Here is a 57,671-nt window from a genome sequence, read left to right as displayed (position 1 = left end):
GTGGTTTCTCCTTTAATGTCTTTGGGTGATGGTTTATAAGAGGTGATGATGGCACATTTTTTAAAGCCTTTTTGTTGGAATATTTCATAGTATTTACAAGCTTGATAAATGTCGCCAGAGACTAAGATAGCGTTACCATTTCCACTTTTTAGACGGTCTTTGTTGTTAAAATCAAGAATAATATCAAGAGCAATTTTCTCTAGTCTTGACTGAGAACTTAGCAGGGTTTGTAGGGTTGCCCACCGTTGTTTTAGTTGATTTTTGGCTGTTTCGGTTAATTGGCTAGTTTTGGCTTCAAACCATTCATCAATTTTAGTGGAAGATGTTATATATTGTTCTACTTTTCGGGCTTCATATCTGAGGTCAAGAATAACTTTATCTTCGACTGCTTCGTTAAATTTATAGGTATGTATATAAGTTCCAAATATATCAATGCTTTTCTTTTTATCTTTTTTTAATAATGGGGTTCCCGTAAAGCCAATAAATAGGGCATTAGGGAGGATTTTTTTCATGGCTTCATGGAGTTTACCGGACTGGGTTCGATGACATTCATCTACGAATACATAAAACTCTCCTTTAGCATAAAAATCAGGAGGTAAACTATTATTTAATTCTTGGATATAATCATCATAGTCTTGCTCATAGTCTGTTTCTTTTTTTACTTTTTTATTGCCAAATTTATGAATGAGTGAACAAATTAAATTAGGATGAGTTTGATTGAGTTTCTTTATTAATTCTCTCCCGTTCTTAGTGCGACAAATTTCTTCATCAACACCTATAAAATTGCCTTCAATTTGTTTATCTAGTTCGTCTCTATCGGTAATAATTAAAATTCTGGAGTTAGGGTTATATTCTTTTATCCACTTACTTAACCAAACCATTGTTAAGCTTTTTCCACTGCCTTGTGTATGCCAAATAATGCCCCCATCTCTATTTTTGATGCGTTTTTGTGCTGCTTTTATGCCAAAATATTGATGATGACGACAAACTTTTTTAATGCCTGTATCAAAAACAATAAAGTTGTAAATTAGTTCAAGAAATCTCTCTTTTTCACAGAGTTGGATGAGATGAGTATCTAATCTATTTCTAACCCCTTGACAAAGGTTAATAATTGTGTTGTTAATTAGTTCTATTTCCTCGGTTTCTTCTTTCCAAGTGAGGTAATATTTTTCTGAGGTTTTGATAGTTCCGTAGCGTATTCCTTGACTATTATTTCCTGCCATTACTAACTGCATTGTGGTAAAAAATGGCTTAATAAAGTGAGATTCTTGGTTATCGAGGTTTTGACGAATACCTTGGGAAACGGAGACGGTACCGCGTTTAAGTTCAATGACTCCTAATGCGATACCATTAATATAAATAACAATATCGGGGCGTTTATTATTCTCTCCTTTGATAGTGACTTCTTCGGCGATCGCAAAATGATTATTTTCGGGGTTTTCCCAGTCTATTAAGCAAACAGTTTGGGTATTTGTCCCTGCTTCTGGTTTAATTTTAATGCCATAACGCAGCAGACTATAAACATTTTTATTGACATAATATAAGTCAAGACTTTGATCTTTTGCGGTTTTATTTAGTTCGTTAATAGCTTTATCAATTAGGTTATTATCATAGCCTTGTTGTTGCAGAAAAGGACGGAGATAGTCGGGTTCTATATTGCTGTTATTTTGTCTATCTTTCCAGTTACCAAGATAATCATAGTCTAATTTATTTTGGAATAGGTTAATAACACGGTTTTGGGTAACTCGTTCTGTTTCTCCGACCATTTTTACTATCTCCTCTAAAATATTGTCATCTGTAGGGGTTTAACACTGTTAAACCCTTGACTGTTTAACCCTTGACTGTTTAACCCTTGACTGTTAAACCTTGACTGTTAAACCCTGAAATTGACGGGCATAATAGTATTATGCCCCTACAATCAATATGTTAGCATCAATAGGATATTATTTGATTATTCACCCCCAAAAACCCAACACCCCAAACCCTAAACCAGTCTAGTCTTTCCTGTTAATAATTCCTGCATCATTCCCTGTTTAATCTGTTTATATTTGTCTCTCTGTTTCTCTATTTTCTCAATCTCTTTATCCATATCACTTAATATATTAGCTATGGCTTTTTGTTCTTCGGTTGTTGGTGGTAATGAAATTTCAAGTTTTTTTAGTGCATCCTGATTAATGTTTGTATTTGCGCTCACTGTACTATTGTCAATTAATTTTTTTCTAAAACTTTCTTCATAAAAACAATATTCTTTATAATCTAAGTTCAATAGATTAAAGTCTCTAAATCTAATTAAAAATCCACTATAAACAGAGTTATATAAATCTTCTATTACAAGAGAAGTTAAGCCAACTCCTTCCGGTTTTACTGATGAACGGATAAATAGAATATCTCCCTTTTTCAAATCATAATCTTTCCTTTCTACTTGAGTGGAATTTATCAACCCAAGTGATATTTTATTAGATAATCTTGTTTGTCCAAAAACATCTAAGAGATTTACAAATGGATACCCAAAACCGAAATCTTCTTTTCCCTTATTAATCCCATTTTTAAATTTACCAACATCCCCCAACTTCTTAACCTCCCACTCCCCAGTAAACCCAGGAAGGCGTTTTTTCCCAGTTAGAAGTAGCTGCATTGTCCCCTGTTTAATATTACGCTTCTTGGTTAGGAGTTTCTCTAAAGCTGCTATTCCCTTATCTACATCACTTAATACTTCTGCTATTTTCTGCTGTTCAGGAAGTGGTGGGAATGTAATCTGAATTTTTTTTAACGATTTACTGTCAATATTTGGAAATGTAGATCCAGATGATAATGTAAGAATGCGGTTAACTGCATCATAAATTTGAAACTCAAGAAATGTATTGTTTAAAGTTTCTTTTGCTCTTATTGCTGTAATTCCACGGCCAATACAATAGCGATCATTAGAAATATTAATTCTCCCAGTAGAACTTCCTCTAATACATAGCAGTATGTCTCCTTTTTCACAAACTTTTGTCGGAGATGTAGTCCACTGAATTTTGATAGGATATCTTTTTGTAAATTCAGTAGGCCCATTTAATAAAGGAATACCTTTATATTTATGATTATATGAACTGCCTAAAGGAGATTGTCCCATTACTATATTAGCAATTTCTCCCAACTTTTTAACATCCCAATCATCAGGAATAACCCCAATATCTGTTAACTTATAACCTTTTTTAACCCGTTGTTCTTCCATAATAATTAAATAATTGTGTTATAATCTAAAAAAGATGGGGCAATTAATCATGATCATTAATTGTATAATTAATAATACTACCATGTCTAATAATAACACAAAACAAGAAAATTTTAACCCAGTGAATTAACTAAAAACAATGTTAATGGATCAAATTATCGAAGAACTCAAAGCCATTCCCCAAGACAAACTAACCGAAATTTATGACCTTATTCACTATTTTCGTATTGGTTTAGGAAAAGATGCCGAAAAACCCCGAACTCCTGGACTACTTAAAGGAAAACTTAGTGATAGTTTCTTTGATGCTTTACCCGAAGATGAGCTAAAACAATGGGAATAAAATACCTTATTGATTGTTAACTTATAACCTTTTTTAACCCGTTGTTCTTCCATAATAATCAAATAATCGTGTTATAATCAAATCAGTAAAATGCTAAAATTGAAAGAGAGAAGCCATTAATTATGAGATTACAAGTAACCGAACAAGGTCTATTAATTCCCAAAGAAATACTAGGAGAAACGGAAGAAGTAGAAGTTACCCAAGAACAGGAGAAAATCATTATTACTACCATCAAAAAACATAAATCTATTTGGGAATTAGGAACAAATCCCGTAGAATGTGATGTTAAGGATGGGGCAATGAATCATTATCATTCTTGTATAATTAATAATACTACCATGTCTAATAGTAACACAAAACAAGAAGAATTTAACCAAGTACGTCAGGATATGCAAGAAGCTTTTAAACAAGCAGGAATAGAAACCCGTGAGCAGATTTTAGAGTTAATTCATGAGGTAAAATTAGAATTACTTAAAGAACGTAATCAATATTGTAGGGGTCAACGCTTCGACTCTGCTCAGCGTTGACCCCTACGTTTACATCCCATTCTATCAACCATTAATCATCAATTGTAAATGTTTCTCAACCTTATTTGTCAACAAATTAACATCATTTTCTAAGTCATATAATGTTTCCCCATATCTATCAGCTAACTCTATAATACGCTGCGCTAACCGTTGAGAAATACGTTCCATTTCCGAATTAATAGACTCCCATAAACTCGGAAACCATTTATCATCAATAACTAAACTTTTAACCTCATTTGCTGTTAATAACTTATACTGTTTCAAGACCAAATCATTTAACAATTTTTCCCCATCCTTAACCTGTTTATTTAACCCCGACTGTTCATCAATTAACCGTAAATAAACCCTTAACAGCTTCACTTCCTCCTCAAATTCACTATTACCCTTAATCTCCTTTATTCTAGTAGTAATATTCGCCTTAGTAATATTCCCAGAGTCATTAGTCACCTCCTCTAATAACCCCTCCTCACCTCCATATTCCTCCTGTATTTCCTCCATTTCTCTCCCTATTTCATCCCGCTTACTTTCCAACTCCTCAATCTTAGCCCTTTCCTCAACAAAATACCGATTAATAATCAACTCCTTGGGAATTAATTCACAAGTATAATCCGTAGCAGTCCCCTTTTTATTCAAAATAGGAGTTAAGTTTGCAACCCAACCATCCTGAACCAAAATATAGACATCATCCCGCATAGTTTCCAACCAATAAGACATCAAATGCTGATAAACATCATATTTATCAATCAAACTCCTCCCCGCAAACGCTTCTAAAATAGACTCCGATAACTCATCAATAATCTTCTTAGGATTATCCCCTTTTTCCAGTCCACTCAATAACAGTAAATGCTCATTTTTCCAACTATTAAAAATCCCCTCAATCTCCACAGAATAGTGAATAAACTCACCATGATTAAAAATAGTCGGTTTTATCTCATCATTTCCTACCCTTAACCCCAGATAACCCTCCCCAATGACCTCAAATAATTCCCCTTTTAAACCAGGATAAACCTGCCAATATTTCCCCAATGCTTCAATATCATCCTTTGGTATTCCCCCCAACAAATGGGCCCTTATATCCTGTATATCTTCCGACTCCTGAGAATCAATATAACGAGGTATATTAAGATTATAGTCATTATCTTTTATCTCATCAACCGATACAAACCGCGAATATTTAGGAACCTCTAACCCCTTATTAAAGACATCAACAATTTTATGAATATCCTGCTCTCGCAAACGGTTTTTATTGCCATCCTTGACAAACCCCCGACTCCCATCAATCATAAAAATGCCTTGACGTTCCCCAATATTGAACTTGTCTAAAACAATAATACAGGCAGGGATACCCGTCCCATAAAATAGGTTAGCAGGTAAACCAATAATGCCCTTAATAAACCCCTGTTCAATCAAATTTTTTCTAATTTCTGCCTCTGCATTTCCTCGAAACAAAACCCCATGAGGTAAAATTATCGCTCCTTTTCCGTCATTTTTTAAACTACCAATCAAATGTAACAAAAAAGCATAATCCCCATTCTTCGCCGGAGGAATACCAAAACCATCAAAACGTTTAAATTCATCATCAAAAGGATTAAAACCGTTACTCCAAGCTTTAGCAGAAAATGGCGGATTAGCTACAGCAAAATCAAACCGTTTTAACCCTTTATTCTCCTCCTTAAATAATGGATCAGCTAAAGTATTTCCCTGTAAAATAATGCCATCAGCATGACCATGCAGAATCATATTCATCTGGGCTAAGGCACGGGTAGCGTTATCCATTTCCTGACCATAAATACTTAACCCCTTCGGTGCTTGATCCGCCGCTTTTAATAATAAGGAACCACTGCCACAAGTCGGGTCATAAATAGTTTGATCTTGACGCTTTGCTGTATTAATTCCTACCACCTTCGCCATAATACGGGACACCTCCGCAGGGGTATAAAATTGCCCCTTACTTTTACCTGATTGAGTAGCAAAATTTCGCATTAAATATTCATAAGCATCCCCTAATAAATCATCCCCATCGCTGCGATTTTTCTTAAAATTAAGAGCAGGATTTTCAAAAATAGCAATCAAATTAGTCAATCTTGCTACCATTTCCTTACCCTTTCCTAGCTTATCCTCATCATTAAAATCTGCTACATCAATAACCCCTCTGAGGTCATTTGCTTCCGCTAAATTAGCAATAATATTATTAATTCCTTCCCCAATATTAGGATTACCTTTGAGAGAAATCATAGCCTGAAAACTTCCAGCATCAGGTACTTCAATCGGTGAAAAATCATCCCCTAAATATTTATCAGAGACATATTTAACAAACAATAAAACTAACACATAATCCTTATATTGAGAGGCATCCATTCCCCCCCGTAACTCATCACAACCTTTCCATAAAGAACTATATAACTCACTCTTTTTAATTGCCATATTTGTTAAAATAAACCTACTGAGAAGAATCGCGTCTTAATTATACATCACTAATCTCTAACTTATCAACAACTAGGTTAAATCAACAAAGATCTTCTAGACTAATGTATAATAAAAAAGTAATTGTATTAAGGAACAGACAACAGTTTTTTATTCTTTTAACTTATTAATAAGAGAAATGATACAATAATTATTATTCTCTAAAAAAGGAGATTGTAACTTGCTCACTCTTGGTGTTAATATCGATCACGTTGCCACCATTCGCCAAGCCAGACGTACCGTCGAACCCGATCCGATCGCAGCGGCCGTTTTAGCGGAATTAGGGGGAGCAAACGGCATAACTGCCCATTTACGGGAAGATCGCCGCCATATTCAAGATAGAGACGTGCGCTTACTCAGAGAAACCGTCCGCACCCATCTTAACCTGGAAATGGCTGCCACCGAGGAAATGGTAGCGATCGCCCTCAACCTCAAACCCGACTATGTTACCCTCGTACCAGAGAAACGGGAAGAAGTAACCACAGAGGGAGGCTTAGACATAGCAGGAAGCCTCGATAAACTTAAAAATGTGGTGGATCGTCTCCAAAGCTCTAACATCCCTGTAAGCCTCTTTATTGATGCAGATGAAGCCCAAATCAAAGCCTCTGCTGCCACCCAAGCCCAATTTATTGAACTCCACACAGGGCAATATGCAGAAGCACATAATGAGTCAGATCGTCAAAAAGAGTTACAAATCTTAAAATTAGGTTGTGAACAAGCCTTAAATTTGGGCTTAAGAGTAAATGCGGGTCATGGGTTAACCTATATTAATGTTTATCCTGTGGCTTGTTTACCAGGCATGGAAGAACTCAATATCGGTCATACTATAGTCAGTCGCGCTGTTTTAGTAGGAATGGAAAGGGCAGTTAGGGAGATGAAACTCGCTATGAGAGGGCAATTATGAAGTGTTAACATCTTCGCTCCGCGAGAAATCCCCGTACAAGGAACGCAGTGCGAGGGATGAAAGCCAGGTAACACTTGTTGACAAATTCTAAAATTTTTGCTAAGATCAAATTCAAGAAAAAGCGGAGTTCAAGAGACGTAGCCGAGGTGGGCGAACTCTCCGTTGTATAAAGGCTAGACACCTCCAATTCTTGCAGAATTGCCCCAAATCCCTCTAGTCCAGTTAGTAAGAGGCTATGGATGGGAGACAAAACCAACTCAATATTTACTCCTTGGGACACAGGGAGTCTGCCTCGGTAATAGAAAGCTATTACACCAGTTAGTGCCACTTTTGCGTAGCACAACCTGCGGAGGCTGAGTAAGACCAAAACAGGACTTGTCTTGTGGAGGCTTCGGCCAGTGAAAGAGGAAGCCCCAAACGAAGCGTAGCGAAGTTTGTGGGTATGTCACTGATCCTTGACCTATGAAGGGCCGCAAAGTTTGATAATAGATCCTGGGTAATTAGCAAATAATCAATAAGTAATGACCACCTACTATTACGTTTTAGCCAGTCAACGCTTTCTCTTGGAAGAAGAACCCCTAGAAGAAGTGCTTCGAGAAAGAATCAGAGACTACGAAGAAAAAAACAAAGAAATTGACTTTTGGTTAGTCAAACAACCTGCTTTTATTGAAGCAGCAGAACTCGCAGAAGTTAAAGCGAAATGTCCTCAACCAAGTGTGGCCATTATTTCCACCAATTCCCAGTTTATTATCTGGTTAAAATTGCGGTTAGAATATGTTGCCCAAGGAGAATTTGAGGCCCCTTCTGCTACCATTCCTGAGCCTTTAGCCTCTTTAGAAGCCGTTTCCTAGTTGATAAGTAGCTATAGCAACCGCCAAGGAGGATAGGACATTTTTTAACCCTCAAACCCAATAGCAGTGAGGTTTTAACCTCCTGCCTGGTTATCGAGCGGAGTCGAGATATGCCTCCTGCCTGGTTATCGAGCGGAGTCGAGATATGCCTCTTGCCTTCTGCTATAACTCGCCTACACCCTAAAGGGCGAGGCTAATTAGACAAAGCCTGCTTAGGCAGGCTAATTTTGTCCATCAGGAGTAATTTTCTTCTCCTTAACTTCACCCAATGCTCCTAATAATTCGGCTGGTTTATTATTAACCGATAACTTCACGGCCCCCGCATTTCCCGCCCGAATAATGAGATTTTCTTGAGCCTTCCAAGTTTGTTGAGAGCCTTTTTCCAAAATGCCCTCATATTCCGTTTTACCATCAACTTCCACCTTCACCCAAGAATCATCTTCCAATTGAACCGCCGCACTCACGGGGCCAGTTGGGGCAACAGAATGACTCACAGTAGGCTCTGGCGTTGGAGTTACAGCCGTTTCTGGAGGCTTTTCAGGAGCAACAGGAGCGTTACTGACAACTGTTGGTTGAGGGGTTTCAGGCTTTTCTGTTGTAGGTTTAACCTCTGTTGGGGTTTCTGTTGGGGTTGTTAATAAAGGAGAGGGTTTTTCTGAAGAAATAAACTTTTCAGGTTTTGAGGCCTCGCTAGATTGGGGTTTTTCCTGGGGCTGAGTTGGGGAAGGTTTAACGGTTTCCGGTTGATTATTTTTCGCTCTGGTTTCAGCAGCCGGGGGACGAGGGAATAAATAAAAGAGTCCCCCAACAGCAACCCCTAAAAGGAGAAGATAGACCCAAATTAGTTTGACTTGTTTCGGTAAAGTAACCTGAGCTTTTTCCTCCGTTTCCTGGGAAAGATCAGGTAAGATTCTTGGTTGAGAAGCCACTGCAACAGCCGATTTTTTACGTTTATGAGTAGCTTTGGGGGGAGGTTCTTGGCCAAGACTTTCTTCAATGCTCGGTGGAGCAACTAAATTAGGGGAAATCTCTGGTTTCTCCTCAGTTTGGGCCGTAATTTGGTGAGATAGGGCCCGCCCATCTAATTGCACCGCGTCTCCATAACGACGGATAAACCCTTGTACATAGATTAATTCCGGTAATTGCTCAATATTACCCCCTTCTAACGCCTTTAACATCTGTAACCGAATAAATGTCGTAGAGGCTAATTGTTCCAGAGTCAAGGAGTTTTTCAGACGTTGTTGGCGTAAATAATTACCAATTTCTTTAATTTGTTCCGTTTGGGTAGCACTATATTTACTCATCGGTTTCTTATTATTAGAGTGTATTTTAAAAAAGGAGACGATAGGAAGGGGTCAGTAGATTCCCAATTATTGTACGTTAACATTGGTAACAGTACCTTGTTGAAGATCAACAGTGCATTCGTAATTAACTTGACTCTGTTGAAACCCAGAGCTTAAAATCGCCGAACCTCTTACCCCTTCTTGGTTATCAGAGATGTAAAAAGTATCAGCAGATTCTCGAAATTCGATACGGCGACCCGTTCCTAAATTTATGCCGATAATACCACCAATATTAATTTCATTGCTAGAGATGCGCTGACGAATATTATCTTGACACAAACGAATGATTTCTTGCCTATTCGCATTAGGGCGATCGCTGTTGCTACCATCTGGACTATAGCTAATTTTGGTGACTTTTCCCTGTCGAATATTAACGGTACAATCAAAGCGATAATTTTGATTAGGTTGTCTTGAGAGTTGAAGGAGGGCAATACCCCGCACCCCTTCTTCTGTATTAGAGATAGCATAGGTTTCCGGGTTTTGATTAAACTCCACTAACCCATCTCTGTCTCGTTTGACCAGATTTCGCAATTCATCTTGACAGAGACGAATGCTAGATGTCCCCATATTTTCCTCAAAAGTGTAACTCGATTGACTGATTAAGCCATCAGTGACGTTAATGGTACAGTTATAGCTTAAGGGTCGTTCATTGTTGCGACCTTGTACCCTGGCCCGGCCTCTAATTGATTGTTGTCCACCAGAAAGAGGCGATCGCTCTACAGAGTCAAAAGTCATATTTAACCTGTCTCGGCCTTGGTTGTTGGCTAATTTAACTTTAATTGATGTTTGACAAAGGCTGACAATTAAATTATCGACACTTTCTTGGCCTAGGGTTGGTCTGGGCCAAATAATTAAACTGGTAAATAGGGTAGTTATCAGACCAATACTACCCAACTTTTTAGAACTAAACATAGTTTGAATCTCCGATTGCTTATCTACTAGGGATTCTATCGTTAGGTTAAAACTTTTTCAACTCGCTCTAATTCTAAATCTGAAAAATAATCAATCGCCCAATCAGAAATCCGCTGCATAAAATGATAAGGATAAGTATTGGCAATTCCCACCACTTGCATTCCTGCTTTTTTTGCTGCTGTAATGCCCGCGGGAGTATCTTCAATTACTAAACAATTTTCTGGTTGTAATTGCAAAGTAGGATCAAGTTGGTTGAGACGGTCAACAGCTAATAAATAACCATCAGGTTCCGGTTTACTGTTGGGAATTTCATCACCCCCCACAATCACATCAAAATAACTAATTAGATCAGCTTTGTTTAAAATAAATTCAACTTCAGAAACCACCGAACCTGTAACTAAACCAATTTTCAGATTCCGTTGTTTTAGCAACAGCAAAAATTCCTGTAATTCGGGATAAATAGGGAGTGAGCGCAGGTTTTCAATTTCTTGACGATAGTATTTAGTTTTGGTTTCAATTAATTGCTCTAAATATTCATCAGAAACTACCCGTCCCCGACGAGATAAAATGTCTTTCAGACAAGCGCGATCGCTTCGTCCTAAACACAATTCTTGATACTCTAAGACATCAGGACGTAAGTTTTCTCCTAATAAAAGTTCATTAATGAGATCTTGATGAATTGATTCATCATTAATAATTACACCATTAAAGTCAAAGAGAACAGCCTTTAACATCTCATGTTCCTTGCTCAAAACATCAATTATTCTAACATCTTGCTTGTGACAACCTATGGGCTGTGTTACGCTTTAGGTTTTTCAGGGATGGATATGTTGTGAAATGTAACTTTTTTGCCATCCTCACAGGGAACTAAAGTTTGAAGTAAAAATTCTTGTGTTTGGTTAAGTTCATCGGCCACTAACACCTTTGCTTGATGACCATGCTCCAAGACGTAAGCGCGATCGCATTCTTCGTAAGCATAGATAATCAAAAGATCCCCTGGTTGACATAATAAAGCAGCCCCGCCATTAGGACAAATTTCTCCTTTTCCCGTTTCTCCTGGAATTACATAAGTCGAAAAACGATGACCATTATTCAGGTTGATAATATCAACTTCCTCCAGGGGTAAAATACCGACCATATCCAGTAAAATAGGATCAACGGTAATACTCCCCACATAATTAACATTTGCCTCGGTCACGCGCACCCGATGCAACTTAGCGTGCATTAACCTGATGGTTCCCATAGTTTTTAGTTTGCGCTCATCTCCCTTCTATCCTATCGCTCTTACAGTCACAATTATGGCAGAACCTTTTTGTCAGGGTTTCCATAAATTTCGGTGAGGGATGTGACACTTTATGTTGTCGCACCCCGTCGGGTTTATTAGGGACTGGACAGGCTATTAATAGAGTAGTTCTGTTAGCCAGTCTATCAGACCTGTGTGATGAGTGTATTTAAGTGGTGTGAGATGTTTGAGAAATTTTTTGGAGCTTGTACAATTACCTTTGGACTTTATCTGTGCTTACGATTAAGCAATGTTATTCCTGGGTCTTCTCCCATTTTAATGTTCAAATTATCCCAACTTGAGCATTTTTCTTGGCCGACACTTCAAGAGTCGGTTAAGTCTGGTGAGCTTTCTAAATTGAGATCTCGGACAGCCCTAAGTCCGAAAGTTATCGCTTATTGACGGTTTCCGTCCCTCACTGCGTCTGCTCAGGGACTAAGCTGTTAACATCATCTAAACTTTTATCAGGGTTTTAAATGTACAACAGCTTAGCAATAGGCGCAGGTTTTACCTGATCAAATAAGGGATTAAGAATTCTCAAAAAATCCTAACTTACTCCCTACCAGTCCCTTAACAATAAAATAATTTTGCCTTCCTAAACCAATACCTATCCAGGAGTTTCCGGTTATTTGAGATTTAACCACATAAATTTCCTATAATGTCTAAGCACCAAACCGAAGCATGGCTATTGAGACGTTCAGGAAAATTACGGAAACCATAATCCTCATGACTGAAATTTCCCTAAAATCCCTCAAGTAAATGTTTGAGATGTTTTCTAAATTAAAGTCAACACTCTTCTTATTTCGTCTCAAGTTTACTTGCCTTATTGATCGATTTTCTTTTTTTTAGAGAACTAACTTATGATCACTTCTCAACCCCTAGAGGCTTTCTTTACCCAGATCCAGCTACAAGCGATTATTCATCAAATACAGGAAAGCGTTGCCCTTGATTATGCTTGGTTAAACTTTCAGCGTAATAAGGGAGAGATTTCTCGACAAGACTATTACGAAATTCTTTGGGAAATCACTGCTGATGTGGCCCCCACAGAAGATTTATGGGAACATTACCTCGCCTTTGCTGAACGGGTGACTTCTCTGACCAATGAATATTATGTCAAATATTGGTTTGAATTGGAGAATCTTCTCGATGTCTTCGATTTACAAGATTAATTAGAAAAGGCCTTAACCTCAAAAAATCAACGTAGGGTGGGCATTGCCCACCCTACAGGTTTTGTCAATTAAAGTTTATTTTTCAGGGGGTAAAATGACTTTATCAATGACATGAATTACGCCATTGCTGGTGATAATATCAGCTTTAACCACTGTCGCATCATTGACTTTAACCGAGTCAGTTAAGTCAATCTTAACCATACTTCCTTCTACAGTTGTCACGTCACCCTTTTCTAGATCTTTTGACATGACCATGCCAGGTACAACATGATAGGTCAAAATTGCGGTTAATTTTGCCTTATTTTCAGGTTTGAGTAAGTCCTTAAGGGTTTCTTCTCCGAGGGCAGCAAAAGCTTCATCTGTGGGGGCAAATACAGTAAATGGCCCTTCTCCTGATAAGGTTTCCACTAAACCAGCAGCTTTAATGGCTGCTACCAATGTCTCAAAGTTTTCAGCCGCGATCGCTGTTTCCACAAGATTCATATAGGCTTTAGTGTCTTCTTTGATCATGGGAGACTCTTTTTCAGTCTCGTCTTCCATGACTTCAGGTTTTTCATTTTTAGTCATGGCCGGAGATTCACTGGGTTTGACTTGATCAGCCATGACGGGAGACAGGGAACCAACAATGGCTATTGTCAGCCCTAAGAAAGCAGAAAGAGATTTAAGTCCGAAATTAAGCAAAAAAGATGATTTTAACATAGTTTTCCCTTCGTGAATAATTTTCTACAAGATAACATATGAAAGTTAAAATCTCGACAAAGGTGAAGAAACCTTGATAAATTAACAACAGCCTTACTTAAACTATAATCAGAGCTTAGGCTTAATAATTAAATAGCTTTGAAAAAAAACATGATAAAAAAGAGCGTAACGAATGACCGTTCTCAACTCACAGCCATTCCTACTTGGTTGAAGCGTCCCATTGGGAAAGCCAGTGAACTTTCTACGGTTCAAAAAATTATTAAACAACGGAATATTCATACTATTTGTGAAGAAGGCCGTTGTCCCAACCGAGGAGAATGTTACAGCAATAAAACCGCTACTTTTTTATTAATGGGCCCCATTTGTACCCGTTCTTGTGCTTTTTGTCAAGTGGATAAAGGTCATGCACCGATGGCATTAGACCCTGATGAACCCCAAAAAGTCGCCGAGTCGGTTAAGTTATTAGGGTTGCGCTATGTGGTATTAACAGCAGTGGCTAGGGATGATTTAGCAGACGGTGGGGCCCAATGGTTTGTTAAGGTGATGGAAGCCATTCGACAGCTAAATTCTGATACAGAAATTGAAGTTTTGACCTCGGATTTTTGGGGAGGAAAAGACGGAAAAATTAGTCAAAAAGAACGGGTTGAAACTGTAGTTAAGGCTCAACCTGCTTGTTATAATCATAATGTTGAAACGGTGCAACGTTTACAAGGGCCGGTAAGACGTGGGGCTAAATATGAGCGATCCCTTGATGTTTTACAATGGGTCAAAGAATACGAGCCGAAAATGCCCACAAAATCGGGTTTAATGTTAGGTCATGGAGAAACAGAGTCGGAAATTATTGAAACCTTAAAAGATTTGAGAAGGGTTGACTGCGATCGCCTTACTTTGGGACAATATATGCGTCCTTCCTTAGAGCATCTTCCTGTGCATAAATATTGGACTCCTGATGAGTTTGAACGCCTAGGAGAAATCGCGCGATCGCTGGGATTTTCTCATGTTCGTTCCGGCCCTTTAGTTCGTAGTTCTTATCATGCAGGAGAAAAATAATAAGGAATCAAGTCGTATTTTTATTGATAATTGATCATGACTAATTCTCTCAAAAAAGTTCTGATTTATACTGATGGTGCTTGTTCTGGAAACCCAGGAAAAGGTGGTTATGGGACACTTTTAATTTATAATGAACACCGCAAAGAATTATCAGGCGGCTTTCGTTTAACGACCAATAACCGCATGGAAATGATGGCAGCAATTATCGGATTAGAAGCTTTGACGATGAATTGTGTTGTTAATTTATACACTGATTCTCGTTATTTAGTGGATGCTATGACGAAAGGATGGGCCAAAAAATGGCAAGCAAATGGATGGAAACGCAATGACAAGGAGTCAGCAAAAAATCCTGATTTGTGGCAAAAATTATTGACTTTATGTAATCAACATGAAGTGGAATTTGTTTGGGTTAAAGGCCATTCTGGCCACCCAGAAAATGAATATTGCGATCGCTTGGCTGTACAAGCATCACAACAACCAGATTTACCTATTGATGAAGTCTATGAACAACAATAAAGAATAAATTTTTTGTAATAACTCTAATTGTCCAACTTCGCAGGAAATTATGACCAGCTAAAACACACTTTAAATGCGTTTTAGCTGAATAAATCACCCTTACCTGACTAAAATTTCGCCTCTTTTTTCAAGATTTCATCCATCGTTAAATCAACTTGGGATTTTCCTTCAAAAAAAGAGAGTTAATCATGTTTTTTTAGCAAAAAAGGGAATTTTTATTGAACTTTTATAAATTCCCTCTTAAGTTATTCTGTTAACAAATTAGACATCAAAATCCCAGTCAATTTCCCACCATTTTGTTTGAAAGGGTTTCCGTCGAGTATTTGTCCCACAATGAATCTCTCCTCGTCCTAAGAAATAGGGTTCCCAATCATCAAGAAAATGACAGGTAAAACCGAGGGGTTCTAAAGTATTTCTGACGAAAGCTTCCATCTGACATTCTTCATTAATTTGGGGGCCAAAAGGTTTAGGAATTGCTAAATGGCGATCTAACACTAACATATTGACCATATTAGGAAAGTAAGTTTCTGCTCGTCCCTTATTACCCACTGCTTGAAATAATCCTGGAAGATCAATAATATCTTCTTCTGTTAATCCCAATTCCCGTTTTAAAGTAGCTCGATTCAAGTCAATATAAGTTTGGAAACGTTGATTATCTTGTGCTAATGCTTGATCTGACAAAAGCTCACTAATCGGGATGTTTCCAGTGCGACTTCTTTGAAACAAATCCTTCTGATTTTGAGGGTCAAAAGATTTTAAAATCTCATAATATTTATTAGGACTGGCCAGAAGTAATTTAAAACCCTTTCCAGTTTTGACAGGAACAAAAGTCATAAATTCATCAATATGTCCCACATCCAACCAATCAGAAAAAAGCTCTACTGGACTTTGAATTTTTTGAGCATAGAGAAAATCTCTGATGTTTTTCACCATTTTTGTCGAATATTCTGGTACATCAGCATGATCTCCTCCGAACAAAATTCGACCAAAAGTATACTCAACTCCATTAACAGTAACAGGAGGACTAACTTCTAAATTACCAAAAGAATCGAGGGTTCCTGCGTCTGGATTTGTCCGAGTCACATGGCCCACATCAATTCCCAGAAGTTCTTGTTCAGGAAAATCATCTAACCCTCGATCTCTGGGAGAATCTAACACAACAGACAGGAAATGACCAGGACTTTCACTATAACCAAATTCAATTTCATCCTGCATCCAGCGATCGCTTCGATAAGGAATAGGAGAAACTACCTCTAATTGAGCTTTAGACTGTCCTACCACAGCGCGAAGTTCTTCAATCATCTTTTGATTTGAACCAGAAGAAGTTCGCAAAATATAGACAGTTTGGGGACTTAAAGTATGAGGATTCATGATCCAGGGTGCAACTTGAAACCTGATCCGATCTGTGTACAGGGTTTCATTATCTTTAACTAATGATAAGTTAACGAAAATTTTGCCATCAAAATCCACATCTCGATCATGCAGTCCTTCTACAGCTAAAAACAAGTCTTTATAAGTGTCCCGTTCCCTTAATTGTCCTTTTCTGCGTCCTGGCCCTACTAATTCGTGACCGCTACTGCTATCTAATTCATCAAAAATGCGAAGATAACGGGAGGTTTTTTCACTTACCCAGACTCTTAAATCACATCCAAATGGTAGACGTTTGGGGCCAATTTTACGAACTACCATCAGGCTACAATCTTTGATATCTAGTAATCCATTTAGTCGATAATCTTCATAATTAGATTCTCGTCTACCTGATCCCGCATCCTCATCACTATTGACTAAAAGAATGGCACCATAACCGTTTTTTCCCAGTTTCCAGTTAGCTTTATGGGGGTTATTTTCTTCGACAACACCATCTCGATCTGCATCTACATCTAGACAGATTTGTAACACAGTAAAAGAGAGGTTATAGGTTGCTATTCTCTGTCGCTTTTCATTGAGACAGTTTATTTCTAAGGTGCGATCATTTAATTTTTCGCTGTAGGTATTAGCTTGTATAATTAAGCTTTCGGTCAGTTCTTCTTGGCGAATTTTAAGTTTTTGAGGTATAATTGTCGATGAGTTTGATTGTTTTAGGGTTAATTCTCCTCTCAACTTAAACTCAACCCACTCTGTAGAAGAATTGATGAGGGATTTAATCGGAAGATTTACTGGTTGTCCTGTTACTAAAACGTCTTCATGGGAATAACGATTTACGCGAGAACTTGAACGAATTGGAGCAATTTTTAGGTTTCTCATGACAATAAGTCTTGATAATTAGATAGACGGTTTTTCTAATTTCTTTTTTTATTGTATCTTGTTTTAGTCCCTTAGTCTCAATGATAGTTGAGTCAGGTTTTCTTCAAGTTTACTTTTCAATTTTTACAAGGCGATCGCCATGAGTTCTAACTTATTGTAACTCCTTCTAATTCTTCTTCAGTTAAATCATATAAATTACGCAATTTTTCCAAGGTTTCCTCATCAGTATCCCAGAAACCTCTGCCATTTGCTTCGATCATTCGTCCCACAATATTACGAAACGCTTCAGGGTTTGCTTTGCGTAATTTTTCCGCCATTTCCTGATCTAAAGCGTAGGTTTGTGCAGCTTGATCATATACCCAATTATCCTTAAAATCTGCCGTTCCTCCCCATCCAATTAACGCTGTCATGCGTTGAGAAACTTCATAGGCCCCTCCTGAACCCTGGTTAACCATTGCTTGGGCCCATTTGGGATTTAGTAACTTTGTACGATATTCTAAGCGTAATAAGTCTTCTAATTTGCGGGGGGTTGTATCTTTAGAAAAGCTTTCTACAAAACTCGCAGTTACTTTTTTACCGCTTTGTCTTTCTGCGGCTAATTTTAATCCTCCTGTATTACCATAGTATTCTTGAATGTCGGTTAAACCGTATTCTACGGAGTCAATTTCTTGGACAATTCTTTCACTGGTTTGTAACAGTTGATTGAGAATTTCTGGTCTTGCTTGTCCCTTATCTTTTCGTCCATAACTAAAGACATTTCTTTTTTCCCAAGTATTAGCTAATTCATCCCCAGATTCCCAGTTACCGTCAACCACTTGATCATTAACTAATGAGCCAAAATCTCCCGCAGGATTAGAAAATAATCGCGCTGAAGCATTTTCTACCCCTTGTTGTTTTAACTGTAAATAATGTTTACGAATAAAGTTCTTTTCTGGGGGTTCATCTGCTGTTGCTGCACGTTGAAATAAATCATCTAATAATTCAATAATATTAACAAAAGTATCTCGGAAAATGCCTGATAAATTTGCTAATACATCAATTCTCGGATGTTCTAATGTTTCGACTGATCTTAATTCATAACGAACAACCCGTCCCGTCCCTTCTTTGATGGGTTCTGCTCCTACTAATTCTAGTAGAATACCTAAAGATTCACCCTTAGTCTTAATAGCGTCTAAACCCCATAACAAAACTGCAATCGTTTCAGGATAATTGCCATGTTCTTCTAGATGCTGTTGAATAGTTTTCTTGGCAATTTCTCGGCCTCGTTCATAAGCAGCAGGAGACGGCATTCTGTAAGGATCTAAGGCGTGTATATTTCGTCCTGTAGGTAACACTCCAGACCCGTCTCTGAGCAAATCTCCTCCAGGTGCAGGAGGAATATATTCACCATTTAATCCCCGTAGTAAATTAGTTAACTCATCGGGAGTTTGTTTGAGTAAATCTCTGATATAAATGGCTTCTTTAATGGTTTCTGAGCGTCCATTAGCTGATTCTAAAATATATTGTAATTCTGGCAACTCAGAGGTAATTGCTTGTCTTTCTCTTTCCGTTAATTTCTCCCCAAAATAAGCCTCTAAATAGGAGTCTAATTCTTCTTGATCTGGCACTTTTCCAAGAGTGTGTAACCCCGAAGAAAATAATCGTTGCTCAACAATTTGTAAGTATTCATAAACCTTGACAAAATAATCATTTAATGCGTGTTTACTAAACAATTTTGCATTTTCAACCGTGAAATCAATTCCTAATTTTTGCCCTTCTTCAAACTTACAATCTGCTGCCAAACCAGAATCAACAATCTTCTGACAAATACCCTGTTTTAACAGATCATTTTTTTCAGGATCTTCTCTATATTCAGCAATTAACTCTCGCAGTGTCATCAATTCTTTATACAACCCTGCACGTCCATAAGGCGGCACATTATGAGAAATTAACACCCCATAACCTCGTCGTTTTGCTAATATAGACTCTGAGGGATTATTGGCAGCATAAATATATAAATTAGGGATATCACCTAACAAAATATCTGACCAAGAATACCCCGTATTTCCTAAAGGTGAACCAGGCAACCATTCCACCGTTCCGTGCATCCCAAAATGTACAACAGCATCGGCACAAAAATCATTTTGTAACCACTTATAAAAGGCTGCATATTGAGGATGAGGAGTCAAATCTTTTTCAAACATTAACCGCATAGGATCACCAGAAATTCCTAACGGGGGTTGCACTCCGATCCAAACATTTCCTAACTGAATTCCCCCAATTTGAAACTCATCACCATAAGTCTTAATACCTGTCTCTGTTAACGATTTCCACTGCTTCTCTATGCGCGTTGTTAACAAATATCCTAGCCATTCTTCTAACTTTCTAACATTAACTGTTGCTCCTCCATTCCTTTGCATCTCGGCATCTTTGCGCGAGATAATTGCCTCATCTGCTTCTTTAACTTTATCAATTAAAACCTCTCCATCTTCGGGCAATCCCCCAATATTATAACCTTGTTTTTCTAGCTCTTGTAATAACTTTAATAAACTACGAGGAACATTTAATAAAGCTGCCGTTCCCGTTGCCCCATATCCAGGAGGAAACCCATATAAAATTACAGCAATTTTCCGATCTTTAGGTGCAGTTTGACGTAAATTAATCCAATTTTTAAGCCTTCCTGTTAACCGTTTAACTCGTTCAGGAATCAGATAAATATCATTACCTACTAACCCCCCTAAAGCAATAGTATCTATCGCCCCATCTAACTCAGGAAGGGCATATAAAACCACACTTTGTAAACCCCCAATTCCTTGTCTTGTCCAAGAATAAATATCTTGAATTAACAAGGGTGCAGCTACTAAATAAGGGATATTTTTTGCCGTTAAAATGCGTTTGGCTACCTCTACTTGTCGCCCTGCTTCCATTGAACCTGCTGGGCCTCCCACTAAAGGAAAGCCTATGGTAGAGACAATTGCATCTACTTCTATGGCATCTTTTGATAAAGATTTGATTTCTATATTTCCTAATTGTCTTTGTTGGGTTTCATAAGTTGTAGTTAACCAATCTCTAACAATTACATGACCTTCAACTCCGTTAATAAAAATGGGAACAGGTATCAATCCTTGCTCTTCAAAAAAATGAATTAATTGGGGAATATAGGGCTGTTTGGTAATAACGTGCTTACGATATAATAAAATGGCAACAATTGGTAAATCTAGGGATTTTTCTTGTTGATACCAGTTTAAATAGTCACGGGGAGAAGTAAAATAACCGTCATAGTCAGGATGGAGTAACCCCATATTAGGGGTTTCGATAGGTTCGGGAATTTCCCCTACTTGTAAACCCAAATATTTATCAGCTATTGTCCAACACATGGCGGCAAAATTTTCAGTACCACCCGCATTCCAATAACCATAAATAATTAACCAGTTGCGTAAATCTTGAACTTTTTTAGCAGGAATAAATTTGAGTAATTTGGGGCCAATTTTGAGAAAACTTAAATAACCTGCGAGTTTATCTTCTTCTTTCCCACTAGAAAATTTACTGAGAATAAATTGAATGGGTTTAGGCATTCCTTTTGGTTTATCCCCAATGACAAATTTACCCAACTGAGTCAAACTAATTAATTCTAATGCTGATTCAAAAACTAAACGAATGGGGATATTTTTTGCCCTTTCTCTTAACCAAATAACTTGATCATAATCAAAGATTAAACTAGCAAAAAAGACATCTGCATCTTTCAGGGCATTCTCAATAATTTCTGGTTCTTGAGAAAGAGAGCGATCGCTAAATACCTGTATATTTAAATCAGGACAGCGCGACTGAGCTAATTGTGCTGCTTGACGGTACAATTCAATGTTAAATGATTCAAACCCAGTAATGACAACGATGCGTGGCATATCCCTAACCTGTGAAGTTTTGTAACAGTCTTACTTATATTATAAAGGAATCATTACTGAACCCACCATGAATAGAACTTACACTATAGCCAAAACTGGCGATCGCCTTCTAACATTTTGGACGGATAAATGCCTTTTAAGCGTAATCCTGCCATTTTATCAGCACCATGTAACGGCATGGGTAAACGAGGTGTTTTTAATGCGCCATGATGTAATAAGGTTAACTTTAAGGTGGTGTCTATAACATCCTCAATAAGAACTTGTTTTCCTTGTTGTCGAATGCTTAAACGTAAAGGACGCGCTAACCCAATTTTTTTCTCAACTTTAGTGGTTACTAAAATAGCTTCATGAGAGGACATTTTTAACGATAAACCGGGTTCTGGTACATCAATTGTTTGATTATTCACGTTATATAATCTCGGAATTTGAGACTTTCTGCATTCTACTAATATTAACTGACTATTGATAGCTTCAGATCTCTCTAATAAATTATTAACTTCTTCCCCAGCAAATCGTCCATCTCGATAGATTAATATAGTTTTATCGCTCAATGTATTATGAGGTAGCAATTTTTCTAAAAATCGCTGAGGAATTTCTTCTCCTTCAATAAAATCACCTTCTAATTGATAATTAATAAATTCTCCTCTTGCTCCATAAAGACGAATACTTGCACAAGCATTGATAGTTCCTGGAGATTTCTGCTTTTTTTTTCGAGAAATATCTAACCCAATAAAATAGTCAGCAATGCTTAAAGGTTCAGCTAAGACAAAGGGTAAATTACCTAACTTAGCTAAAATTCCAGGGACTATCTGAGATAAAATAAAGCTAGGATTGACTTTTTTGAAGGTATCTTCATAAATAAATTGACTGGCAATCTTTCGTCTAAGTAATTGTGCATAGATTTGCTCATAAAAACTTCCTGCTTTGTAATTATTTGCATAGCGATCACTTTCAGGAAGAAAGACTAAAAGAATGTCGGGATCAAACTCAATTAATCCATCAACTGTTTTTTCAAGATTAACTCGCATTTCCCCCTTTATCTCATCTTGAATAGGAAAATATTTTTGCTCAATAATATCACTTTCAAATTTATAATCCCTTAAACGTCGTTGAACTTGATCGATAAAAGGATCAAGGTTTATATCATATAATTTCAGCACAGAAATCTTGATTTCTTCTGATGAACCAAATTCTTGCGGAAAAAAATCTCGATGACGTTTAAAAACCCCTCCTTCTTTTAATCCTTTAAGAATATCCCCTTGAGGTTTAATCACACCATTACCAAATAAAAGTAAGGTTTGATTAATAGATTTTTTAGGAAAAAGAAAATTTTGAGAATAATCATAACTATTAACAGATCTTTCTAGCTTTAACCCATATTTAATCAGGAAAGTATCTGCTTTTTCTTGAGCCTTTTTTAATAAATCTTGTCTTTCTTTAAAATCTGTGATTTTAGTATATTTGAGTAATTCTCCATAATCTAAGTCTAATAGGGGTGCAGTTTCTGCTGTGATGGCAGGATTTAAAGCTGCCATTGCATAAGGATATTGTTTATTATTACGACTAAATTTGACTAAAACAAGAGGTTGCTCTGGTGGTGCATTTCTTAAAGCTTCTTTACTCGTTGAACCTGCTGCCATTTCTATTAGTTTATCTTGATGTTCTCCAACAGTTCCAGCCAACCCTACAATTGTACCTAAACCATTAAAATCAAAATCTATACCTTTGACTTTTAAACCCATTAAAACCTTATCAGGATCTTGACGTTCAGGATGATTTTCAAAAAAATTAGCTAGTGTACCTTTGAATTTAATTGGACTTTTAAGGGTTAAAGTAATCCCTGCTGTAACTGTATCTTGTAATTCAATGATCTCAGACCAAAACTCAATCTCTCTTCTAATGACGACTTGCTTTTTTTCATAAACCTCTACGGAATCAAAAGGTCGATTAATCGTGAAAATTTGAGCAGATAACTTACCAAGAATTTCAGGGGTTATTTGGGGTTTATTTAGCCATTGAAATGACCAATAATAACGCTTAAAATCATCAATTTTTTGAATCTCTGCTAATGCTTGCTTCCATTCCTCTTGACTTGGAAGTTTTATATTTAATTGACCTAATATAAAGAAAGTATCCTGATTCCAAATGACAACGACTCCAGGAAACTGTTGAGAAAATCGAAAACTTAAACGATTTCCTAGTTCTTTATCAATAGAAGGAGTCAGACGAAATCCGGTTGCATTACATTGAATGATTCTTAAAGGAAAAACTTCACTTAGAGCATGATTTTTGGGTTGATTACTCATTATGCTGAAACCTCAATAGTAGAAAACTCACAAATGGAATTAAAGGGACAATATCGACAAGGTAAACCAGGGTTAGGAGAGAAAATTTTATTGAAGTTTTGTTTGTTCTTCCAATAATATTTAAGTTGTGATTGATGTTTTTTAGAAAGTTTAATTAATTGCTTTAACATGGCTTTTAACTGATTAGGTGTTGCTGTAATTACTTGAGATAAAACACCTGTTTCTAAGTTATAAAATGAAGCAATTGCCTGATGATTGGGATAAAGATATTGAGCAGCTAATAAATAAATATAAGCTTGTCTTCTATCAAAATCTGATTGACCCGTTTTGAAATCTAGAATATGAATTCTCCCGTCAGACTCTTGAAAAATGCAGTCAATAGCAGCATATAAATTGAATTTGTAATTATCATAATTAATTAAAATTGGCTTAGGAAATCCTTCATCTCCTCGGTTTAATTGAATAATTTTTTTGTCGAATAAAATTGGATATTCTTGATACTTCTCAAGAACTTTTATTACCCTTTTTTGTACAATGTCTGATACTTGAGATAGATTTAAAATATCTGAAATCTTTTCAACTGCATCTTTTCGATACAACATTAAAGGATCATGATGGAATTCATAAACCCCTTGTTGCGCTAAAAGACCGATCGCTTGAGGAATACTATCTTGTTCTAATAATGCTTTAACTTGGAGATCTCGTTTTCTCGCTTTGATAAACCCCCGTTTCATGTCACAATGCCAGTATTCCTGTCCTAATGGGGGAGAAAACAAGGATAGAAGGTTATAACTGGCAAAATTGCAGATTTTTTCCATTTTATTCTAATTTCATCAAAATTAAGCACATATACTTAGGTTGATTTTTTTATTCAACCTATATTTTTTTAGGAGTGCTTGTTGTACTAATATAATCAATATGAATTAAAAGTGCAACACTTTAATATCAAGATATATAAACTTGATTTTTTTTTTCAAGTCAGGTATGCTGTAGTTGTCCACTCAATTAGGGAATATGTATGTCTCTAGACAACAGGCATAGCACCAGCTAAAATAACCATGAATATAAACGAAACGATGAGCTTTGGCAAGACTATTTTGCAATCTCGCCGAAAAAAGCGGTTAAGTCAGCGAGATGTTGCTGATTTAATTGGTGTTGATCACACTTACCTGTCTAAACTAGAGAATGATCGAGTTGAACCAAGTCCCAAAATCATCGATTCTTTAGCAAAGCATTTAGAGTTAAATACTGAAGAATTAACCTATCTTGCTGGTAAAATGACTCAACAAGACTCACAAGCATTTGAAGAACTGATTAAAGCAAATCCTCAAGAAATGAATGCTTTATTTCGACGAGTTCGAGAAAATCCCAGTCTAGACTCTTTAGTCAAAGCAAGAGAGGAACAGATAGCGAAATTACAAAAGGAAAACCAAATCCTAAAAATCAAACTACTGGAAGCGACTTCTGAACTAAAAAGGCTAGAGAAAATTATTGCTAAAACTGTTGATACTTCTCTCATAGAAATATCTCAATTACGGGAAGTTATCAAAGGACGGGATTTAACTAATTGGCGACATCTTTATGGTATTGCTGATGAACTTGGTGTAACGATATCTAATCTTGTTTATCACTTACAAGAATTAGGATGGATTTATATTCCTAAAGGATCTAAGCAAATATTTTTAGAAAAAATTGCTCTGAATGATGATGTTTTGTGTTGAAAAAATTAAAAATTAATAACGTTATGAGCATTATTAAACCTTACACATTTTACCCCAAACAGATTATTGAAGAAAAAGCAAATCAGCTTTTAACCCAAGCCAAAAATGATAATTATCCCCTGAACTGGGGGGCAGGAATCACTCACCATCTTCTTGATGTTTTAGACTTAAATACGCTTTGGGAAATTATTCCTAATGATAATCAGGGACAAATTGTCGCTAAGATTGAACCTTCAAAACGTCTGATTACTTTAAATGAAAATATTAGTGAATTGAAAAATAATAAAGGATTTCAACAATCAACAATTGCACATGAGATTGGACATTGGGAACTGCATATTAATCAAGATGAAGGGGATGGATTAATTCAACAATTAGAATTATCCTTAAATTCTTTAACTGAAGAGAAAAGTTTTTTATGTCGGGTGACTGGAGAAGAAAATATTCATAAAATTAAGTTAAAAATACAAGATGACAGGAGAGAATGGCAAGCCCAATATTTTGCTGGTTGTTTACTCATGCCAGACTATAAATTACATGAGTGTAGAAAAGGTCGAGATTTAACCATTTGGAAGCATCTTTATGCCATAGCTGATGAATTATGTGTCACCATATCTAACCTTATTTATCGTCTCCAAAATTTAGGTTGGATTTATATTACTAAAGGATCTAAACAAATTTATAAGGGTCCCAAGTATATTAGTTAGTTATCAGTCAATCATGAGGAGTTGTTTAAAAAACGTCCCTCCTTAAACTTCCTTTAAACCATCTGCTCCCTTCCATGAGGTTGACTAAAATCAATGTCAGGGCCAATGGGAACAATTCCTGTGGGATTAATAGTTTTATGACTTTGGTAATAATGACCTTTAATGTGTTTAAAATTCACGGTTTCTGCGACTTGAGGAATTTGATATAATTCTCTTAGATAACCCCATAAATTCGGATAATCAACAATTCGGCACTTATTGCACTTAAAATGACCCACATACACCGCATCAAACCGCACTAAGGTAGTAAATAAACGCCAGTCTGCCTCGGTTAATTTATCCCCCATTAAATAGCGCGAATTAGATAATCTTTCTTCTATCCAGTCTAAGGTTTCAAATAAGGGAATAACCCCCTCTTGATATGCTTCTTGTGTAGTGGCAAACCCTGCTTTATAGACCCCATTATTAACCGTATTATAAATTCTTTCATTCACTGCATCAATTTCTTCCCGTAATTCTTTTGGGTAATAATCTCCAGCTTTGGCCCCCAAATGATCGAATTCACTGTTAAATATTCGGATAATTTCAGAAGATTCATTATTGACTATTTGATTAGTTTTTTTATCCCAAAGTATGGGGACTGTCACCCTTCCTGTATAATTTTGATCTGCTTTTGTATAAACTTCGTATAAATATTTGGACTGATTTATCTGATCATAAATTACTCCCTCTCCTGGTTCAAATGTCCAGCCAAATTCTCCCATAAACCAGTGGACAACGGAAACAGAAATAATATCTTCTAGTCCTTTAATAGCACGAAAAATCAGGGTTCTATGGGCCCAAGGACAAGCATAAGAAACATAGAGATGATAACGTTGAGATTCTGCTTTAAATCCATCTTTTCCGTCTACTGTTACCCAATTACGAAATTGGGAAGATTGACGAACAAAACGACCTCCTGTGCTTTTGGTATCATACCATTGATCATGCCAAATTCCATCAATTAATAATCCCATAATATGACTAATCCTAGGTGGTTTGTGAGCGAACTTTTTCAGTGTAATCTTTTGAGCGAACTTGCCGAAATATTTGTAAAATAAACTGACGAAGATTCAAGGGTATATAGGAAATAAGTAGACCAAAATTGGTACGTTTAGAACTGCCTAAAACCAGTTTGGAAGCTTCTAAAAGTTTTCGTCCTTCTTTACTTTCTCCTTTTTCAATTAATCTTAATCCTAAATCTTGTTGAGTTTGTGCTAATTTAATAATGCGTTGTTTTTCTAATTCCTGATCTGTAAATTGATAACTTTCAATACAGAATAATTTAGCTTTTAAAAAGTGGAGATTTTGCCCTAAGCTGGTTTGTCCCCCATGAAAGCGATATTCCATTAAAAACTCTGGTAAAAAATAACCAATTTTACCGATTAAAGCTAACCTAACTAATAAATCAAAATCCTCACATCCGTCAGCTTGTGGACGCATATAATCAACTTCTTTTAAACAGTTATGACGAAATAAAGTTGATCCAACTTGTAAACTTTGATGATAAAAAGTTTGCCAATCTAAATCTTGAATAATCCCTTGTTTTATTTTATCTTTACCCCATCTAGTAACATTTTCTTTCGTTGCTGACTCTATCCGTTCATGATTTTTATTAATAATCCAATGACTGGTACAAACAAAATTAACGGTAGAATTTTCGTCTAAAATTGTTACTGTTTTCTCTAAAAATTCAGGGGTTAAAGCATCATCATCATCAAATTTAATAAAATATTCCCCTTGAGATGCTTCAAAACCAGATCGCATATTACGACTTCTCCCGATGTTTTTGGGATGACGAATATAGCGAATTCTCTCATCGTTAAACCCCTCAACAACTTGGGGGGTATCATCAGGAGAAGCGTCATCGCAGATAATTAGTTCAAAATCTTTATAAGTTTGATTAAGAACACTATTAACGGCATAAATCAGGAAATGGGAACGATTATAAGTAGGAATACAAACAGTAACTTTAGGCATAGTTTTCTAAGAAATAGTGCGTTTAATTTTGCTAACAATTCCTTGAAATTTTCGCGTTGCTTTTGTCAATGAATTTGCGGGAACTAATTGAGTTGGTTTTTGTTCAGGATTTTTCAGGAAACGATAATGTAAAAAGATATCTTGATAGCAAATATTAACATCTTCTCCTTGACATAAACGGACAAAATCAGCAGAAGAATAATTCATATAATGAATACGATGAATAGGTTTTAATCCCTGTTCATTATAAAGTACATTATCGATGTTCACAAAAGGATCTCTATCGGCACAATTTCCGGTTCTTTCCTGTCCGTTGGGACTTTGGGTAAAGTTATAGATCGGACGTTCACAGCGCAAGGTTAGATAATTAAAGAGAAAAACATCATCCCACCATCCAATACTATTAATCCATTCGACTTCTCTTTGATTAATTAATTTATTTTCTAATTCCGCCAATTCTTGAGAAGGAAATAAACCTTTTTTGCCGCCAAAAAAGCTGGCATCATGAATTTTTGGTCTAACTTCAGCATCGGTATAACAACCACTCTTTTCAATCAGTGGAATATTTAAAGCTGCTGTTTCTGTAGGTTTACGATGTTCCCAGTCATTAAAGACAAAATCATAGTTATTTAACTTCTCAAAAACATCATCTACAGGTTTCATGGCTAAGTTATCTGCTTCATAAAAAACAAAGTGATCAAACTCTCCATCAAAAGCCACAAATTTCCTTTGTAAATGTCCTTTATACCAACGGGGACGGGTTGCCTTACTTTCTCTATTTCGGGGATGGGCAGCCCAAACTTTATCGGCAAATTCTTCCCACCTATTAATAGATTCTTGATTATCAAATAAGGTGAGATTGGGACGATTTTTGATTTCTGATTTAACTTTGTCTAAGCGATTATCATAGGGAATAATACAAATAGGAAGCTCTTGACTAACATTGATTTCAATACTATTCAATAAAGCAATTAATTGATCGTAAACGACATCATTGGCTAAGATATAAAATCCTTTTGTTTCCATTGTTTGTCTCTCCTTCAACCCTTTCATTAAATTCAAGTTTATGCTTACGGTTTCGCCAATAATAATTGACTCATTTGATATAACTCAAAGCCAATAAATAGGCAAAGGATAACAGTAACAAGCTTATTTAACCAGGAAACATCCCCTTTTCCTAAGAAAGAAGCCACAAATTTAGCGACAACAACTCCCAAAGCCATGAAAATTAAAACTTTACCCAAGATGATCATTTTTTTTCCTTAAAATTTAACTGATGGTTGCTGGTTAATTTAGTGCTGAGATTAAGCGATCAAGTCATCCTTTGTCAAGTCTTTCACGTTACATCTGATTGACGCAACGCGGACCCAATTTCTGTTTTTTGTAGGGACAATTGATGAATTATCCCTAGGGGTAGGGTTTGTGGTTAAGCTCTGCCAGAATGAATTAGTCGGGACATGATTGATTCTGCCCCGACTCTTAATTTTACCTAATCCGACTGTTTTTGTCCAAAATAAGCCTCTAAAGCTTCTTGGACAATGTGATTCATGGGCCGTTTTGCTTCTGTCGAGGCTTCCTTAAGTCGGGTAAACATTTCATCAGGAATACTTACTCGATGCTCATTTTTCCGAATCCTACGGGGTTTTTTCGGGGTTTCTGGGATATAACTATCGGCAAAGGCCCGCAAGGCTTCAAACCCGACACGACTGCAAAATTGACCAAAACTTTCCCCCTCAATCTTCTCTTGCTTAAAATACATCAACAAGGGTTCTAAAAAGCTTTCGATCTCCCGATCCGGCAGTTTCTCGATGTAGGGTTGTGCTAACTGGGTTTGGTTGGGATCGCCTCCTAACCAAATTTGATACATCCCTGGCGCACTGCCGACAAAGCCTAACTCTGCCATGTAGGGGCGGGCGCAACCGTTGGGACAGCCTGTCATTCTGATGACGATTTCTTCTGATTCTAAACCCAATTGATTTAATAATGCTCTAATTCGCTCAATAATCCCTGGTAACACCCGTTCTGATTCGGCGATCGCTAACCCACAGGTAGGCAAGGCGGGGCAAGCCATGGAATAGCGGGTGAGGGGGTCAATTTTTTCGGGATCGCTGACGATGCCACAACTAGCCAAAATGGTGTTAATACCGGCTTTATGCTTCGGCTCAATTTCATAGAAAATGATGTTATGATTCGCCGTCAGACGCATGGGAAGGCTGTACTGTTCGGTTATTTTTTTGAGGGCGGTTTTCAGTTGTAAGCTGCCCTCATCTTTAACCCGGCCATTTTCCACCGAAATACCTAAAAAGAGCTTGCCGTCTCCTTGTTCGTGCCATCCTAAATAGTCTTGATATTTCCACTCAGGCAGCGGTTTAAAGGGGTCTAGAGCCTTGCCAAAGTATTCTTCCACCTTGGCCCTGAATTTGTCGAGTCCCCAGTCTTCTAGGAGGTATTTCATGCGGGCGTGACGACGTTGGTGGCGATCGCCGTAGTCTCGCTGGGTGGCGACAATGGCTTTCATGAAATCATAAACATCCTCTTTAGCCACATAACCCAGGGGATCAGCTAATCTGGGGAAGGTTTCTTCTTTGTTGTGGGTGCGCCCCATGCCTCCCCCGGCCAGGATGTTAAACCCTTGTAATTCGCCAGTTTCATCCGTCATCACCACGAGACTGACATCATGGGTATAGAGATCAATGGAGTTGTCCCCTGGCACGGTGACACTGCATTTGAATTTACGGGGCATATAATGTTCCCCGTAGATGGGTTCTTCTGTTTCACTAAAAATGGTGCCTGTGCCGTTTTTTTGGCGGGCCGCGGTGACTTCGGGGGCTTCTTCGGCGCTGATGATTTTTTCCCCATCTAGCCAAATTTCGTAGTAAGCTTCGGTTTGGGGCCGCAGTAAATCGGCTATTTTATCGGCGTATTCCCAAGCGTATTGATATTCTGGACGATTTTTGAAGGGGGCCGGCGGAGCCATCACATTGCGGTTGAGATCCCCACAAGCTCCCATGGTTGATCCCATGCTCTTGACAATGGCGGCGATCGCTGATTTTAAGTCTTTCTTGACAATACCATGAACCTGAAAGCCCTGACGGGTGGTGACTCTTAGGGTATGATTGCCATAGTCATCACTGAGACGATCTAAGGTTGAATAGAGTTGCGCCGGAATAAACCCTCCTGGGTTACGGGTACGCAACATAAACTGATAGTCTTTTTCTTGTCCTTTAACCCGATTATCTCGGTTATCTTGTTGATAAGAGCCATGAAATTTGAGGATTTGAACTGCATCTTCTGTAAAATGGGTGCTATCTTCTAAAAGCTGGGTTGCTAGCGGCTCTCTTAAAAAGTTGCTGCTTTCCTTAATCCCTTCTACCTTGGAAACTTTACGGGTTGGTGAAACTGGAGTTTTGACCATTGCCATCAATATTAAACACGGGACAAATTTAGATATTTTCGCTCATCGCTCAGTCAGATCTTGAGTGATAACTTCTATCTTAACTGTTTTTAGTATAATTAATTTTTTAAAAAATGTGACAGTATCTTCCTTGAGATTGACTTTTAATTATTTCTATGAATACCCCTTTAGGCTCTCGGACAGTTTTAATTCATAATCCTACCATTACTATCAGTAATCAGGGTCAAATTTGGGGGCCGTTTGACTTAATTCGTCCCCTTCATCGTTTAGGTAGAGATTCCAATCAAGTTGATTTAATTGTACCTGATCATGACCCTTGGCGGGTTATTGGTAGTTGTCAAGCTTCTTTTTGTCAAGAAGGGGATGATTACCGGATTTTTGATGGCAATCAAGTCAAAGCCAGCACCAATCGTCTCTTTTTTAATAATACCCTAATCACCCCACAAACGGGACTTTTACTCCAAGATGGCATGGAAATCACCATCGGACAAAATCCCGTGAACTATATTGTTATTACCTATTCTAATCCTAATGCTTCTCAAGGCAGTAAACCTCCTCAAAAAAATGTAATTTCTCTCAAAAATAAGTCTGTTGAATTAGGGAGAGATCCGATGGCAAATTTACAATTAGATGCCTCGACTGTATCCCGTCGTCATGCCATTATTGATGGCAATGCTCAAGGACAATATATTTTAACAGATTGTAGTACCAATGGGGTGTTTGTCAATGAGCAAAAAGTTACAGGAAAAGCCCTACTTCCTCCTGGTGCAAGAATTCGTATTGGCCCTTATACTTTGATTTTACAAGGTGATAATTTAATTGTTGCAGATCGGGGGGACAATATTCGACTTGATGCTAAAAATCTGCAACGAATTGTTAAAGACAAACAAGGACAAGATATTCCATTATTACAGGATATTTCATTCCCAGTTGAACCGGGTCAATTTGTTGCTTTAGTAGGGGGAAGTGGGGCAGGAAAATCAACTTTACTCCGTACATTATTAGGCATTGAGCCAATACAAAATGGAGTAGTTGAATTAAATGGTGAAGATCTCCGTAAAAACTTTAATATTTATCGTACTTTGATTGGTTATGTGCCTCAATATGATATTGTCCATCAAAATTTAACCGTTAAAGAAGTTTTATATTATGGGGCAAAATTACGCTTACCTGCTGATGTTGATATCAATCAAGAAGTGGAAAAAACTTTAAAACAAATCGAATTAGTTGAGCGTGAAAATACTTTAGTAAAAGCCTTAAGTGGGGGTCAATTAAAACGGGTAAGTATTGGGGTAGAATTACTCGCTGATCCGAAACTTTTCTTTCTAGATGAACCCACATCAGGACTCGATCCAGGGTTAGATAAAAAGATAATGACACTATTAAGAAATTTATCGAATGAAGGCAGAACAATTATTTTAGTTACCCATACAACCCTAAATATTCAACTCTGCGATCGCTTAGCTTTTTTAGGTAAAGGAGGTTATCTTTGTTATTTTGGCCCTCCCCAAGAAACCAACCAATTTTTTAATTTAAAAAGTCAGGATTTTTCGGATATTTATATTCATCTTGAAGAACAAAATATAGTTGAACAAGAATCAGAAAGATTTAAGAAGAATGATCAGAATTTTTATCAAACTTATATTACCAATCATCTTCCTCAAGTTCAACAACCAATTATTAATAATTCTCCTCCCCAAAAAGTTAAGCGATCACTCTGGCAACAATTATCAATTCTGTCTCAACGTTATGTTAAATTACTATCAAGAGATCCCCTTAATTTAAGTTTATCTTTATTGACTGCCCCCTTGGGAATTATTTTCATGAGACTAGCTTTATCTGAAAAAATTCCCTTTATTTCCTCAGAAAATAATGATCCAACCTTTGCGACTTTATCATTAAAAGTTCTCTTTGTTTTTACCTGTGCCGCTATTTGGGTAGGTTTAGGAAGTTCTTTGCAAGAAATCATCAAAGAAGCCCAAATTTATCAACGGGAACGATTAGTTAATTTAGGAATATTGGCCTATTTAGGCTCAAAAGCAATCGTGTTAGGGGGGCTTAGTTTCCTACAAAGTTTACTGATCACTGTCGTAATATTAATCTTTTTTAAATCTCCAGAAAATCAAGTTTTTAACTGGTTTTTAGGCATAGAAATAACTATATTTTTAACTCTATTTTCCACCCTAAGCCTAGGAATTATGATTTCTAGTTTGGTAAAAAATATCACTCAATCTAATAGTTCTTTGCCCCTTTTATTATTGCCTCAAATTATTTTTTCCGGTGTCCTATTTAAAATGACAGGAATCGGTAAATTTTTCTCATGGTTAATGATTAGTCGTTGGTCAGTTGGCGCATTAGGAAGTTTAGTTAATATTGAATTAATGATTCCTGAAACTTCCGTATCCCCATTAAATCCTAATCCAGTCAGCATTCCTATAGACATTCCCTTAGAAGTTTATGAAGCAACTTTTAACAATTTATTCAAAAATTGGGGATTTTTATTATTACATAGTTTGATTTATTGGGTAATCACTTATATTATTCAGAAACGTAAAGATATTTTATAAAAAAGAAGAATTAAGTATCAAAAATATTCCCAAAAATGCTAAACTATTAAAAGAGAATTATTCAACTTGACACAAAAATATGGGTAACAGCTTTGGCCATCTATTTCGTATTACCACTTTTGGCGAATCTCACGGAGGAGGAGTCGGTGTGGTTATTGATGGTTGTCCCCCCCGTTTAGAAATATCAGAAGCAGATATTCAAATAGACTTAGATCGTCGTCGTCCCGGACAAAGTAAGATTACCACACCCCGTCGAGAAACGGACACCTGTGAGATTATTTCCGGTGTCTTTGAAGGGAAAACATTGGGAACCCCCATTGCTATTTTAGTCCGTAATAAAGACGCGCGATCACAAGATTATGATGAAATGTCCGTTAAGTTTCGTCCCTCCCATGCAGACGCAACCTATGAGGCCAAATATGGGATCAGAAATTGGCAAGGAGGGGGGCGATCTTCTGCTAGAGAAACTATTGGCAGAGTTGCAGCAGGGGCAATAGCAAAAAAAATCCTCCAACAAGTAGCTAATGTAGAAATTATTGGCTATGTTAAACGCATCAAAGACATCGAAGGAATAGTTGATCCCAATAGCGTTACCCTAGAACAAGTTGAAAGTAATATTGTTCGTTGTCCCGATCAAGAAACAGCCGAAAAAATGATAGATTTGATCGATAAAATTAGACGAGATAAAGACTCTATTGGGGGTGTGGTTGAATGTGTAGCCCGCAATGTTCCCAGAGGACTTGGTGAACCAGTTTTTGATAAATTAGAGGCAGATTTAGCCAAAGGAGTCATGTCTTTACCTGCAAGTAAAGGGTTTGAAATTGGCTCAGGGTTTGAGGGTACTTTATTAACAGGAAGCGAACACAACGACGAATTTTATATTGATGATAACGGAAACATTCGCACAACAACTAACAGATCTGGAGGTATTCAAGGAGGTATTAGTAACGGAGAAAATATCATTATTCGTGTTGCTTTTAAACCTACCGCAACCATTGGCAAAGAACAAAAAACAGTTACCACAAATAAAGAAAAAACCACTTTAGCGGCAAAAGGAAGACATGATCCCTGTGTTTTGCCTAGGGCCGTACCTATGGTAGAAGCAATGGTGGCCTTAGTTTTATGCGATCATTTATTACGTTGGCAAGGACAATGTGGGGTTTTAGGTATTAATGATTAATGATACCAATCAAACTACTTATCAAGCCAATGATATTGTTAGTTATTATGCACAATTAAGCCAACTACAACCTGCTGAAGCAACGATTTTAAACCTTCTTAAAGGGCAATTATCAAGTATGACAATGCTGGATATTGGAGTAGGAGGAGGACGAACAACAAAATACTTTGCTAGGTTGGTTAAGCAATATATTGGGATTGATTATTCTGCTGAAATGATTGCCGCTTGTCAGCAGAAATTTTCTAATGATTCCTCAATTTTATTAGAAGTAGGAGATGCTAGGGATCTCAGTCGATTTAATGATAATTACTTCGACTTTATTTTATTCAGTTTTAATGGCATTGATTATATGTCCCATGCTGATAGATTACAAGTTTTTCAAGAAATTAGTCGAGTTGGAAAACCTGGGGGATATTTCTTTTTTTCAACCCATAATCTTCAGGGAATTGAACGAGAATTTAATTGGCAAAACCACCTTAATATTAACCCAATCCTTACCTATGTTAATTTAGTGATGTTCGCGTTTTTACGTTTCTTTAATCGTCCTCTAACCTATCAACAATTACATAATTATCCTTATGCCATTATTCGGGATGAATCCCATAATTTTCGATTAAAAACTTATTATATTAGACCAATAGAACAAATTAAACAACTGCAAGGGATTTTTAATGATATCAAAGTTTATTCCTGGAAAACTGGTCAAGAAATCACAAATAAACAGCATCTCTGTTCTAATATTGATATGTGGCTTTATTATTTATGTTTAATTAAGTAATTAGAAAAAAGTCCAATATTTGTGTAGGGGCAAGGCATCAAAAAACTTGCTCTACCCATCGTAAATTTTTATACTTTGCCTTGCCCAATCTTAATATAAAAAGCATTATTGTTTAGCTTTTAAGTGTGTTTAATTAACAAGCAAAATAAATCAAAGCATTTTGCGACTTAGTGTAATAAGAAAACTTTGGGGACAAGGCAATAATAAGAAGATAGTTTAACCAGAAAATTTGCTCATGCCTTGTCCCTACAAAAAATTAGACTATATCTTTTTTAAAATAATCTCCTGTTTAATTTTAATATTGAGAGCATCCATTACTTCTAAAATTCGATAAAAACTAGCACTCTCATAAAAAGTAGCTTCATAACGCTGAATTTGCTGCGGTTTAAGGTCTAAAGATTCTGCTAACTGTTCTTGGGTTAGTCCTTTAGCAATTCTCGCTTTAATCAGTGCTTCGGGTAATTTACTGAATTCATCTAAAAACAATTGTTGAATTTTTCCGCTTTTTAATGCTTCATATTCTTGTACCTCCTCTTGTAATTCTTCCAGGGTACTCTCGAAGTTATTAAGATATAATTCATAACGCAATTTTTCATTTTCATCATTATCAGAAAATGAACGACTTTTTAATTCGGCTGTTTTTAGCTCGAATTCCCTAATTCTTTTTTTTGTAATACCATATTGGCGTTCATTGCAAATCATAGAAGTACATAGCTTTTAGCCTTACGAGTATATATTTTTGGGCTAGAGATTAAACTGAATTATTCCTTTTTTGTTACCATTCCTATCTTTTTGAAAAAATTCTAGATAAGTCTAACCCAATTCATCAGCTATCATACTAGCCGGAAAAAGTTCACCACCATACTTACTTTTTTGAGCAGCGCGGTTAACTCTATTTCCCCATAAAATGGGTTCTAAACTGTTTAAAAGTACCAGGTTAACGTCTTCCTCATCCCAACAGATATCAAAATCTTGTGGCCATCTTTTATTAGTTGCAAAACTGCCACCGATATAAATTTTACGACAGCCAGCATTTTTTAAAGGTTCACAAGCCATTTTTAGTCCTGCGATAAGCTTTTGACGACGTTTACCAAAGCCTAAAATATTTTCAACTTCTTGCCAGGTAGCAAGATGAATTCCGGCGGGTAAATTGCCGTTTTTCTCGAATTTTGGAATAGACATAATATTTTATATTTATTTATTTTTATCATTTTTTTCTGGTTGAACTCTTCATCTTTGAGTATAACACAATTTTTTTGTTGTGTTGTTGCCATACCATATTAGTATCTATGTATTTTATAACAAGACGCGCAACTAGGGGTCAACGGCCGTTGACCCCTAGATAAGCTGTTAAGCATTCAAATTTCCATAGCGATCTAAGCCCGTCAAGGGGTTCAGCCTCCAAAATACGCGGTTTAAATGCTTAACAGCTTAGCTCCATCTAATACAAAAAAACTATTTATTTCTTAGTTTCTAAAAGTGCAGATAAGGCGGGAAATAACACCACCACATGAGGAACAGGACGGGGAGTATATTCCACCACAGATTGTCCTTCAAAGGCCAAAGATGTACTCGCACCAGAATCTAACATAATGGCATCTCGAAACCCTAATTTCTGTAAAATTTCCCCTAATTGTATCGAATCAACGGGATCTTTTGACACCCCAATCATCGGTTGTCCTGATTGATGTATACCCCAAAAAGCGCGATGTCTGGGAACATAAAAATCAAATAAATTGCCAAAACTTTCATAAGATTGTGCCTGAGAATCTCTCACTAACCAAGCAGCCCCAACAAAGGCATCTGTGATTAATTCCCCGTCATGAGATTCCCCTTGAACCTCTTTCCAAGTGTTATGAATTTCCGCATCAAATGGCACAAATTTAACCCATTTATCAGTGATTAAAACTAAAGGTCTACCATTCAATCTTGGGTTTTCACTGGCATTCCCAGGCACAAATTCTCCCCCTTGACTCATTACAGGGCCAATCATTACATTGGAATCAAGATATTTTAATGAGAAAAAAGCCCCATCAACTGCCGCCATTGCATCTGTACCTGCAATAATTTCTGGTACTTGATAACGGCTGTCTGCGTGAATAGTACCAGGTTTGCCGCCATTAATTACCATTAAATTAATGCCATCAATTTTATGATCTCGCTTACTAATCTCCATTGTAAAATCAAATCCCCCATCTTCTTTTGGCCCAGGATAACCACCCCAAGCTTCTTGAGCAATAACGGTTAATTGTGATTGTCCAAACCGTCCAATACTTAATAAATCAGGAGATTGACCGGCAAAAATTTCTTGATTATCATCCATCGACAAGGCCATTTTATAACCTGCTGCCATTGTCCATTGTTTCACCCTAGCATCATACTTCCCTTCAGGATAAGTAAAATATTTAATCGGAATGCCTAATCTTTGCTCAAAAGTCTCTTTAGATGTGATGATTTCTTGAAATAATTCATCATCCGATAATTCCCGTAAATCTCTCGGATGCTTAATAGTATGAGAAGCAATGGTTACTAACGGGTCAGCGGCCATTTCTTTTAATTGTTCCCAGGTTAAACTAGAACGGGCAGTTTTGCCATCCATCTTGGTGACATAAACCGAAAAAACCGCCGGATAACCGTATTTTTTGAGCAACGGATAAACATATTTATAATGTCCCCCATACCCATCATCAAAACTTAATAAAATAGGTTTATCAGGTAAAGGAACGCCTTTTTGTAAATGGTCTAATAATAAATCAATACTAATTGGGGTTAAACCCTGTTCTTGAATATATTTAAAATGGGCTTCTAATTCTTCGGGGGTAACATCAAAAAAGACTTCCTTACGGGGCAAAATATCGTGATACATGAAGATGGGAACTTTGGCCCCTCTCGCACTCGGATGAATATTAGGAAAGGGTATCTCAACGGTATTACTAGCAGTTGAGGCTATTTTCCACAACTCAGGAAAGGTAGCGGGTGAAACAATGATTTTTTGTGTTGTTGCCCCATTTTCCAGAGGAATAACCCCATTTAAGCAGTTTTCTAAAGCTAAAGAAGTATTTTGAGCCGTATTTATGACATTTTTAGTCCCTAGTCCCAAACTTCCCGCGTCAGAAGCTAATTCAACATCGGGAGACTGACATTTGATAGAACGTTTGATCTCAGTTGTCTCTAAGGTCTGGTATTCGGTGGAATTATCGCCATAAACAGATTGAACGGTAATCAGTCCATAAACGGCCATCAGCACACCACTACCACAGCATAACGCTGATTTGAAATGAAGCCATTGAGAGGGCGAGGAAAACATAGGCTTTGTCTGAATGTTGACATACTCCAGAGAACAATCTTTAAAGCAAACCATGTCAAGTTTACACTACATGGCAAAAATTAACAAAAATTAACATCTTGTAAGACTAGGTTGATGAAACGTAGTATTGTTGCCTTTTGTTCATATCATGTAACAGACTTTTATCAAGTTTTTTAATAAACTTTTAAGATTTTGTGACAATCGGCTCTGGACAAACGAATTCAGCATATTGTAAAAGAGGAGCAGGCGCGATTGATCTCAGAGAAAGATCGTTCTTGTGTACTAATTAGGAGATGACCACTGTGTCTAATTTATTTCGTTCCCTCTTTCTAAGTGTGTTACTAAGCTTTGTTACCCCTGTATTATTACTAGGGGGACTCTTAGGGACACTGATAGCGGTTAGTTACATTCCAGGGGTTGCCTTAGTGGGGCAAATTGGAGAAAGCCAAATTTTGTCCTTTCTTTCAGTCTTTGGTGATGGATACCCCGTTCAAGGAGTGTTAACCATTGGCATCACTTGTGGAATGGTTGGCGGCCTCTTTGATGTCTTTAACTTCTATCTCTATCAAGATGTCCGTGGCCACTAGGTTTCAGGTTGAACAGGTAATCAGTAATTTGAACTTATTACCAGACAAAAAAGAGGACAAGGGAAAAATTGTCCCCTAAGCTGAATTATTTACGAGAAATTATTACAGTTCCCGTACAACTGGCTTATTATCAATAATTTCTCCCACTAAGACTACATCAGCAACCCCCACAAATAAGCCATTTTCCAGGACACCAGGAATATTGTTAATGGTTTTTTCGAGGGTAGCGGGATCATCAATACTGTCAAACTTCACATCAACGACCAGATTACCTTGATCCGTCACAACGGGGCCCGCTTTTCTCACCCCCATGCGTAACTCTGGTTTGCCCCCCAGTTGTGCTAATTTTCGCATCACAGGCACAACCGCTTTGGGAATGACCTCCACAGGCAACAAAAAGGTTGACCCTAGCTTATCCACCAGTTTATTAGCATCTACAACCACAATAAACTGTTCAGCTAAGCTATCAACAATTTTCTCTTGAGTATGGGCCGCCCCACCCCCCTTAATTAAGTTTTTCTGGGGATCAACTTCATCGGCCCCATCAATGGCGATATCAATGCGATCCACCACATCTAAAGTGCTTAAGGGAATATTATATTTTCGGGCTAACACTTCCGCCTGAAAAGATGTCGTTACACCGACAATATTCTTAAGTTCCCCTGACTGTAGACGCTCACCAATATATTGAATAGCATAGGCAGTAGTGGAGCCTGTCCCTAAACCGACAACTGAATTAGACTTAACGCGATCGGCGGCAGCTTTTCCTACCTCTTGTTTCATCATCTCAACTGGATCTGACATTCCTACGCTCCTTAATAATCAATAATTGGCTGAAATTTTAATTTCCAGAAATAAGAATAGGGGATGAGTCAGCCTTTGATCAACTATCTCTGGCTAAATAATCCATCCCTTATCTTAATTTTCCATCCCTTAGTTATTAGCAGCCGCTGTCAGCATTTCTTTTAGTTTCGTTAGCTCATCCGCCCAACGAGGATCAGGTTGAAAGCCTTCGTTGCTAGAACTTTGATGGGCTTTTTGACTGCGATCGCCGCGTTTTTTGCCACCGCCGCCGCTACCGCTACCTTTTTTCGCAGTAGCTGGTTTAGGGGTGGGAGCAGGTGCGCTGCTGGTTGTCGGGGTAGACTCCTCATCTTCTTTCCCTTTCGCGCGAGGATTGGCTATTTCGATTTTTAGGGGGCTATCCATAAAAAGCTGATCATTGTATTTTCCAATAAAATCATCAGCCATTTCATCAGTGGCCACGGTGACGAAAGCAAAACCCCGACATTTGCCCGTTTTGCGATCTTTGATCACTTTAATGGACATGATTTCCCCCGCATCTACAAATAAATCTTGCAGAGCTTGGCGTTCGATGTTTTCTTTGGGTAAGTTACCAACATATAGACGAATGGGCATTAGATATACCTCCGGTAATTGAGTTGAAAAAAAATTTGGTTAACTCGCCAGCAGCAAGCTATGAGTGATTGAGTTTGCTTTGCACTAGGCAAATAACTTCCCAACGACATCATTGCTTGATCACAGATATTTGTTTTAGCAATCTTTGCTCCTGCTGTCAAAATTGACTTTCCTTTAACGATGCTAGTGGCGTGATTGGTCATCATTGAGACTCGGCTTTTTCCAGTTCTGCCGATTGAGATGGATTGAACTGATACTGCCCTCTTAGATTATTACAGATTGTATAGACTATTCGTCAAATGATTCGACAAAAAATAATCAGGGTTTTTTGATGCTTTCCTTGTATACCTCTTAACTTTTGTTCACTTTGAGCAACTCTTTAGCAAAAAGCTTGCTAAAAATGATGTTATATGCTTAGTCATCTCATGGATCTGGGTAATCTAAATAGTAGTGGGGAACCTTACTAGAAACGGACTTGTGAGCATTGATTATACACAAGGTAGACATTCTGTCAAATCTTTGTTACATTGCTTTATATAAAGACAAAACAGAGAAACCAAGTTTCTCTGGCCAGTCCTAACACCAAATCTTTCCTAACAGGAGTCATTATGGAACCGATCTCTCGTGATTTAACCTTAGAGCAACAATTTGAAATGAAACGCATTAGTGATGCAGCTACCAACATGAGTCGGGAACAAGCAATGGAGCTTTTGCTTCAGGCTTCACGACTCCTGATGATTAAAACGAATGTCGTTCGCAACTTAGCCAAATAGGGCTATCCCTCAGTTAAATATCACCATCCATCATTACAGTTACGGAGGTTATCATGGACGCAACAGTCTTTGAATTATCGTTAGAACAAAAGTTTGAACTGCAATGTTTACAACAAGAGTTCCAAAATCTCGAACGGGAACAAGTCATCAAGTACCTAATCGATACCATGCAGCAAATCATGGCCCGAGATAATCTGATCAGAGATTTGATGAAAAATTCCTTGTTCTAATTTCTGGGGATTAGACGCTCTCCATCTCGTGCCAAGCTTCTATACATTGTAGGCGCCAAGGAAGAGGGGCAAAGGGGTGTCGGGGGGTCAACCCATTGACTCATTTTTCATGATTTAATTTTTTCTCTGCCAAACGCGAAACATGAACCCTAAACTAACCAAAACGTAGCCTGATGTCAATAAACCATTGAAATAGAGTAATCTTAATGTTAAGGTTTCCGACGCTTGTAATGAGCCAAACCATAACAAACCATAAGCGATCGCCCAAACCAAAGTTAGTCGAATAGACGCACGACTAGCAGATAATTCTTGACGACTTCCCTGATGACGAGATACAGTCCAGAGTGCAGGTATCCAACCGACTACAGGGATGAGATAGATTATTTGTTGTAACTTTTGTAGCTTTTTTTCTTGAAATGGGTCATGATCGACATCGTTCATAGCTTTAACGAGATTAATTCCCCCAACATAAGTTTAAAAGGGAAATCATCGGCCCGATCATTTTTGTCAAATATGGAAACATTTCTTAATCTTAGCCTGAGTGCCATTATCTTAGCCGGGGGAAAAAGTTCTCGCATGGGACAAGATAAAGCACTGCTTGAGGTTGGGGGTGTTCCCTTGCTGCAAAAGACTGCAACACTGATTCAAGCTATAGCAGACCCCATTTATATTATTACCCCTTGGAGTGAGCGTTATCAATCGATCGTGCCTCCTTCCTGTCATCTCTTGCGAGAAACCTTATTATCAGGAGATACTCAAGGGCCTTTAGTGGGGTTTGCTCAAGCATTGACATACATTAAAACTGAATGGGTGTTATTGTTGGCCTGTGATTTGCCGAATTTAAACGCCCCTGAGATCGAACAATGGTTAAGCTATTTAGTAAGGGTTTCACCAGCAGCGATCGCCTGTTTACCCCGTCATGCTAAAGGGTGGGAACCCTTATCTGGTTTTTATCGCCGTTGTTGTTTAAAGGACTTAGAAACCTTTATTGACTCAGGAGGGCGATCATTTCAAGGATGGTTAAAAAATAAGTGGGTTGAAGAACTTCCCGTTAGTGATTCTAATAGCCTATTTAATTGTAACACTCCGGCTGATTTATTGAAAATAAATAACACAATAAATCATTATTAATAATAAACTGAACCATCAGGACGTTTGTAGAACTGATAAGATGGCTTAATACTAAATATTGTTGGTAAACCATCAGCATCAATACAAATACAAATTGTCCCATCTTTTTGCACATTATAAACTTCCACAGATAGGCTAATTTCTAAATGATCAGCAGTTGTGATTATAATGTTTTTTTCGTCACTATTTAATAGTTCTTCATAAGATTTTTGCTCATATTCTTTTCCAATTTTATCGATTTCTTCTTGTAGAATTTGATAATTTTGATGTAGTATTTGTCGTTGTTTTTCCCTTAATGGTAATAACTCAATTAGTTTCATTTTATTGTTTTAATGGAAAAAATAAGAGTTGATCTAAGGGTAACTGATCAGCAGATAAATCAAAAATACTTTGCTGTGTATTACTAATTTTAATCGGTGGAAAACGCCTAAGTTGATCTGACCAATATTTTAATAATCCCACCTCCCCATAAACATAGATTTCAGCTAACCAGAATACAAAAGATCTCAGGATATGAGAAGGCATAAAATAAAATTCCCAATCAATTACATGATAGCGATTATAAATTTTATTTGGCAAGTCTAAATTAACATCTGGGCGTTTAATAAATTCTGACAAGGTTAACAGAGAATAACTAGACAAACCAGAATTATTGTATTCTATAGCTTGATATTCAGTCATCCATGTCTCTAACTTGTCAAGGAAATGCTTTTCAATTTGAAAAACCTTTGAAGGTATGAAAATACAAAATTTGGCAGTCATTTCAGGTTGATGAATGAAAAAAATACTATAATAATTTATACTGTAAAGGGTTGTAAATAAAAGACATTTTATTTAGTGAGGAATAAGGAATTATGACAGGCCAGGAATTACACGAACTTTTGTACAGTAAATGGGGAAGATCTTATGATATTCAACTGCGACGAGTCAAGGGCAAAATTTATTGTCAAGTTATGTGGAAATATCTCGAACAAGCATCTTTTCCCTTATCTGAGCAAGAATACTTTGAACATCTTAATGCGATCTCTAATTATTTAACTGCTTGGGGAAGTTTAGAACAAATCAAAGCTTATTTAGAAACCACGAATGAGCGTCCCCGTTTAGGAAAAGCGGTGAGTATTCCTTTAGATTTAGGAGAAAAAAGTTCTGAATGGATTTTAGATGATTTCTAACGTTATTTACCGCTTAATTTCACCATACCAACGCCCCCAAAATATAAACCTAATACAGCCCCTGCTAATAAAGATTGAGTCAAGGGATCGGTTGAAGGAGTTAAAATTGCTCCTAAAATAACTGCTCCTAAAACAACGATACGCCATCCTTTTAACATTTGTTCTGATGAGACAATGCCTAAGTTTCCTAAGATTAATTGAACCACCGGAATTTGAAAAGCAATTCCCGTACTAAACATTAATAATAAAACAAATTCAAAATAAAGATCAATTGACCAAGCTTGTTCAACAACATCAGCCCCATAAGTAATAAAAAAGTTTAAAGCGGCTGGAATTAAGGCCCAATAAGAAAAGCCAATTCCCGCAAAAAACAGGACGCTTGAGCCTAAAATAACAGGGCCTAATAACCGACGTTCACGACGAGTTAAACCTGGTAAAATAAACTGCATAACTTGATAAAGTATGAAAGGACTAGCGATTAATAATCCACTATAACCTGCGACTTTGATCGAAACAAAAAAGAATTCCCCTGGGGCAAGTTGTAAAAATTTAACCCCTTGGGCGGGAACTTCTAACCATTTTACTAAAGGTTTAACGACAATAAAACAGCCGATCATGCCAATAACAACCGCAATTAAACCATAAAAAATCCTTGTTCGTAGTTCGTCGAGATGATCAAATATAGACATCTCCACTTCATCAGGCATTTCATCAAGAAAGGGTTCCTTGTTTTCTTGAGCTTGGGTTTCTGTCTTAGTTGTTGTCATAAGAAATTGCGATCGCGTTTACCATTGACCATTGTTTGAAGAACCCCACCTTGCTAAAAGCTGAAGGTGGGGATTCTAACAGGGAATCGCTTCCCCATTCACCCACTCAAACAGACTTAACTGTTGAGGGTTCCCAGGCTCAATCTCCGACGAGACTGATATTTCCCGACCATTGGCCGAGCTTGTTGCTTCAAGCTTGAGCGTAACTTTCTCCGTGACCCGAAGTAGCTTGGATGGACTAATTCTAAGAGTTTCAATTCCTTTCAGTCCAATATTAATTGATGCTTGGATATCTGCATCACTAAAAAAACCGCAATTGAGACACAAAAAGTGTTCTTTATTGCGGTTTTCTTTTTGAATGTGTCCACAATGGGAACACTTTTGAGATGTCCATTTGGGGTTTACTTCTAAACAAATAGAGCCAAACTTTGCAGCTATCGACTGTATTTTGAGTTTAAGGTTTCCCCAAGAACAATCTCTAATTAATCGATTCAAAGCTTTTTTTGCTGATTGTCCATTTTTAAGAAAATTGCCGTTTTCATCCTGTTTAGCTCGACATTTTCTAATCATTCCTTGAATATTCAAATCTTCTAAAACAATGACATCAGCTAAACGAGTTAGGTGGTGAGCGATTTTCCATTGATAATCTTCTCTTTGATTAACTATTTTTTGGTCAATACGGGCTAATTTTCCGTAAGCTTTCTTCTCATTAGACGACCCTCTTTTCTTTCGAGAAGCCCTACGCTGTCTCAAAGTTTTTCTTTTAGACAGTTGTTTCTCAAATTGAGGATTTTCTATAAGCTTCCCATTACTTAAAGCTACAAGTTTTTTAATACCTAAATCACAGCCAATCCCAGTTTTGACTTGGTTTAAATCTAGTGGTTTTGATTGAGGAATATTTGGATTTTCTATGGTAATAGAAACATACCATCCATCAGCTTTTTGACGAACCGTTACACTTTTTAAGTTGAAGCCATCGGGGATATTTCGAGACTTTAAAAATCTCATCCACCCAATAGAGGGAAGATAGATTTTATTCTCTTTTAGTTTAATCTGTCTAGGGGGATAACTAAAACTTTTGAATCTCTGACGAGTTTTAAATTTAGGGTATCTTCTTCCATCAAAAAAGTTCTTGAAAGCTGTATCTAATCTTCTTAAATTTTGTTGCAGAACAGCACTGTATATCTTTTTATACCAGGGTCTAGACTTTTTTAAAAAAGTTAATTCTGACGATTGCATTTCATAGGCATTGCGCTTTTTGCCTGATTTCTTAAAAGGTTCTCCTAATCCCGAATTATTGGAAATCGAACAAGTTAGAGGACAACATTCGCTTTTTGTCTTTAAGTCTGAGTAGTTGCCCAGTTTGGGGTATTTAATTTGTTCGTAGGCATTTATTCTATCTTTTAAACAAAAATTGTAATGACTTCTGAGCAGATCTAGCCAGTTAGTCATTATGGTTTCTTGAGATAGTTTTGGTTTTAACTTGTACTTGTAAGCTAAAATCATTATTAACGTGGGTTTTTTTGACTAAAAATCTAAGTTTCCTTTTTTTATTGTAGTGGTTAATTGGTTAAATTACCACTATTTTTTATGGACTCCCTCTGGTCGGTTTATTTATTGGTCGCCATTCATCCCTAACTTGCAGAAGATTAAGGTATTCTGGCGACATCAAGATAAAAAAAACCACACCAATCACTCAAACAAGCAACAAGGTGTGGGTTATCAATGTTTTAGTGTTTTCTTCCTACTAACCTAAAATCTTTTGAAGTAGGTCAATATAGGGGGTTTGGCCGAGAAAATAGGCAAAAAGTGCGCCACCACAACCGCCAATCAAAAAACCATTGGCAAATTCACTCCAACCAATTTCAGTTCCCCAGTCTTCAGGGGGTTTCGGTGTTGTCAAAGTAGCGATCGGTTGACCAACCCCCACAGCGGCATAAAAAGAGAGGGCAATGGTTAAAATACAGACAAGACTAATTGCTGCCAATAAACCAGCAGTATTACCATATTCCGTATGACGTAGGGGGCCTAACCAAGCAAAGGGGCCAAAGAGAAAATAACCATGGGCCATACCAATTTCTAAACCGCGACGGTTAGGGGATAAACCCTGACGATAGGCCGGGAGATTTCTAATATAAGCCAGAGACAACCCCGAAGCATTAACAGGGGTGGCTAGGTTGCCAACTTGAGGATCACCCCCATGTCCAATTATATCCATCGTAATAAAGCTCTTGATTGTGACGAGTGCTTACCGATTCTTAACTTTACCTCTTTTGTTGCGGCAATGAGGGGCAAAATGTAAAGAATCTTTACTTAAATACAAAAATTCATAAATTTTTTTAACGTTAAAGCTAAATTTAACATTGGCTTGCGCCTTCTTCCCTAAAATGTAATCTTACAAGTCAAGCATCCTATTCACAAAAATCAGGAGGACTCAAGAAAAATGGCACAAACTGGATACACCCAGATGGTCAAGGCATACAATGATGACCCTTTTACTGGTCATTTATCAACCCCCATTTCTGACTCTGGCTTTACAAGAGCATTCATTTATAATCTTCCCATTTATCGCAAAGGACTCTCCCCCCTAGGGCGTGGTTTAGAAGTGGGACTTGCTCACGGTTATTTCTTGGTTGGACCTGAAATTATTTTAGGGCCTGGCCGTGATTTCTCGGCTGATCCCTATCTCGCTGCTTTATTAACCGCTATTGCGATCGTGATCATCGGTACCATGGGACTCAATGCACATGGTTTAGTCTCTCTCAAGAGTGCCACTGAATGCGCTCCCGAAACAGATGCCATGGAAACCTCTGAAGGTTGGAATCTATTTGCCAGCGGCTTTTTCCTTGGTGGTACAGGTAGTGCCTTTATGGCCTATTTCTTGCTTGACAAGTTTTCTACCATTGATGCGATTTTCCGTGGCTTAGTTAACTAAAAATACCCGGAAACTAGCTAATTCGGTTCTCGTTGTTTCAAATTTTTGAAAAAGTTCTTGACCAAATTCAAAAGAAAACTCACAGGAGAATAATCACATGACTGGTGCTTATGCAGCGTCTTACCTACCTTGGATTTTAATTCCCACCATCACTTGGCTGATGCCACTTGTTGTCATGGGGCTTTTGTTTATCTACATTGAACAGGATGCTTAACTTGACAAAATATGGAGAATTAGGAATTTTTTATTCTTTAACATAATTTTCTCCATCCCTGAGAAGGCTTCACTTAAAATTTTAAGTGGAGCCTTATTTTTTAAATCTTAACAACTCGTTAAGAATACAATGATAGATTCTTTTAATGCAGTTTTTTTTGAAGAATTGTGTTACAAAAATAAGGTAAGACTTAGCTATAAATTTGAGGGAATAATAAAAATGTGTTTAGCCGTACCTGGAAAAGTAGTTAGTATTAGCGGAGATGAACCTTTGCTGAGAAAAGGAAAAGTTAGTTTTGGGGGCGTAATTAAAGAAGTTAGTTTAGCTTATGTTCCTGATGTAAAAATTGGGGATTATGTGATTGTTCATGTAGGCTTTGCTTTAAGTATTTTAGATGAAGAAGCAGCAGAACAAAGTTTGGCAGAGTTTCGGGAAATGGAAGCGATCTTAGGTCAATGATATGTTAGTTCGTTTTCTTCGCTTTTTACTGTTGCTATGCCTTAGTTTAACCCTGACTCTTTCTTCTGGCTATTTTCCTCTCTATTCTCAAGTGATAGCATCTTCTGCTGAAGTTGAGGAACAACAGGCAAAAGAATGGTATCAACAGGGACAAATCAATCAAGCTATTGATATTTGGCAAAAAACCGCGAAAAACTATGCACAACAGGGAGAAATAATCAGTCAGGCACGAATTCTCGGTTATCTCGCTTTAGCTTATGCTCAACTGGGAGAGTGGCAGGAGGCAGAAACCGCTATTAACCAGAGTTTAGAGCTATTACAGTCCAAAAAAGCGCAAATAGAGGCTACACCTGTATTTGCCGAAGCTTTAAACATTCAGGGAACATTATTCTTAGGTAGAGGAGATGGTTTATCCGCCTTATCCAGTTGGGAAGAAGCCACCAACATTTATGAGAAAATCAAAGACAATGCTGGCATTTTACGCACCAAAATTAACCAAGGAAGGGCATTACAAGCCTTGGGTTTGTATCAGCGAGCTTGCCGTCATTTGTTGGATACCTTAGCTGATAGCCCCCTTAATTGTCAGGATCTCACCTCTAATAGTTTAACTCCTTTACTGCCTAAAACTTTGACTCCCCTCGAACAAGCTGGATGGCTCAGTTTAGCTCAAACATTGCGTCAAGAGGGCAATTTAGATGGTTCTCAGACTATTTTAGAATACATCTTAACCCAGTTACCGAGTGAGGAGACAAAAACTTCTATTTTGTTTAGTTTAGGTCAAATTTTGGAAGTAGAGAAGGATATTCAAGGGGCGAAAGAAAATTATCAACAGGCGATCACTCAAGCTGTTACCCGTGAGACACAATTAAAAGCACAATTAGCTCAATTAAACTTATTAATTCAACAAAAATACTTTTTAGAAGCTGCCACTATTGTAGAAGAAATTGAGAAAATTTTAGCTGACTTTCCGGTTAATCAAACTAAAATTGATTCTCAACTTTATTTAGCATCAATTTTATTAACTTGGAGTAAAATTGCTGTTGCTTCTAATAAATTACCTTCTTGGCAAAAAATTGAAGCACTATTAAAACAAGTACAAGAAAATTCCCAATTAATTAATTATCGTCAGGGGGAAGCTTATGGGTTAGGTGATCAGGGAAAACTTTATGAAATATTAGCTTTAACCCAAACTTGTAAAAACAATTTATCTCCTTTAATAGATTGTTCAATCACCTATCATTTTTCTGATCTTAATAAACTGACTTTGACAACAGAAAAAATTAGGGAAAAAGCACAAAATTTAACGGAACAAGCTTTAATGAAATCTCAAGCTATTCAATCAGATGATATTACCTATATTTTGCAGTGGCAACTGGGGAGAATTTTTGCTGCTGCTGGACAAAAAGAAGCAGCAATTACGGCTTATTTAGAAGCGGTTAAAACTTTAAAATCTGTCACTGTTGATTTAATTAATAATAGAGATTTTCAGTTATCTTTTAGAGAAAAAGTTGAACCAGTTTACAGAGAATTACTAAGTTTATTACTACCCCAAAATAATCAAGAATTAGTTGAACAAGACAATTTAAAAGAAGCTCGAAAACAAATAGAAGCTTTACAAGCGGCTGAATTAAATAACTTCTTTCAGGATATTTGTGTAGTTAGTCAACCGATTGATATTAGTAACATCGATCCTTCTGCGGCTATTTTATATCCCTTAATATTACGCGATCGCCTAGTAGTTTTAACCAGTTTACCTAATCAACCATTAGAAGTTAATGTGACACAAATTGCTCAAAATGAATTAGAAGAAATTGTTAGAAAATTTCGCTATCATATAGTTATTCGTAGTCAAAGAGAATTTTTTGATTATGGTCAAACCCTTTATCAATGGTTAGTTAAACCCTTGGTTTCTCATCTGGAAAAATCTAAAATCAAAACCTTAGTTTTTGTGCCTGATGGAGTATTTAGAAATATTCCCATGAGTGCTTTATATGATGGGCAAAAATATCTAATTGAAAACTATCAAGTTGCCTTGACTCCTGGCCTGACTTTATTATCCCCTCAACCCTTAAAGAATCAGCAATTAAACACCTTATTTTCCGGCTTAACAGAAACAGTTAAAAAAGAAGGCTTAATTCCTTTATTTTATGTTAAACAAGAATTAAAGTCCGTTCAATCTCAAGTTCCTACTACCGTTTTACTGAATGAAGAATTTACCGTTAACAACCTACGAAAGACCTTAGAAAATAGCTATTTTCCCATTGTTCATTTAGCCACTCATGGACAATTTAGCTCAGAATTTGACAAGACATTTTTAGTTGCTTGGAATAGTTTAATTAATGTCTTAGAATTAGAAAGATTATTGAAAGAAAATGACCCCAGAGGCAATAACCCCATTGAACTATTAATCTTAAGTGCTTGTGAAACAGCATCAGGAGATAGTCGCGCTGCATTAGGGTTAGCGGGGTTTGCTGTGCGGGCCGGGGCGAGAAGTACCTTAGCCACCTTATGGTCAGTAAATGATCAAGCTGCGGCAGTAATTATGAAACAATTTTATCGTCAATTAGCCACTAAAAAATCATCAAAAGCAGAAGCCTTAAGACAAGCACAATTAGCTATGTTAAAAAATCCCTGGTATAAGCATCCTTTTTATTGGTCAGCTTATATTTTAGTCGGTAATTGGCTTTAGATTCAACAATTGACAATGAACAATGGACAATTGACAATTACCTCTACCTAAAAGGTAGAGGATTGAAAATAAGGAAAAATTTTTTAATTTCTCCCCTTAAAAGAGGAGGTTTTAAACCAAATTAACCAATTGTCAATTGTCAATTGTCAATTGTCCATTGATAAGGGGGAATGGGAACCGAATTTGCTCGGCTCTCGTCTTCATTTAAGAAATAAGTCTATCAAAGGCGAATGTTCGGTTTTTTAAGAAAAATCCTCGAATTTTTGTGTCGTTAAAGCCCAAGGAGAAAATTAAGAATGTTAGCTAAAAAAATACAAGTCATAACAACTGCCGCCGGGATTTGGATGGCTTTAACAGGAGTAAGTTTAGCGCAGAAATTTACCGATATTAAGGGTAATCCCTATCAATCGGAAATTGAAAAAGCAGCGAATATGCTAGTTGTTTCAGGGTTTCCTGATCAAACTTTTCGCCCTCAAGATTCAGTGACGCGAGAACAAGCAATTTCTATGATCGTTGATGGACTGAATACCCTTGTTGCCATTAATATTAACGCAAAACCCAAGAACCGAGTTCAACCTTTTTTAGACGTTGAGCAATCTCGCTGGAGTGCGGCTAAAATTAATTGGGCCCAATGGAATATTCTGCCCGAAGAAACCGCCACCGGAAATTTTAGACCGACTGACTACGTTACTAGAGCAGAATTGCTGGGTTTTCTCCGTCGCTCAGCCGAACTTCTTAAGGCAAAACTAGGCAAAGAAACCGTTCTCAATGCCACCAAAAAAACTATTAACTTCTCCGATGTTTCAGGCTATAATCAACAGCTAACCAGGCAAATGTCTGCCTATTGTGGTATTGCGTCCCCTGTCAACGAAGAAGGAGAAACATTTGCTCCCGATCAGCCCGCAAAGCGTGATTACACTACTGCAGCCATTTTACGAACTATCAATTGTGTTCAAAACGATCCTAAGTAGTTTCATCGGTGCGGCTAAGCTGAAACGTCTTTAAAATGCGTTTTAGTAAGTCAGAAGTCAGTAGTGGCTTAATAATATTAAGCCCCTACTTTCTTCTTTTGATAATAGTTTTGGCATCAATTCCAATTCTGAAAGTTCTTTCTATGCTATCTTAAGTTTAACACTGGAACAGAAACCGAGTTTCTTGAAGAAACTCGGTTTCTTAGACGTTATGATGATTGAATTAATCCAGAAACTCGATATGCCCTATCGTGAAACTATCTTTCAAGCAGGACAATATTATCACATTTATAATCGGGGGAATAATCGTCAGAATATCTTCTTTGAAAGGGAAAACTATCTTTTTTTTCTGCGATCGCTTCGTAGATATTTACTGGCAGAAACCCTAGATATTATTGCTTATTGCTTGATGCCTAACCACTATCATCTTTTAGTTTGCCTCAAAACAGCAGATCTTTCTGCTGCGATGCAAGCTTTTTCCTTGTCTTACACAAAGGCGATGAATCGGCGATATGATCGGGTTGGTTCCTTGTTCCAAGGGCGGTTTCAGGCGATTCTAGTTGATCGCACAGAATATTTATTAAATTTGTCGAGGTATATTCACTGGAATCCTGTGAAAGCGGGCTTAGTGAAGCAGCCGCAGGATTGGGAATTTTCGAGCTTTCACGAATATGTGGGATTGCGAGGGGGAACGCTGCCTAAGACTGAGGATATCTTGGCGATTTTGGGATCAGAAGATGCTTGTCATTCATATATGAGGATGGAGATGGATACTATATCGTCAGGTTTGAGGGGATTGCTGTTAGATAAGTGAAGGGAACCTAGAAATCGGGTTTCTTAAGGGGAACAGGGAACCCAGAAATCGGGTTTCTAAGAGAAACCCGATTTCTTATACACAGAAATATTAGCGAATCACAGGGGTTGGATTTTCTGTTAGTTCAGATGGCATTTCTTGGGGTTTAACCTTGAGTTTTCCTTCCCCTTCTCCCGTAATTAAACGGGCCCCACGGCCACGGGTGAAATAATTCCAACCCCATTGCACCATCACCACCAATTTATTATCAAATTCAATGAGATAGTAAATATGGGCCCAAACCCAAATAAACCATGCAAGGAACCCTGAGAATTGAGCAAATCCTAAATTAACCACCGCCTTATTCATACCAATTACAGCCAGATTTCCATAATCTTCATAGGAAAATGGAGGTAAAGACTCCCCTTTAAGGCGTTTTTTGATTAATTTAGCAATGTATGCCCCTTGTTGCATAGCTACGGGTGCAACCCCAGGTAAAGGCCGTTCCCCTTGGTGGGCAAAATTCGCTAAATCACCCAAAACAAAGATATCAGGATATCCTGGTACAGTTAAATCAGGCTCAACGATCACCCGTCCTACCCGATCTAATTCTGCCCCAGTTCGTTCTGCCAAAACTTTACCCATTTTCGACGCTTTCACCCCGGCAGCCCATAAAATGGTACGGGAGGCGATTTGTTTGATTTGTTCCCCTTGACGCACCGTTACAATGTGGTCATTGATATCCGTAACCATAGACTGGGTTTGGACTGTTACTCCTAAATTCCTCAAGTCCTCAGCCGCTTTGGCCGATAATTCAGGAGGATAGGGAGGTAAGACCCGCTCTAACCCTTCAATCAATAAAATTTTGGCATCTTTGGAGTTAATACTGCGAAAATCTCCACTCATCGCACTGTGAGCAATTTCTGCGATCGCCCCTGCTAATTCGACTCCGGTGGGGCCACCACCCACAATGACAAAGGTTAACCAAGCTTGACGTTTTACGGGATCAGTTTCCTTTTCCGCAGCTTCAAAGGCCATAAAAATGCGGCGACGAATTTCGATCGCATCTTCAATAGTTTTGAGGCCAGGGGCTAAAGTAGACCATTGATCATTGCCAAAATAATGATGACTGACTCCCGTGGCCAACACCAAAATATCATAGGGAATGGGTTCATGATCAGCTAATATAACCTGTTTCTTTTGAGGATCAAGATCAATGGCATGATCTAACAAAACCTTCGTATTTTTGTTCTGACGTAACACCAAGCGCAACGGGGAAGAAATATCCGCCGGAGACAGAATTCCTGTAGCCACCTGATAAAGTAAGGGTTGAAAAAGATGGAAATTTCGCTTATCAATGAGGGTAACTTCAACAGAGGTATGATTGAGGTCTTTGGCCGTATATAAACCGCCAAAGCCACCACCGATAATCACAATTTTTGCTTGAGTATCTAAAAGTTTACTATTGACCATGATTTAGACTCCTATTTAGTAACATAACGCCTCATCCTAGGTAAAGATTCCCTCATAGATAGTTTAAGGGGAATCATCATTTAAGGAAGTAACGACAGTTACGGCCATAAAACCATCGCGCTAGGTTCCTTAAAAATGTTAGGATTGCGACAGAAGAAGAAACGTGATAACAAAAAAGGAACAAACGCTACATGCAAGAGTTTGACAAGTCAATATCTTTTGACGGACGGGATATTAGGCTCAAGTTAGGGTTGTTAGCCCCCCAAGCAGGGGGAGCAGTCTTAATTCAGTCCGGCGATACGGCAGTTTTGGTGACAGCAACCAGGGCCAAAGGAAGAGAAGGCATAGATTTTCTGCCCTTAATCGTAGATTATGAAGAAAGACTCTATGCCGCAGGGCGTATTCCAGGAGGGTTTTTACGGCGAGAAGGCCGTCCCCCAGAAAGGGCCATTCTCATTAGTCGTCTGATTGATCGCCCCCTACGGCCCCTATTTCCCCACTGGTTACGGGATGATATTCAAATCATTGCGACAACTTTATCAATGGATGAAGAAGTTCCCCCCGATGTTTTAGCAGTCACAGGGGCTTCTATTGCCGTGATTCAAGCCCAAATCCCTTTTTATGGGCCAATGGCAGCCGTAAGAGTAGGATTAGTTGGCGATGACTTTATTATTAACCCCACTTACCGAGAAGTGGAAAATGGGGATCTTGATCTCGTGGTGGCCGGAAGTCCTGACGGGGTAGTCATGATCGAAGCAGCGGCCAACCAACTCCCCGAACAAGATGTCATTGAAGCCATTGACTTTGGTTATGAGGCCGTCAGAGATCTGATTAAAGCCCAACAGGAAATGATGCAAGAGTTGGGTATGGAATTAGTTAAGGCCGAACCTCCAGCCGTCAATGAAGTGTTAGAAGGGTTTATCCGCGATCGCACTGCTGACTCCATTAAAAAAGTCCTGATGCAATACGATTTCGATAAAGTCAAACGGGATGCGGCCCTGGATGAAATTAAAGATACAGCCATCACAAGCGCGATCGCCGAACTTCCTGAAGAAGATCCGATTAAAGTAGCTGCCACAGAACAACCGAAAGCGGTTAGCAACATCTACAAAGATCTGACCAAAAAATTAATGCGCTCTCAGATCGTTAATGACGGGGTTCGGGTAGATGGTCGCAAATTGGATGAGGTACGTCCCATCTCCTGTCGTGTTGGCCTCTTACCTGCGCGGGTACATGGTAGCGGACTCTTTAACCGAGGACTGACTCAAGTGCTATCCTTGGCGACTCTAGGAACCCCAGGAGATGCCCAAGATTTAGGCGATGACCTCCATCCCGAAGATGAAAAACGCTATCTCCATCATTATAATTTCCCTCCCTTCTCTGTTGGGGAAACCAAGCCTATGCGTTCTCCAGGACGACGAGAAATTGGTCATGGTGCCTTAGCAGAAAGGGCTATTCTTCCTGTCTTACCCCTACAAAGTGATTTTCCCTATGTGTTGAGGGTTGTCTCAGAGGTTATATCGTCTAATGGTTCAACCTCCATGGGATCGGTTTGTGGGTCTACTTTAGCCTTAATGGATGCTGGAGTTCCCCTTAAAAAGCCTGTTAGTGGGGCCGCTATGGGGCTGATCCGAGAAGGAGATGAGGTGCGTATCCTCACGGATATTCAAGGCATTGAAGACTTTTTAGGGGATATGGACTTTAAAGTCGCTGGTACCGATAGCGGGATCACTGCCTTACAGATGGATATGAAAATTACGGGACTTTCTATGGAAGTGGTGGCCCAAGCTATTAAACAAGCCCTTCCCGCCCGTTTACATATTCTCGAAAAAATGCTGGCTACTATCGAAAAACCCCGCGCTGAACTATCTCCCTATGCGCCTCGTCTATTGACTATGAAGATCGATCCAGAAATGATTGGTCTTGTCATTGGCCCTGGAGGTAAAACCATTAAGGGAATTACGGAACAAACTGGCTCTAAAATCGATATTGCTGATGATGGAACGGTGACGATCGCTGCTATTGAAGCGGAAAAAGCGGAAAGAGCTAAACAAATTATCTACAACATGACCCGCAAACTCAATGAGGGAGAGGTTTATGTGGGCCGTGTTACCCGTATTATCCAAATCGGGGCTTTTGTCGAAGTTTTGCCAGGCAAAGAGGGCATGATCCATATTTCCCAATTGGCTGAAGGCCGTGTGGGTAAAGTAGAGGATGAGGTAGCCGTAGGCGATGAAGTGGTGGTTAAAGTACGGGAAATTGATAACAAAGGCCGTCTCAATTTAACCCGTTTGGGTATTCATCCTGATGAAGCAGCCGCGGCCCGTAAAGCAGCGACCCCTGTTTAATCGCTAAGTTGATGAGGTTAGGGGTTAGGTTTGAATGTGTTGCAGATTAGACTATAACCGAATTTTTCCCCAACCCCTAACCCCTAACCCCTAACCCCTAACCCCTTTACGCAGCTTGACATTCTGCGTAAAGGGGTTACGATAGGAGAGTATTCAAATTTTACAGAGAAATGTTAACCCTGACTTACGAGTACAAGCTAATTCCAGATAAACAGCAAATTGAGGTTATTGAAAACACCTTGGATGTCTGCCGTTCAGTCTGGAATTATGCTTTGAGAGAACGTAAAGATTGGTTAAATTCTCGTAAATCTC

The 57,671-nt window shown here is 37.8% G+C and carries 55 protein-coding genes (1 of these 55 running past the window's edge); 26 read left to right on the top strand and 29 right to left on the bottom strand.

All coding sequences use genetic code 11. The annotated features are described in order from the left end of the window. Together VB691_RS06810 and VB691_RS06805 are read right to left on the bottom strand one after the other, a co-directional pair. On the bottom strand, positions 1 to 1,766 hold the 5' portion of the coding sequence (locus VB691_RS06810; RefSeq protein WP_323290723.1) for an HsdR family type I site-specific deoxyribonuclease. Its footprint begins 1,327 nt before the window's first position; the window shows 1,766 of its 3,093 coding nt (coding positions 1-1,766); its start codon is at positions 1,764 to 1,766; the stop codon falls past the left edge of the window. Between the two features lie 218 nt (positions 1,767 to 1,984). After that, complete coding sequence (locus VB691_RS06805) at positions 1,985 to 3,217, bottom strand: restriction endonuclease subunit S (protein ID WP_323290722.1); 1,233 nt, start codon at positions 3,215 to 3,217, stop codon at positions 1,985 to 1,987. Positions 3,218 to 3,356: 139 nt separating this feature from the next. On the opposite strand from VB691_RS06805, the gene VB691_RS06800 reads away from it, so the two are divergent. Both VB691_RS06800 and VB691_RS06795 read left to right on the top strand, forming a co-directional pair. After that, complete coding sequence (locus VB691_RS06800) at positions 3,357 to 3,557, top strand: hypothetical protein (protein ID WP_323290721.1); 201 nt, start codon at positions 3,357 to 3,359, stop codon at positions 3,555 to 3,557. A gap of 122 nt (positions 3,558 to 3,679) precedes the next feature. Then, the gene (locus tag VB691_RS06795) at positions 3,680 to 4,084 is read left to right on the top strand and encodes a hypothetical protein (protein ID WP_323290720.1); all 405 of its coding nucleotides are present in this window, start codon (positions 3,680 to 3,682) and stop codon (positions 4,082 to 4,084) included. A 24-nt stretch (positions 4,085 to 4,108) separates the two neighbouring features. Here VB691_RS06795 and VB691_RS06790 read toward each other — a convergent pair whose 3' ends face one another. Beyond that, positions 4,109 to 6,508: a type I restriction-modification system subunit M gene (locus tag VB691_RS06790; RefSeq protein ID WP_323290719.1), complete on the bottom strand. Its 2,400-nt coding sequence runs from the start codon at positions 6,506 to 6,508 to the stop codon at positions 4,109 to 4,111. A gap of 220 nt (positions 6,509 to 6,728) precedes the next feature. Between VB691_RS06790 and VB691_RS06785 the strand changes: the two genes are divergently transcribed. Together VB691_RS06785 and VB691_RS06780 are read left to right on the top strand one after the other, a co-directional pair. Further along, entirely contained in the window at positions 6,729 to 7,451 is a 723-nt protein-coding gene (locus tag VB691_RS06785) for a pyridoxine 5'-phosphate synthase (protein WP_323290718.1), read from the top strand. A 521-nt stretch (positions 7,452 to 7,972) separates the two neighbouring features. Continuing rightward, positions 7,973 to 8,302 (top strand): MgPME-cyclase complex family protein, encoded by a 330-nt coding sequence (locus VB691_RS06780; protein WP_323290717.1) that lies wholly within the window; start codon positions 7,973 to 7,975, stop codon positions 8,300 to 8,302. 221 nt (positions 8,303 to 8,523) lie between these two features. On the opposite strand, the gene VB691_RS06775 is transcribed toward VB691_RS06780, so the two are convergent. The 4 genes from VB691_RS06775 to panD all read right to left on the bottom strand — a co-directional run bounded on the left by VB691_RS06775 (position 8,524) and on the right by panD (position 11,800). Further along, positions 8,524 to 9,606, bottom strand: a complete 1,083-nt coding sequence (locus VB691_RS06775) for a helix-turn-helix domain-containing protein (protein WP_323290716.1) — start codon at positions 9,604 to 9,606, stop codon at positions 8,524 to 8,526. A 66-nt stretch (positions 9,607 to 9,672) separates the two neighbouring features. After that, on the bottom strand, positions 9,673 to 10,557 hold the full coding sequence (locus VB691_RS06770; protein ID WP_323290715.1) for a hypothetical protein: 885 nt from the start codon (positions 10,555 to 10,557) through the stop codon (positions 9,673 to 9,675). Positions 10,558 to 10,598: 41 nt separating this feature from the next. After that, positions 10,599 to 11,291 (bottom strand): HAD family phosphatase, encoded by a 693-nt coding sequence (locus VB691_RS06765; protein WP_323290714.1) that lies wholly within the window; start codon positions 11,289 to 11,291, stop codon positions 10,599 to 10,601. Between the two features lie 65 nt (positions 11,292 to 11,356). After that, positions 11,357 to 11,800 (bottom strand): aspartate 1-decarboxylase, encoded by a 444-nt coding sequence (gene panD / locus VB691_RS06760; RefSeq protein ID WP_323290713.1) that lies wholly within the window; start codon positions 11,798 to 11,800, stop codon positions 11,357 to 11,359. A 198-nt stretch (positions 11,801 to 11,998) separates the two neighbouring features. Between panD and VB691_RS06755 the strand changes: the two genes are divergently transcribed. After that, the gene (locus tag VB691_RS06755; RefSeq protein ID WP_323290712.1) at positions 11,999 to 12,241 is read left to right on the top strand and encodes a hypothetical protein; all 243 of its coding nucleotides are present in this window, start codon (positions 11,999 to 12,001) and stop codon (positions 12,239 to 12,241) included. A gap of 458 nt (positions 12,242 to 12,699) precedes the next feature. Then, positions 12,700 to 13,008 carry a hypothetical protein gene (locus VB691_RS06750; protein WP_323290711.1) on the top strand — a complete coding sequence of 103 codons (309 nt, stop codon included), beginning with the start codon at positions 12,700 to 12,702 and terminating at the stop codon, positions 13,006 to 13,008. 75 nt (positions 13,009 to 13,083) lie between these two features. Here VB691_RS06750 and VB691_RS06745 read toward each other — a convergent pair whose 3' ends face one another. After that, a complete protein-coding gene (locus VB691_RS06745) occupies positions 13,084 to 13,707 on the bottom strand; it encodes a fasciclin domain-containing protein (protein WP_323290710.1) in 624 nt (207 codons plus the stop codon). 150 nt (positions 13,708 to 13,857) lie between these two features. Here VB691_RS06745 and lipA point away from each other — a divergent pair, with 150 nt between their 5' ends. Beyond that, positions 13,858 to 14,757, top strand: a complete 900-nt coding sequence (gene lipA, locus VB691_RS06740) for a lipoyl synthase (protein WP_323290709.1) — start codon at positions 13,858 to 13,860, stop codon at positions 14,755 to 14,757. Between the two features lie 36 nt (positions 14,758 to 14,793). Further along, complete coding sequence (gene rnhA, locus VB691_RS06735) at positions 14,794 to 15,273, top strand: ribonuclease HI (RefSeq protein WP_323290708.1); 480 nt, start codon at positions 14,794 to 14,796, stop codon at positions 15,271 to 15,273. 261 nt (positions 15,274 to 15,534) lie between these two features. Here rnhA and VB691_RS06730 read toward each other — a convergent pair whose 3' ends face one another. From VB691_RS06730 to VB691_RS06715, 4 genes are all read right to left on the bottom strand, one after another. Next, on the bottom strand, positions 15,535 to 17,517 hold the full coding sequence (locus VB691_RS06730) for a protein-arginine deiminase family protein (protein ID WP_323290707.1): 1,983 nt from the start codon (positions 17,515 to 17,517) through the stop codon (positions 15,535 to 15,537). 146 nt (positions 17,518 to 17,663) lie between these two features. After that, positions 17,664 to 21,398 carry a magnesium chelatase subunit H gene (gene bchH, locus VB691_RS06725; protein ID WP_323290706.1) on the bottom strand — a complete coding sequence of 1,245 codons (3,735 nt, stop codon included), beginning with the start codon at positions 21,396 to 21,398 and terminating at the stop codon, positions 17,664 to 17,666. Positions 21,399 to 21,481: 83 nt separating this feature from the next. Beyond that, positions 21,482 to 23,704: a Piwi domain-containing protein gene (locus VB691_RS06720; protein WP_323290705.1), complete on the bottom strand. Its 2,223-nt coding sequence runs from the start codon at positions 23,702 to 23,704 to the stop codon at positions 21,482 to 21,484. Then, positions 23,704 to 24,522: a PD-(D/E)XK nuclease family protein gene (locus VB691_RS06715; protein WP_323290704.1), complete on the bottom strand. Its 819-nt coding sequence runs from the start codon at positions 24,520 to 24,522 to the stop codon at positions 23,704 to 23,706. Before VB691_RS06715 ends, VB691_RS06720 begins: the two co-directional genes overlap by 1 nt. Before the next feature lie 240 nt (positions 24,523 to 24,762). Here VB691_RS06715 and VB691_RS06710 point away from each other — a divergent pair, with 240 nt between their 5' ends. Both VB691_RS06710 and VB691_RS06705 read left to right on the top strand, forming a co-directional pair. After that, positions 24,763 to 25,425: a helix-turn-helix domain-containing protein gene (locus VB691_RS06710; RefSeq protein WP_323290703.1), complete on the top strand. Its 663-nt coding sequence runs from the start codon at positions 24,763 to 24,765 to the stop codon at positions 25,423 to 25,425. Positions 25,426 to 25,448: 23 nt separating this feature from the next. After that, positions 25,449 to 26,132, top strand: coding sequence for an ImmA/IrrE family metallo-endopeptidase (locus VB691_RS06705; RefSeq protein ID WP_323290702.1), 684 nt, complete (start codon positions 25,449 to 25,451; stop codon positions 26,130 to 26,132). A 53-nt stretch (positions 26,133 to 26,185) separates the two neighbouring features. Here the strand turns inward: VB691_RS06705 and VB691_RS06700 are convergent, their stop codons facing one another. The 5 genes from VB691_RS06700 to sir form a co-directional block, all read right to left on the bottom strand. Further along, the gene (locus VB691_RS06700) at positions 26,186 to 27,148 is read right to left on the bottom strand and encodes a glutathione S-transferase family protein (protein WP_323290701.1); all 963 of its coding nucleotides are present in this window, start codon (positions 27,146 to 27,148) and stop codon (positions 26,186 to 26,188) included. Between the two features lie 13 nt (positions 27,149 to 27,161). Beyond that, positions 27,162 to 28,151: a glycosyltransferase family 2 protein gene (locus VB691_RS06695; protein ID WP_323290700.1), complete on the bottom strand. Its 990-nt coding sequence runs from the start codon at positions 28,149 to 28,151 to the stop codon at positions 27,162 to 27,164. Positions 28,152 to 28,157: 6 nt separating this feature from the next. Then, positions 28,158 to 29,177, bottom strand: a complete 1,020-nt coding sequence (locus VB691_RS06690; protein ID WP_323290699.1) for an Npun_R2821/Npun_R2822 family protein — start codon at positions 29,175 to 29,177, stop codon at positions 28,158 to 28,160. Positions 29,178 to 29,221: 44 nt separating this feature from the next. Continuing rightward, the gene (locus tag VB691_RS06685; protein WP_416244798.1) at positions 29,222 to 29,404 is read right to left on the bottom strand and encodes a hypothetical protein; all 183 of its coding nucleotides are present in this window, start codon (positions 29,402 to 29,404) and stop codon (positions 29,222 to 29,224) included. Between the two features lie 236 nt (positions 29,405 to 29,640). Further along, the gene (gene sir, locus VB691_RS06680) at positions 29,641 to 31,566 is read right to left on the bottom strand and encodes a sulfite reductase, ferredoxin dependent (protein ID WP_323290698.1); all 1,926 of its coding nucleotides are present in this window, start codon (positions 31,564 to 31,566) and stop codon (positions 29,641 to 29,643) included. A 155-nt stretch (positions 31,567 to 31,721) separates the two neighbouring features. Here sir and VB691_RS06675 point away from each other — a divergent pair, with 155 nt between their 5' ends. The 3 genes from VB691_RS06675 (at position 31,722) to VB691_RS06665 (ending at position 36,091) form a co-directional block, all read left to right on the top strand. Further along, the gene (locus VB691_RS06675; protein ID WP_323290697.1) at positions 31,722 to 34,133 is read left to right on the top strand and encodes an ATP-binding cassette domain-containing protein; all 2,412 of its coding nucleotides are present in this window, start codon (positions 31,722 to 31,724) and stop codon (positions 34,131 to 34,133) included. Positions 34,134 to 34,212: 79 nt separating this feature from the next. Beyond that, the gene (aroC, locus tag VB691_RS06670; RefSeq protein ID WP_323290696.1) at positions 34,213 to 35,313 is read left to right on the top strand and encodes a chorismate synthase; all 1,101 of its coding nucleotides are present in this window, start codon (positions 34,213 to 34,215) and stop codon (positions 35,311 to 35,313) included. Further along, complete coding sequence (locus VB691_RS06665) at positions 35,306 to 36,091, top strand: class I SAM-dependent methyltransferase (RefSeq protein WP_323290695.1); 786 nt, start codon at positions 35,306 to 35,308, stop codon at positions 36,089 to 36,091. Before aroC ends, VB691_RS06665 begins: the two co-directional genes overlap by 8 nt. A gap of 261 nt (positions 36,092 to 36,352) precedes the next feature. Here VB691_RS06665 and VB691_RS06660 read toward each other — a convergent pair whose 3' ends face one another. From VB691_RS06660 to VB691_RS06650, 3 genes are all read right to left on the bottom strand, one after another. Next, positions 36,353 to 36,793, bottom strand: coding sequence for a helix-turn-helix transcriptional regulator (locus VB691_RS06660; protein ID WP_323290694.1), 441 nt, complete (start codon positions 36,791 to 36,793; stop codon positions 36,353 to 36,355). A 111-nt stretch (positions 36,794 to 36,904) separates the two neighbouring features. Further along, positions 36,905 to 37,273 (bottom strand): DUF6932 family protein, encoded by a 369-nt coding sequence (locus VB691_RS06655; RefSeq protein WP_323290693.1) that lies wholly within the window; start codon positions 37,271 to 37,273, stop codon positions 36,905 to 36,907. 277 nt (positions 37,274 to 37,550) lie between these two features. After that, positions 37,551 to 39,398 (bottom strand): polysaccharide deacetylase family protein, encoded by a 1,848-nt coding sequence (locus tag VB691_RS06650; protein WP_323290692.1) that lies wholly within the window; start codon positions 39,396 to 39,398, stop codon positions 37,551 to 37,553. Positions 39,399 to 39,691: 293 nt separating this feature from the next. On the opposite strand from VB691_RS06650, the gene VB691_RS06645 reads away from it, so the two are divergent. After that, on the top strand, positions 39,692 to 39,985 hold the full coding sequence (locus VB691_RS06645) for a hypothetical protein (protein ID WP_416244796.1): 294 nt from the start codon (positions 39,692 to 39,694) through the stop codon (positions 39,983 to 39,985). Positions 39,986 to 40,087: 102 nt separating this feature from the next. Here VB691_RS06645 and rpiA read toward each other — a convergent pair whose 3' ends face one another. Next, positions 40,088 to 40,789, bottom strand: coding sequence for a ribose-5-phosphate isomerase RpiA (gene rpiA / locus VB691_RS06640; RefSeq protein ID WP_323290690.1), 702 nt, complete (start codon positions 40,787 to 40,789; stop codon positions 40,088 to 40,090). 129 nt (positions 40,790 to 40,918) lie between these two features. Beyond that, complete coding sequence (locus tag VB691_RS06635; protein ID WP_323290689.1) at positions 40,919 to 41,404, bottom strand: RNA-binding protein; 486 nt, start codon at positions 41,402 to 41,404, stop codon at positions 40,919 to 40,921. A gap of 608 nt (positions 41,405 to 42,012) precedes the next feature. On the opposite strand from VB691_RS06635, the gene VB691_RS06630 reads away from it, so the two are divergent. Together VB691_RS06630 and VB691_RS06625 are read left to right on the top strand one after the other, a co-directional pair. Continuing rightward, complete coding sequence (locus tag VB691_RS06630) at positions 42,013 to 42,177, top strand: NblA/ycf18 family protein (protein ID WP_323290688.1); 165 nt, start codon at positions 42,013 to 42,015, stop codon at positions 42,175 to 42,177. Between the two features lie 53 nt (positions 42,178 to 42,230). Continuing rightward, complete coding sequence (locus VB691_RS06625; protein WP_323290687.1) at positions 42,231 to 42,407, top strand: NblA/ycf18 family protein; 177 nt, start codon at positions 42,231 to 42,233, stop codon at positions 42,405 to 42,407. A gap of 114 nt (positions 42,408 to 42,521) precedes the next feature. Here VB691_RS06625 and VB691_RS06620 read toward each other — a convergent pair whose 3' ends face one another. Further along, on the bottom strand, positions 42,522 to 42,848 hold the full coding sequence (locus tag VB691_RS06620; RefSeq protein WP_323290686.1) for a hypothetical protein: 327 nt from the start codon (positions 42,846 to 42,848) through the stop codon (positions 42,522 to 42,524). Between the two features lie 72 nt (positions 42,849 to 42,920). Between VB691_RS06620 and VB691_RS06615 the strand changes: the two genes are divergently transcribed. Further along, the gene (locus VB691_RS06615) at positions 42,921 to 43,538 is read left to right on the top strand and encodes a molybdenum cofactor guanylyltransferase (protein ID WP_323290685.1); all 618 of its coding nucleotides are present in this window, start codon (positions 42,921 to 42,923) and stop codon (positions 43,536 to 43,538) included. On the opposite strand, the gene VB691_RS06610 is transcribed toward VB691_RS06615, so the two are convergent. Beyond that, positions 43,535 to 43,858, bottom strand: a complete 324-nt coding sequence (locus VB691_RS06610) for a hypothetical protein (RefSeq protein WP_323290684.1) — start codon at positions 43,856 to 43,858, stop codon at positions 43,535 to 43,537. The two genes, VB691_RS06615 and VB691_RS06610, sit on opposite strands and share 4 nt — an antisense overlap. 1 nt (position 43,859) lies before the next feature. After that, on the bottom strand, positions 43,860 to 44,219 hold the full coding sequence (locus tag VB691_RS06605) for a hypothetical protein (RefSeq protein ID WP_323290683.1): 360 nt from the start codon (positions 44,217 to 44,219) through the stop codon (positions 43,860 to 43,862). A gap of 173 nt (positions 44,220 to 44,392) precedes the next feature. On the opposite strand from VB691_RS06605, the gene VB691_RS06600 reads away from it, so the two are divergent. Then, the gene (locus VB691_RS06600; protein WP_323290682.1) at positions 44,393 to 44,710 is read left to right on the top strand and encodes a DUF3067 family protein; all 318 of its coding nucleotides are present in this window, start codon (positions 44,393 to 44,395) and stop codon (positions 44,708 to 44,710) included. Positions 44,711 to 44,712: 2 nt separating this feature from the next. On the opposite strand, the gene tatC is transcribed toward VB691_RS06600, so the two are convergent. The 3 genes from tatC to VB691_RS06585 form a co-directional block, all read right to left on the bottom strand. Beyond that, positions 44,713 to 45,477 (bottom strand): twin-arginine translocase subunit TatC, encoded by a 765-nt coding sequence (gene tatC / locus VB691_RS06595; RefSeq protein WP_323290681.1) that lies wholly within the window; start codon positions 45,475 to 45,477, stop codon positions 44,713 to 44,715. A gap of 75 nt (positions 45,478 to 45,552) precedes the next feature. Further along, positions 45,553 to 46,929, bottom strand: coding sequence for an RNA-guided endonuclease InsQ/TnpB family protein (locus tag VB691_RS06590; RefSeq protein ID WP_416244792.1), 1,377 nt, complete (start codon positions 46,927 to 46,929; stop codon positions 45,553 to 45,555). 295 nt (positions 46,930 to 47,224) lie between these two features. Beyond that, positions 47,225 to 47,695 (bottom strand): photosystem I reaction center subunit XI, encoded by a 471-nt coding sequence (locus VB691_RS06585; protein WP_323290679.1) that lies wholly within the window; start codon positions 47,693 to 47,695, stop codon positions 47,225 to 47,227. A gap of 225 nt (positions 47,696 to 47,920) precedes the next feature. On the opposite strand from VB691_RS06585, the gene VB691_RS06580 reads away from it, so the two are divergent. The 6 genes from VB691_RS06580 to VB691_RS06555 all read left to right on the top strand — a co-directional run bounded on the left by VB691_RS06580 (position 47,921) and on the right by VB691_RS06555 (position 53,559). Then, positions 47,921 to 48,412 carry a photosystem I reaction center protein subunit XI gene (locus VB691_RS06580; RefSeq protein WP_323290678.1) on the top strand — a complete coding sequence of 164 codons (492 nt, stop codon included), beginning with the start codon at positions 47,921 to 47,923 and terminating at the stop codon, positions 48,410 to 48,412. Between the two features lie 97 nt (positions 48,413 to 48,509). After that, the gene (locus VB691_RS06575) at positions 48,510 to 48,626 is read left to right on the top strand and encodes a photosystem I reaction center subunit VIII (protein ID WP_323290677.1); all 117 of its coding nucleotides are present in this window, start codon (positions 48,510 to 48,512) and stop codon (positions 48,624 to 48,626) included. Positions 48,627 to 48,845: 219 nt separating this feature from the next. Then, positions 48,846 to 49,085, top strand: coding sequence for a HypC/HybG/HupF family hydrogenase formation chaperone (locus VB691_RS06570; protein ID WP_323291014.1), 240 nt, complete (start codon positions 48,846 to 48,848; stop codon positions 49,083 to 49,085). Between the two features lies 1 nt (position 49,086). Continuing rightward, positions 49,087 to 51,774 carry a CHAT domain-containing protein gene (locus VB691_RS06565; protein WP_323290676.1) on the top strand — a complete coding sequence of 896 codons (2,688 nt, stop codon included), beginning with the start codon at positions 49,087 to 49,089 and terminating at the stop codon, positions 51,772 to 51,774. A 296-nt stretch (positions 51,775 to 52,070) separates the two neighbouring features. Then, complete coding sequence (locus tag VB691_RS06560; protein ID WP_323290675.1) at positions 52,071 to 52,745, top strand: S-layer homology domain-containing protein; 675 nt, start codon at positions 52,071 to 52,073, stop codon at positions 52,743 to 52,745. A 211-nt stretch (positions 52,746 to 52,956) separates the two neighbouring features. Then, positions 52,957 to 53,559 (top strand): REP-associated tyrosine transposase, encoded by a 603-nt coding sequence (locus tag VB691_RS06555; RefSeq protein WP_323290674.1) that lies wholly within the window; start codon positions 52,957 to 52,959, stop codon positions 53,557 to 53,559. A gap of 90 nt (positions 53,560 to 53,649) precedes the next feature. Here the strand turns inward: VB691_RS06555 and VB691_RS06550 are convergent, their stop codons facing one another. Next, positions 53,650 to 55,011 (bottom strand): NAD(P)/FAD-dependent oxidoreductase, encoded by a 1,362-nt coding sequence (locus VB691_RS06550; RefSeq protein WP_323290673.1) that lies wholly within the window; start codon positions 55,009 to 55,011, stop codon positions 53,650 to 53,652. A 191-nt stretch (positions 55,012 to 55,202) separates the two neighbouring features. Here VB691_RS06550 and VB691_RS06545 point away from each other — a divergent pair, with 191 nt between their 5' ends. Further along, positions 55,203 to 57,359 carry a polyribonucleotide nucleotidyltransferase gene (locus VB691_RS06545; RefSeq protein ID WP_323290672.1) on the top strand — a complete coding sequence of 719 codons (2,157 nt, stop codon included), beginning with the start codon at positions 55,203 to 55,205 and terminating at the stop codon, positions 57,357 to 57,359. Positions 57,360 to 57,529: 170 nt separating this feature from the next. Continuing rightward, positions 57,530 to 57,671, top strand: a 142-nt coding sequence (locus VB691_RS06540) for a helix-turn-helix domain-containing protein (RefSeq protein ID WP_323291013.1), incomplete at its 3' end; no start/stop codon positions are given.

The sequence above is a fragment of the Crocosphaera sp. XPORK-15E genome (assembly GCF_034931425.1).
Lineage (GTDB): Bacteria > Cyanobacteriota > Cyanobacteriia > Cyanobacteriales > Microcystaceae > UHCC-0190.
Note: the sequence above shows the minus strand (reverse complement) of the source record. Positions and strands in the feature narration are given on the sequence as shown.

Coding starts and splice junctions, on each gene's coding strand:
- VB691_RS06805 (WP_323290722.1), bottom strand. CDS start 3,217: ATGGAAGAACAACGGGTTAAAAAAGGTTATAAGTTAACAGATATTGGG.
- VB691_RS06800 (WP_323290721.1), top strand. CDS start 3,357: ATGTTAATGGATCAAATTATCGAAGAACTCAAAGCCATTCCCCAAGAC.
- VB691_RS06795 (WP_323290720.1), top strand. CDS start 3,680: ATGAGATTACAAGTAACCGAACAAGGTCTATTAATTCCCAAAGAAATA.
- VB691_RS06790 (WP_323290719.1), bottom strand. CDS start 6,508: ATGGCAATTAAAAAGAGTGAGTTATATAGTTCTTTATGGAAAGGTTGT.
- VB691_RS06780 (WP_323290717.1), top strand. CDS start 7,973: ATGACCACCTACTATTACGTTTTAGCCAGTCAACGCTTTCTCTTGGAA.
- VB691_RS06775 (WP_323290716.1), bottom strand. CDS start 9,606: ATGAGTAAATATAGTGCTACCCAAACGGAACAAATTAAAGAAATTGGT.
- VB691_RS06770 (WP_323290715.1), bottom strand. CDS start 10,557: ATGTTTAGTTCTAAAAAGTTGGGTAGTATTGGTCTGATAACTACCCTA.
- VB691_RS06765 (WP_323290714.1), bottom strand. CDS start 11,291: ATGTTAAAGGCTGTTCTCTTTGACTTTAATGGTGTAATTATTAATGAT.
- panD (WP_323290713.1), bottom strand. CDS start 11,800: ATGGGAACCATCAGGTTAATGCACGCTAAGTTGCATCGGGTGCGCGTG.
- VB691_RS06755 (WP_323290712.1), top strand. CDS start 11,999: ATGAGTGTATTTAAGTGGTGTGAGATGTTTGAGAAATTTTTTGGAGCT.
- VB691_RS06750 (WP_323290711.1), top strand. CDS start 12,700: ATGATCACTTCTCAACCCCTAGAGGCTTTCTTTACCCAGATCCAGCTA.
- VB691_RS06745 (WP_323290710.1), bottom strand. CDS start 13,707: ATGTTAAAATCATCTTTTTTGCTTAATTTCGGACTTAAATCTCTTTCT.
- lipA (WP_323290709.1), top strand. CDS start 13,858: ATGATAAAAAAGAGCGTAACGAATGACCGTTCTCAACTCACAGCCATT.
- rnhA (WP_323290708.1), top strand. CDS start 14,794: ATGACTAATTCTCTCAAAAAAGTTCTGATTTATACTGATGGTGCTTGT.
- VB691_RS06730 (WP_323290707.1), bottom strand. CDS start 17,517: ATGAGAAACCTAAAAATTGCTCCAATTCGTTCAAGTTCTCGCGTAAAT.
- bchH (WP_323290706.1), bottom strand. CDS start 21,398: ATGCCACGCATCGTTGTCATTACTGGGTTTGAATCATTTAACATTGAA.
- VB691_RS06720 (WP_323290705.1), bottom strand. CDS start 23,704: ATGAGTAATCAACCCAAAAATCATGCTCTAAGTGAAGTTTTTCCTTTA.
- VB691_RS06715 (WP_323290704.1), bottom strand. CDS start 24,522: ATGGAAAAAATCTGCAATTTTGCCAGTTATAACCTTCTATCCTTGTTT.
- VB691_RS06710 (WP_323290703.1), top strand. CDS start 24,763: ATGAATATAAACGAAACGATGAGCTTTGGCAAGACTATTTTGCAATCT.
- VB691_RS06705 (WP_323290702.1), top strand. CDS start 25,449: ATGAGCATTATTAAACCTTACACATTTTACCCCAAACAGATTATTGAA.
- VB691_RS06700 (WP_323290701.1), bottom strand. CDS start 27,148: ATGGGATTATTAATTGATGGAATTTGGCATGATCAATGGTATGATACC.
- VB691_RS06695 (WP_323290700.1), bottom strand. CDS start 28,151: ATGCCTAAAGTTACTGTTTGTATTCCTACTTATAATCGTTCCCATTTC.
- VB691_RS06690 (WP_323290699.1), bottom strand. CDS start 29,177: ATGGAAACAAAAGGATTTTATATCTTAGCCAATGATGTCGTTTACGAT.
- VB691_RS06685 (WP_416244798.1), bottom strand. CDS start 29,404: ATGATCATCTTGGGTAAAGTTTTAATTTTCATGGCTTTGGGAGTTGTT.
- sir (WP_323290698.1), bottom strand. CDS start 31,566: ATGGTCAAAACTCCAGTTTCACCAACCCGTAAAGTTTCCAAGGTAGAA.
- VB691_RS06675 (WP_323290697.1), top strand. CDS start 31,722: ATGAATACCCCTTTAGGCTCTCGGACAGTTTTAATTCATAATCCTACC.
- aroC (WP_323290696.1), top strand. CDS start 34,213: ATGGGTAACAGCTTTGGCCATCTATTTCGTATTACCACTTTTGGCGAA.
- VB691_RS06665 (WP_323290695.1), top strand. CDS start 35,306: ATGATTAATGATACCAATCAAACTACTTATCAAGCCAATGATATTGTT.
- VB691_RS06660 (WP_323290694.1), bottom strand. CDS start 36,793: ATGATTTGCAATGAACGCCAATATGGTATTACAAAAAAAAGAATTAGG.
- VB691_RS06655 (WP_323290693.1), bottom strand. CDS start 37,273: ATGTCTATTCCAAAATTCGAGAAAAACGGCAATTTACCCGCCGGAATT.
- VB691_RS06650 (WP_323290692.1), bottom strand. CDS start 39,398: ATGTTTTCCTCGCCCTCTCAATGGCTTCATTTCAAATCAGCGTTATGC.
- VB691_RS06645 (WP_416244796.1), top strand. CDS start 39,692: ATGACCACTGTGTCTAATTTATTTCGTTCCCTCTTTCTAAGTGTGTTA.
- rpiA (WP_323290690.1), bottom strand. CDS start 40,789: ATGTCAGATCCAGTTGAGATGATGAAACAAGAGGTAGGAAAAGCTGCC.
- VB691_RS06635 (WP_323290689.1), bottom strand. CDS start 41,404: ATGCCCATTCGTCTATATGTTGGTAACTTACCCAAAGAAAACATCGAA.
- VB691_RS06630 (WP_323290688.1), top strand. CDS start 42,013: ATGGAACCGATCTCTCGTGATTTAACCTTAGAGCAACAATTTGAAATG.
- VB691_RS06625 (WP_323290687.1), top strand. CDS start 42,231: ATGGACGCAACAGTCTTTGAATTATCGTTAGAACAAAAGTTTGAACTG.
- VB691_RS06620 (WP_323290686.1), bottom strand. CDS start 42,848: ATGAACGATGTCGATCATGACCCATTTCAAGAAAAAAAGCTACAAAAG.
- VB691_RS06615 (WP_323290685.1), top strand. CDS start 42,921: ATGGAAACATTTCTTAATCTTAGCCTGAGTGCCATTATCTTAGCCGGG.
- VB691_RS06610 (WP_323290684.1), bottom strand. CDS start 43,858: ATGAAACTAATTGAGTTATTACCATTAAGGGAAAAACAACGACAAATA.
- VB691_RS06605 (WP_323290683.1), bottom strand. CDS start 44,219: ATGACTGAATATCAAGCTATAGAATACAATAATTCTGGTTTGTCTAGT.
- VB691_RS06600 (WP_323290682.1), top strand. CDS start 44,393: ATGACAGGCCAGGAATTACACGAACTTTTGTACAGTAAATGGGGAAGA.
- tatC (WP_323290681.1), bottom strand. CDS start 45,477: ATGACAACAACTAAGACAGAAACCCAAGCTCAAGAAAACAAGGAACCC.
- VB691_RS06590 (WP_416244792.1), bottom strand. CDS start 46,929: ATGACTAACTGGCTAGATCTGCTCAGAAGTCATTACAATTTTTGTTTA.
- VB691_RS06585 (WP_323290679.1), bottom strand. CDS start 47,695: ATGGATATAATTGGACATGGGGGTGATCCTCAAGTTGGCAACCTAGCC.
- VB691_RS06580 (WP_323290678.1), top strand. CDS start 47,921: ATGGCACAAACTGGATACACCCAGATGGTCAAGGCATACAATGATGAC.
- VB691_RS06575 (WP_323290677.1), top strand. CDS start 48,510: ATGACTGGTGCTTATGCAGCGTCTTACCTACCTTGGATTTTAATTCCC.
- VB691_RS06570 (WP_323291014.1), top strand. CDS start 48,846: ATGTGTTTAGCCGTACCTGGAAAAGTAGTTAGTATTAGCGGAGATGAA.
- VB691_RS06565 (WP_323290676.1), top strand. CDS start 49,087: ATGTTAGTTCGTTTTCTTCGCTTTTTACTGTTGCTATGCCTTAGTTTA.
- VB691_RS06560 (WP_323290675.1), top strand. CDS start 52,071: ATGTTAGCTAAAAAAATACAAGTCATAACAACTGCCGCCGGGATTTGG.
- VB691_RS06555 (WP_323290674.1), top strand. CDS start 52,957: ATGATGATTGAATTAATCCAGAAACTCGATATGCCCTATCGTGAAACT.
- VB691_RS06550 (WP_323290673.1), bottom strand. CDS start 55,011: ATGGTCAATAGTAAACTTTTAGATACTCAAGCAAAAATTGTGATTATC.
- VB691_RS06545 (WP_323290672.1), top strand. CDS start 55,203: ATGCAAGAGTTTGACAAGTCAATATCTTTTGACGGACGGGATATTAGG.